This is a genomic window from Pauljensenia sp. 20925_1_34, assembly GCF_041432775.1.
Classification (GTDB): Bacteria; Actinomycetota; Actinomycetes; order Actinomycetales; family Actinomycetaceae; genus Pauljensenia.
This window is the reverse complement of sequence record NZ_JAPWAG010000017.1, coordinates 1-51,989: the sequence shown is the minus strand read 5'-3', so window position 1 is coordinate 51,989 and position 51,989 is coordinate 1. Positions and strand designations below refer to the sequence as shown.

General features: G+C 62.8%; 58 protein-coding genes, 1 tRNA gene and 2 pseudogenes. 54 read left to right on the top strand and 7 right to left on the bottom strand.

What is annotated here, in order from left to right; translation table 11 throughout:
- On the top strand, positions 1-614 hold a 614-nt coding region (locus tag O3669_RS07590), incomplete at its 5' end, for a transposase (protein ID WP_371524245.1).
- Here the strand turns inward: O3669_RS07590 and O3669_RS07585 are convergent.
- Positions 611-1,015, bottom strand: coding sequence for a transposase (locus O3669_RS07585; RefSeq protein ID WP_371524244.1), 405 nt, complete (start codon positions 1,013-1,015; stop codon positions 611-613). The two genes, O3669_RS07590 and O3669_RS07585, sit on opposite strands and share 4 nt — an antisense overlap.
- Positions 1,016-1,248: 233 nt before the next feature.
- Here O3669_RS07585 and O3669_RS07580 point away from each other — a divergent pair, with 233 nt between their 5' ends.
- From O3669_RS07580 to O3669_RS07555, 6 genes are all read left to right on the top strand, one after another.
- Entirely contained in the window at positions 1,249-1,602 is a 354-nt protein-coding gene (locus tag O3669_RS07580) for a hypothetical protein (RefSeq protein ID WP_371524242.1), read from the top strand.
- Positions 1,603-1,738: 136 nt separating this feature from the next.
- Positions 1,739-1,972 carry a helix-turn-helix domain-containing protein gene (locus O3669_RS07575; protein ID WP_082160670.1) on the top strand — a complete coding sequence of 78 codons (234 nt, stop codon included), beginning with the start codon at positions 1,739-1,741 and terminating at the stop codon, positions 1,970-1,972.
- The gene (locus tag O3669_RS07570; RefSeq protein WP_371524241.1) at positions 1,965-3,479 is read left to right on the top strand and encodes a hypothetical protein; all 1,515 of its coding nucleotides are present in this window, start codon (positions 1,965-1,967) and stop codon (positions 3,477-3,479) included. The genes O3669_RS07575 and O3669_RS07570 overlap by 8 nt, the downstream gene beginning before the upstream one ends.
- Entirely contained in the window at positions 3,476-4,423 is a 948-nt protein-coding gene (locus tag O3669_RS07565; RefSeq protein WP_371524240.1) for a DNA adenine methylase, read from the top strand. The genes O3669_RS07570 and O3669_RS07565 overlap by 4 nt, the downstream gene beginning before the upstream one ends.
- Positions 4,407-5,474: a hypothetical protein gene (locus O3669_RS07560; protein ID WP_371524239.1), complete on the top strand. Its 1,068-nt coding sequence runs from the start codon at positions 4,407-4,409 to the stop codon at positions 5,472-5,474. The genes O3669_RS07565 and O3669_RS07560 overlap by 17 nt, the downstream gene beginning before the upstream one ends.
- Complete coding sequence (locus tag O3669_RS07555) at positions 5,464-6,522, top strand: hypothetical protein (protein WP_371524238.1); 1,059 nt, start codon at positions 5,464-5,466, stop codon at positions 6,520-6,522. The genes O3669_RS07560 and O3669_RS07555 overlap by 11 nt, the downstream gene beginning before the upstream one ends.
- Positions 6,523-8,117: 1,595 nt before the next feature.
- On the opposite strand, the gene O3669_RS07550 is transcribed toward O3669_RS07555, so the two are convergent.
- Complete coding sequence (locus O3669_RS07550; RefSeq protein ID WP_371524237.1) at positions 8,118-10,121, bottom strand: DUF262 domain-containing protein; 2,004 nt, start codon at positions 10,119-10,121, stop codon at positions 8,118-8,120.
- A 198-nt stretch (positions 10,122-10,319) separates the two neighbouring features.
- Between O3669_RS07550 and O3669_RS07545 the strand changes: the two genes are divergently transcribed.
- Positions 10,320-11,195 (top strand): fructosamine kinase family protein, encoded by an 876-nt coding sequence (locus tag O3669_RS07545; protein WP_371524236.1) that lies wholly within the window; start codon positions 10,320-10,322, stop codon positions 11,193-11,195.
- A 74-nt stretch (positions 11,196-11,269) separates the two neighbouring features.
- On the opposite strand, the gene O3669_RS07540 is transcribed toward O3669_RS07545, so the two are convergent.
- A complete protein-coding gene (locus O3669_RS07540) occupies positions 11,270-13,012 on the bottom strand; it encodes a pyruvate dehydrogenase (RefSeq protein WP_371524235.1) in 1,743 nt (580 codons plus the stop codon).
- A gap of 140 nt (positions 13,013-13,152) precedes the next feature.
- Between O3669_RS07540 and O3669_RS07535 the strand changes: the two genes are divergently transcribed.
- From O3669_RS07535 to O3669_RS07500, 8 genes and pseudogenes are all read left to right on the top strand, one after another.
- Positions 13,153-13,226, top strand: a tRNA-Ile gene (locus O3669_RS07535).
- 136 nt (positions 13,227-13,362) lie between these two features.
- Positions 13,363-14,552: pseudogene (locus tag O3669_RS07530) on the top strand (IS256 family transposase).
- Positions 14,553-14,995: 443 nt separating this feature from the next.
- A complete protein-coding gene (locus tag O3669_RS07525; protein WP_371524234.1) occupies positions 14,996-15,217 on the top strand; it encodes a hypothetical protein in 222 nt (73 codons plus the stop codon).
- 14 nt (positions 15,218-15,231) lie between these two features.
- Complete coding sequence (locus tag O3669_RS07520; protein ID WP_371524233.1) at positions 15,232-15,408, top strand: hypothetical protein; 177 nt, start codon at positions 15,232-15,234, stop codon at positions 15,406-15,408.
- A gap of 23 nt (positions 15,409-15,431) precedes the next feature.
- Positions 15,432-16,292, top strand: coding sequence for a hypothetical protein (locus O3669_RS07515; protein WP_371524232.1), 861 nt, complete (start codon positions 15,432-15,434; stop codon positions 16,290-16,292).
- Between the two features lie 120 nt (positions 16,293-16,412).
- A pseudogene (locus O3669_RS07510) lies at positions 16,413-16,490 on the top strand (transposase); the annotation flags it as partial.
- A 223-nt stretch (positions 16,491-16,713) separates the two neighbouring features.
- Positions 16,714-17,070, top strand: a complete 357-nt coding sequence (locus O3669_RS07505) for a transcriptional regulator (protein WP_371524231.1) — start codon at positions 16,714-16,716, stop codon at positions 17,068-17,070.
- Positions 17,034-17,696 carry a nucleotidyl transferase AbiEii/AbiGii toxin family protein gene (locus O3669_RS07500; protein ID WP_371524230.1) on the top strand — a complete coding sequence of 221 codons (663 nt, stop codon included), beginning with the start codon at positions 17,034-17,036 and terminating at the stop codon, positions 17,694-17,696. The genes O3669_RS07505 and O3669_RS07500 overlap by 37 nt, the downstream gene beginning before the upstream one ends.
- Before the next feature lie 311 nt (positions 17,697-18,007).
- Here the strand turns inward: O3669_RS07500 and O3669_RS07495 are convergent, their stop codons facing one another.
- The 4 genes from O3669_RS07495 to O3669_RS07480 all read right to left on the bottom strand — a co-directional run bounded on the left by O3669_RS07495 (position 18,008) and on the right by O3669_RS07480 (position 20,234).
- Positions 18,008-18,271: a recombinase family protein gene (locus tag O3669_RS07495; protein WP_371524229.1), complete on the bottom strand. Its 264-nt coding sequence runs from the start codon at positions 18,269-18,271 to the stop codon at positions 18,008-18,010.
- Positions 18,187-18,636: a lytic transglycosylase domain-containing protein gene (locus tag O3669_RS07490; RefSeq protein WP_295919125.1), complete on the bottom strand. Its 450-nt coding sequence runs from the start codon at positions 18,634-18,636 to the stop codon at positions 18,187-18,189. The genes O3669_RS07495 and O3669_RS07490 overlap by 85 nt, the downstream gene beginning before the upstream one ends.
- Positions 18,637-18,704: 68 nt before the next feature.
- Positions 18,705-19,043: a glutaredoxin domain-containing protein gene (locus tag O3669_RS07485; protein WP_371524228.1), complete on the bottom strand. Its 339-nt coding sequence runs from the start codon at positions 19,041-19,043 to the stop codon at positions 18,705-18,707.
- Positions 19,044-19,814: 771 nt separating this feature from the next.
- Positions 19,815-20,234, bottom strand: a complete 420-nt coding sequence (locus O3669_RS07480) for a hypothetical protein (RefSeq protein WP_371524227.1) — start codon at positions 20,232-20,234, stop codon at positions 19,815-19,817.
- Between the two features lie 735 nt (positions 20,235-20,969).
- Here O3669_RS07480 and O3669_RS07475 point away from each other — a divergent pair.
- The 38 genes from O3669_RS07475 to O3669_RS07290 all read left to right on the top strand — a co-directional run bounded on the left by O3669_RS07475 (position 20,970) and on the right by O3669_RS07290 (position 51,740).
- Entirely contained in the window at positions 20,970-21,290 is a 321-nt protein-coding gene (locus tag O3669_RS07475) for a helix-turn-helix domain-containing protein (RefSeq protein WP_371524226.1), read from the top strand.
- 405 nt (positions 21,291-21,695) lie between these two features.
- Positions 21,696-25,172 carry a DNA-directed RNA polymerase subunit beta gene (gene rpoB / locus O3669_RS07470; protein ID WP_371524225.1) on the top strand — a complete coding sequence of 1,159 codons (3,477 nt, stop codon included), beginning with the start codon at positions 21,696-21,698 and terminating at the stop codon, positions 25,170-25,172.
- A 15-nt stretch (positions 25,173-25,187) separates the two neighbouring features.
- Entirely contained in the window at positions 25,188-29,090 is a 3,903-nt protein-coding gene (locus O3669_RS07465; protein ID WP_371524224.1) for a DNA-directed RNA polymerase subunit beta', read from the top strand.
- Positions 29,091-29,322: 232 nt separating this feature from the next.
- Positions 29,323-30,792, top strand: coding sequence for an LPXTG cell wall anchor domain-containing protein (locus tag O3669_RS07460; RefSeq protein WP_371524223.1), 1,470 nt, complete (start codon positions 29,323-29,325; stop codon positions 30,790-30,792).
- Positions 30,793-31,140: 348 nt separating this feature from the next.
- On the top strand, positions 31,141-31,497 hold the full coding sequence (locus O3669_RS07455) for a hypothetical protein (RefSeq protein WP_371524222.1): 357 nt from the start codon (positions 31,141-31,143) through the stop codon (positions 31,495-31,497).
- Positions 31,498-31,686: 189 nt separating this feature from the next.
- Entirely contained in the window at positions 31,687-32,118 is a 432-nt protein-coding gene (locus O3669_RS07450) for a hypothetical protein (RefSeq protein ID WP_315281931.1), read from the top strand.
- Positions 32,115-32,378 carry a hypothetical protein gene (locus tag O3669_RS07445; protein WP_371524221.1) on the top strand — a complete coding sequence of 88 codons (264 nt, stop codon included), beginning with the start codon at positions 32,115-32,117 and terminating at the stop codon, positions 32,376-32,378. The genes O3669_RS07450 and O3669_RS07445 overlap by 4 nt, the downstream gene beginning before the upstream one ends.
- Before the next feature lie 18 nt (positions 32,379-32,396).
- Positions 32,397-32,732 carry a fibronectin type III-like domain-contianing protein gene (locus tag O3669_RS07440; protein ID WP_371524220.1) on the top strand — a complete coding sequence of 112 codons (336 nt, stop codon included), beginning with the start codon at positions 32,397-32,399 and terminating at the stop codon, positions 32,730-32,732.
- Entirely contained in the window at positions 32,719-33,057 is a 339-nt protein-coding gene (locus tag O3669_RS07435; protein ID WP_371524219.1) for a hypothetical protein, read from the top strand. The genes O3669_RS07440 and O3669_RS07435 overlap by 14 nt, the downstream gene beginning before the upstream one ends.
- Positions 33,057-33,353: a hypothetical protein gene (locus O3669_RS07430; RefSeq protein ID WP_371524218.1), complete on the top strand. Its 297-nt coding sequence runs from the start codon at positions 33,057-33,059 to the stop codon at positions 33,351-33,353. The genes O3669_RS07435 and O3669_RS07430 overlap by 1 nt, the downstream gene beginning before the upstream one ends.
- 472 nt (positions 33,354-33,825) lie before the next feature.
- Positions 33,826-34,200 (top strand): 30S ribosomal protein S12, encoded by a 375-nt coding sequence (rpsL, locus tag O3669_RS07425; RefSeq protein ID WP_003790639.1) that lies wholly within the window; start codon positions 33,826-33,828, stop codon positions 34,198-34,200.
- Positions 34,200-34,670: a 30S ribosomal protein S7 gene (gene rpsG / locus O3669_RS07420; protein ID WP_003790637.1), complete on the top strand. Its 471-nt coding sequence runs from the start codon at positions 34,200-34,202 to the stop codon at positions 34,668-34,670. The genes rpsL and rpsG overlap by 1 nt, the downstream gene beginning before the upstream one ends.
- An 80-nt stretch (positions 34,671-34,750) precedes the next feature.
- On the top strand, positions 34,751-36,874 hold the full coding sequence (gene fusA, locus O3669_RS07415) for an elongation factor G (protein WP_295921462.1): 2,124 nt from the start codon (positions 34,751-34,753) through the stop codon (positions 36,872-36,874).
- Between the two features lie 149 nt (positions 36,875-37,023).
- Positions 37,024-38,211 (top strand): elongation factor Tu, encoded by a 1,188-nt coding sequence (gene tuf / locus O3669_RS07410; protein ID WP_295968493.1) that lies wholly within the window; start codon positions 37,024-37,026, stop codon positions 38,209-38,211.
- An 873-nt stretch (positions 38,212-39,084) separates the two neighbouring features.
- Complete coding sequence (gene rpsJ, locus O3669_RS07405) at positions 39,085-39,393, top strand: 30S ribosomal protein S10 (RefSeq protein WP_003790631.1); 309 nt, start codon at positions 39,085-39,087, stop codon at positions 39,391-39,393.
- 11 nt (positions 39,394-39,404) lie between these two features.
- Positions 39,405-40,070, top strand: coding sequence for a 50S ribosomal protein L3 (gene rplC / locus O3669_RS07400; RefSeq protein WP_371524217.1), 666 nt, complete (start codon positions 39,405-39,407; stop codon positions 40,068-40,070).
- Between the two features lie 2 nt (positions 40,071-40,072).
- Positions 40,073-40,717, top strand: coding sequence for a 50S ribosomal protein L4 (rplD, locus tag O3669_RS07395; protein ID WP_314770144.1), 645 nt, complete (start codon positions 40,073-40,075; stop codon positions 40,715-40,717).
- The gene (rplW, locus tag O3669_RS07390) at positions 40,714-41,019 is read left to right on the top strand and encodes a 50S ribosomal protein L23 (protein WP_003790626.1); all 306 of its coding nucleotides are present in this window, start codon (positions 40,714-40,716) and stop codon (positions 41,017-41,019) included. Before rplD ends, rplW begins: the two co-directional genes overlap by 4 nt.
- Positions 41,020-41,041: 22 nt before the next feature.
- Positions 41,042-41,878 carry a 50S ribosomal protein L2 gene (gene rplB / locus O3669_RS07385; protein ID WP_034463436.1) on the top strand — a complete coding sequence of 279 codons (837 nt, stop codon included), beginning with the start codon at positions 41,042-41,044 and terminating at the stop codon, positions 41,876-41,878.
- Positions 41,879-41,894: 16 nt separating this feature from the next.
- A complete protein-coding gene (gene rpsS, locus O3669_RS07380; RefSeq protein ID WP_003790621.1) occupies positions 41,895-42,176 on the top strand; it encodes a 30S ribosomal protein S19 in 282 nt (93 codons plus the stop codon).
- A 29-nt stretch (positions 42,177-42,205) separates the two neighbouring features.
- Positions 42,206-42,577, top strand: a complete 372-nt coding sequence (gene rplV / locus O3669_RS07375) for a 50S ribosomal protein L22 (RefSeq protein ID WP_003790620.1) — start codon at positions 42,206-42,208, stop codon at positions 42,575-42,577.
- Between the two features lies 1 nt (position 42,578).
- Positions 42,579-43,388, top strand: a complete 810-nt coding sequence (rpsC, locus tag O3669_RS07370; RefSeq protein ID WP_295919947.1) for a 30S ribosomal protein S3 — start codon at positions 42,579-42,581, stop codon at positions 43,386-43,388.
- A gap of 5 nt (positions 43,389-43,393) precedes the next feature.
- Entirely contained in the window at positions 43,394-43,813 is a 420-nt protein-coding gene (gene rplP, locus O3669_RS07365) for a 50S ribosomal protein L16 (protein WP_003790615.1), read from the top strand.
- Complete coding sequence (rpmC, locus tag O3669_RS07360; RefSeq protein ID WP_295919942.1) at positions 43,813-44,046, top strand: 50S ribosomal protein L29; 234 nt, start codon at positions 43,813-43,815, stop codon at positions 44,044-44,046. The genes rplP and rpmC overlap by 1 nt, the downstream gene beginning before the upstream one ends.
- 5 nt (positions 44,047-44,051) lie before the next feature.
- Complete coding sequence (rpsQ, locus tag O3669_RS07355; protein ID WP_003790611.1) at positions 44,052-44,318, top strand: 30S ribosomal protein S17; 267 nt, start codon at positions 44,052-44,054, stop codon at positions 44,316-44,318.
- Between the two features lie 88 nt (positions 44,319-44,406).
- Positions 44,407-44,775, top strand: coding sequence for a 50S ribosomal protein L14 (gene rplN / locus O3669_RS07350; RefSeq protein WP_003790609.1), 369 nt, complete (start codon positions 44,407-44,409; stop codon positions 44,773-44,775).
- 3 nt (positions 44,776-44,778) lie between these two features.
- Complete coding sequence (gene rplX / locus O3669_RS07345) at positions 44,779-45,210, top strand: 50S ribosomal protein L24 (protein ID WP_295919938.1); 432 nt, start codon at positions 44,779-44,781, stop codon at positions 45,208-45,210.
- Positions 45,211-45,212: 2 nt separating this feature from the next.
- The gene (gene rplE / locus O3669_RS07340; RefSeq protein WP_295919934.1) at positions 45,213-45,758 is read left to right on the top strand and encodes a 50S ribosomal protein L5; all 546 of its coding nucleotides are present in this window, start codon (positions 45,213-45,215) and stop codon (positions 45,756-45,758) included.
- Between the two features lie 3 nt (positions 45,759-45,761).
- Positions 45,762-45,947: a type Z 30S ribosomal protein S14 gene (locus tag O3669_RS07335; protein ID WP_003790603.1), complete on the top strand. Its 186-nt coding sequence runs from the start codon at positions 45,762-45,764 to the stop codon at positions 45,945-45,947.
- A gap of 62 nt (positions 45,948-46,009) precedes the next feature.
- Complete coding sequence (gene rpsH / locus O3669_RS07330; protein WP_009213212.1) at positions 46,010-46,408, top strand: 30S ribosomal protein S8; 399 nt, start codon at positions 46,010-46,012, stop codon at positions 46,406-46,408.
- Positions 46,409-46,423: 15 nt separating this feature from the next.
- Positions 46,424-46,966: a 50S ribosomal protein L6 gene (gene rplF / locus O3669_RS07325; RefSeq protein ID WP_295967943.1), complete on the top strand. Its 543-nt coding sequence runs from the start codon at positions 46,424-46,426 to the stop codon at positions 46,964-46,966.
- On the top strand, positions 46,966-47,337 hold the full coding sequence (gene rplR / locus O3669_RS07320) for a 50S ribosomal protein L18 (RefSeq protein ID WP_276739787.1): 372 nt from the start codon (positions 46,966-46,968) through the stop codon (positions 47,335-47,337). Before rplF ends, rplR begins: the two co-directional genes overlap by 1 nt.
- A gap of 28 nt (positions 47,338-47,365) precedes the next feature.
- Entirely contained in the window at positions 47,366-48,055 is a 690-nt protein-coding gene (rpsE, locus tag O3669_RS07315; protein ID WP_009054680.1) for a 30S ribosomal protein S5, read from the top strand.
- Positions 48,055-48,240, top strand: coding sequence for a 50S ribosomal protein L30 (gene rpmD / locus O3669_RS07310; protein ID WP_016460322.1), 186 nt, complete (start codon positions 48,055-48,057; stop codon positions 48,238-48,240). The genes rpsE and rpmD overlap by 1 nt, the downstream gene beginning before the upstream one ends.
- Before the next feature lie 2 nt (positions 48,241-48,242).
- Positions 48,243-48,707: a 50S ribosomal protein L15 gene (gene rplO / locus O3669_RS07305; protein WP_009058534.1), complete on the top strand. Its 465-nt coding sequence runs from the start codon at positions 48,243-48,245 to the stop codon at positions 48,705-48,707.
- A gap of 256 nt (positions 48,708-48,963) precedes the next feature.
- Entirely contained in the window at positions 48,964-50,256 is a 1,293-nt protein-coding gene (gene secY, locus O3669_RS07300) for a preprotein translocase subunit SecY (RefSeq protein WP_295919919.1), read from the top strand.
- A complete protein-coding gene (locus O3669_RS07295; protein ID WP_295919916.1) occupies positions 50,253-50,828 on the top strand; it encodes an adenylate kinase in 576 nt (191 codons plus the stop codon). Before secY ends, O3669_RS07295 begins: the two co-directional genes overlap by 4 nt.
- A 3-nt stretch (positions 50,829-50,831) precedes the next feature.
- Positions 50,832-51,740 carry a M24 family metallopeptidase gene (locus O3669_RS07290; protein WP_314770551.1) on the top strand — a complete coding sequence of 303 codons (909 nt, stop codon included), beginning with the start codon at positions 50,832-50,834 and terminating at the stop codon, positions 51,738-51,740.
- Positions 51,741-51,989: the final 249 nt, after the last annotated feature.

Sequence of the window (51,989 nt, the reverse complement as noted above, 5' to 3'; positions counted from 1 at the left end):
TACGCGATGTCCTGATCGTGTGCTGCGACGGGTTGACTGGCCTGCCCGAAGCCATCGAAGCGACCTGGCCCCAGTCCATGGTCCAAACCTGCGTCGTTCACTTAATCCGCGCGTCCATGCGTTTCGTGTCCTACAAGGACCGCAAGAGCGTCGCCGCCGCTCTCAAGCGGATCTACAGCGCGCCCAATGAGGAAACCGCCCGAGAGGCGCTCGAAGAGTTTGCGGCCAGCGACCTGGGAGCGCGCTACCCCCAAACGGCCCTGACCTGGCAGCGCGCCTGGCAGCGCTTCACGCCGTTCTTGGCGTTCCCGCCCATGTTGCGCCGCGTTGTGTACACCACCAACGCTATCGAATCGTTGAACTACCAGCTGCGTAAAATCACCAAGAACCGCGGGCATTTCCCCAGCGAAGAAGCCGCCGTCAAACTCTTGTGGCTGGGAATTTGCAACATCGAAGACAAACGCGCCGCCCAGCGCCTCACAGACGCTGGCAAACCCCCCAACAAACGAACAGGACACACCCGCCTCATCCAAGGACACACCACCACCAACTGGAAACAAGCCCTCGCGGGGCTCACCACCGCCTACCCCGACCGAATCACCCCCTACCTCTAACCCCCATACACAGAAAAATTGACAGGCTCCTTCGGCCTGCCTTTGGGCTTGGGCTTGAGGGCCTGCGCGCCGCCCTCACGGTACAGCCTGCACCAATTCTTCAGCGGTGTCGCGCTCGCAATACCAAAGCGCACCATCGCCTCAGTTTTACTCATCCCACCATCAGCCACGGCGCTCGCTGCGGCGACCTTGGTCTCATAGTCGTATCTGGCCTGCTTCACTCCCATGGCAAGAAAACCGTCCTTCCCAATTGCGCGGTACGTCTTCTGCCAGTGTCGCACGGCTTCAGCAGGCACACCCAGCCTCTTGGCGGTCAAACCATAGCCGAACCCCCTCTCAAACAACTCCACCGCCTGCTCCCGAAGCAAACGATCATGCCTCACACGCAGATCCACAGACACGAAAAGCCTCCCATTCCCTGGACTTCAATTTCGATGTCCAAGAAACGGGAGGCAGTTCACCGTCCAGGACGAGACTCCTGGAACGTCCTCCACAGGTGCTCTGCCCACTGAGAACGACAGGAGGACACCGCCATGTTCCGCATCGGACTTGCTATCAGCACCGCAGGCCACGGAGCCCTGCAACGCTTCGGCCCAGCAACATCATCGTCCGCAAGGTCCGCACTCGCCGCGGCATGAAGTACGGACTCCTCGCGATGCTCCTCGCCGTCCCATACCTCCTGATCGCCGCCACTTACACCGGACTGATTGACCAAGGCTGGTCCGGCTGGCTCTACGTCATCGCCGCGATCTGCATCTGGGACGCGTTCAAGATGCTCGTCCTCGGCCCCGCCAGCCTCATCTGGCTCGCCCGATCCCGCCACCAGGAAGATACCGCACGTACGAGAGCCCTCTGTGCCCTCGCGCGAGGAGAGTCCGTCGCGGATGCTGCCGGTGAGGTCCAACATCCGGCCGCATCTACAACCGACTTGGTGAGCCAACACCGTCGGTCGCCGACTTACTCGGGTCGTACTAGCGAACGACCGTGAGCAAGCACCTACCCCCAGGGTGCATCGATGCGCTGGGACGATCAGACGACACCGCCGACTTCAGCCTGTCCGGGCCACAGCACGACGGTCTGCTGGTATCGTGACGTTGAAGGCCGTAAGAGGAGGGTGCAGGAAGATGCCGGAAGAACACGAAGTTCTGACTACCGACGAAGATGCTGCTCTGCTGCGTGTAAGTACCAAGACTGTTCTGTCGTTGGCGCGCGAAGGAACACTGTCAGGAGACAAGGTCGGACGGGCATGGCGCTTCCTGCGAAGCGACGTCCTAGAGCTGGTTCGAGGCGGCTCCGCAGACAAGGTGGGGCCTGAATCTGGTGGCATTACGGAGTTGGGAGGGGGCCTTGATGATTGATATGTCCACGTGGGATGAGGTTGTGGTTGATGTTGTCAACGACCTCCATCTCGACCCCCGGAATGTTCGGCTCGACATTCCAGATGGGGTGCCGGAGTCTGACATCATCCAAGACCTTTTCACCAACGAAAAAGCCCTGAACTTGGTCGAGGGAATTGCGAAGGTCGGGCTCTTGACCCACGAGGTCCCCATCGTTGTAGAGCGTGATGGGCTGTTGATAGTTGTCGAAGGAAACCGCCGAGTCGCAGCCCTGAAGGCCATTCAGAACCCGTATCTTGCGCCCGATCATCAGGCACGTATTAGCAAATTCGCTCAACTTCTGCCTAACCGTGATGCAGTTCGACGCATCACGGTTAAGAAGGCACCATCGCAGGGCGATGCAGACCAGCTCGTTGCTGCCCTGCACACCGGGAATCAGCGTGTCGCATGGACTCCTGCGCGTCAGGCTGCATTTTTTCAAGCCCAGCTGGATGCTGGCAAGACTCCGGATCAACTGATCGACCAGTATCCCACCGTTGACGTCAGGAAGTTCATCACACGCAGCAGGATTCTTGAGTTGTTCCGTCAAGTGACCTACGACGATCCTTCTCTCGGTGACTACGCACGCAAGCGCCGCTTTCCGGTTTCAACTCTTGCCCGCCTCTATGAGAACGATAAGTTCCTTGAACTTGTGGGCATTCGGGTCGAGGCTGGAACTGGTGAGGTTTCCCTTGCTCTAAATGACGTCACTTTCAAGCGGGTCGCGACCAAGATTGTCTGTGACATTCGCGACGGAAAAATCAACACTCGATCGCTAAACAAGGCATCTAGCGACCGCTATGTCGAATACATGGACGAACTCCGAGACCTCCTCAATGAGCGCATCACCGAGGGGGCGGAGCCCGCCGGCAATGGGGCCGCTGGAGCAGGACACTCTGGAAGCCCTGCGGGCGCTCGGGGTCCAGGTGCCCACGCCGAGAGTAGCCACGGAGCTGGGCAGCATCCAGGCAAGGTTTCAAAACAAGAGCGCTATGCCACATCGGATGCTGGAAAGGACAGGGCAAAGCCGTTCCCTAAGAAGCGGAACTACTTGAACCTGGATAATCTCGTTGTCCCTGCGGAATTTCCGGCGTCAATCCACGAAATCGTTAAAGAACTTTCAGCTATCAATATCCAAAGATTCCCGAATGCAACTCAGGATTTACTTCGAACATTTTTGGAAAAGACCATCAAGGCATATGCTGAAATCCTTGGTGAAGACATTCGTAAGGGGTCGAATGAAAGAGGGTTTGTTTTCCTTTCGAACTGCCTCGTCTGGCTCGAAAACCACTTCCGCACTACTGGGAAAACTGCATATATTCAGTCCGTCCAGATAGTCAGGAACTTGAGTGGACGGTATGGTTTCGTTGGGTCCAAAGAACACCTAGACGCGACGAACCATAACCATCAAGTTTTCGCGACAGCTGATGACGTTCGTGAGACTTGGGCGACAATTGAAGGAATCATGAAGGCGGTACTTAAACCATGAGTCCGGCGAGAACATCCCCAAGAACTCCGCGGCGTGTAACTGTATCGCCACTCCGGTATCCCGGTGGCAAGGGGCTCCTGTACTCTCGTCTCCGTCAGATCATCAGGGACAACGATCTGACGTCAAGCACCTACGTCGAGCCATACGCTGGCGGCGCTGGCGCCGCACTTGGTCTCCTCGTTTCAGGTCAGGTCTCAAACATCGCAATCAATGATCTGGACCCCGCCGTGTATGCGTTCTGGCGCGCCGTCGTTGATGAACCCCAAGCGTTCAGCGAGCTTGTGCGCACCGTTGACCTAACGGTGGAGGAGTGGGAGAGGCAACGCGATATCTACGACAACAGTCCTCGCGACGAGCTGCTGTCGCTTGGCTTCGCAACCTTCTACTTGAACCGCACCAACCGCTCCGGTGTTCTCAACGGGGGACCAATCGGGGGCAAAGACCAGACTGGCAACTACAAGATCGATGCTAGGTTCAACCGGGCAACACTGGTGGAGCGCATCCGACTGATCGGCCTTCATGCCAGTCGGATTTTGGTGACCAACCTTGATGGAAGAGACGTTATCAAGCACTACGCTGATGAAGAAAGCGCGTTTATTTACGCTGATCCGCCATACTTTGAAAAAGCCGGGTCGCTCTATATGAACGCATTTGACGCTAGCGACCATGAAGAGCTGGCTAAGTGTCTGAATGAGGTTGACGTCGCACGTTGGGTTCTCACATACGATAATGTTCCCCGGGTTCAGGAGCTATATGGTGGGCGGCGGAGCAGGCTCTTCTCATTGAACTATTCGGCGCATAGGGTTGTGAAAGCGCAGGAAATCATGGTGTTCTCCGATTCACTGAAAATCCCTGAGAGCATTGACATCGAACACGGAGAACTCACCGAGACGAGGGCTTCTAAATTGGTCTCTAAGGAGGTAGAACATGCCGCGGTTAGCTAACGTAAGTCCTGGCCAACTCAAGCTAGACCTGATCAACCCGCGAATTCCCGACGCGACATTCGAAACCCAAGAAGAGGCGCTCCGATATCTGTATTTGCAGGCAGACCTTGGCGAACTAATCCAGTCAATCGGTAACTCTGGGTGGCTCGATTTTGAACCTCTCATCGTGGAAGAGCCAACGAATACCGTCATCGAAGGCAATCGTCGCCTGGCGGCTCTTCGGATTCTGGCGAATCCAGAGCTTCAACAGCAACTCAAGGTAGCCGTGCCTAGCCCTCTGCACGAACGGGCGATCCCAGATGAAATCCAGGTCAATTATGTGGAATCGCGCAAACAAGCTCGTGACTTCATAGGGTTCAAGCATGTCAATGGGGCATTTAAGTGGGACTCGTACGCCAAAGCACGATTCGCATACGAGTGGCTCAAAGACGGTGATAACATTGATGAAGTTAGTCGCAGGCTGGGAGACGGGCACAACACAATTAGTCGACTGGTGAACGGCGTCGTAGTTCTCGAACAAGCCGAGGACGCGAAGCTCTTCAACAAGGAGGAGCGCACCAAGAAGTCTTTCTATTTTTCACACCTCTATACCGCGCTTTCAACCGCGAACGTGCGGAAGTTCATTGGTCTCCCGGAGAACGACAATACAGTGCTCCCAGCAAACCCCGTTCCACGGGATAACAGGGCAAACCTTCGGCACCTCTTGTCGTGGCTCTACGGGCAGGGCGATGATTCGGCAGTGATCCGTAGTCAGAACCCCGATCTGGGACACCTGGTGAACGTCCTTGGAAATGACCGAGCAACGCGCGTTCTGTCCACCACGCGGGATCTCGATAGAGCCTTCGATCTCGTCGAGGACCGAGGTCGGGCGTTTGAGAAGTCGTTTTATAAGCTTGTCACTGCATCAGAGGAAGTCTCGGGCATGATCGGCCGCTACGACCCAAATTCAGAATTGTTAGATGATGCACAATCAGTTCTTCGCGCCATGGATTCGATCGTCCAGGCTATGAAGAAGGCACATACTGACTACGCAGGTCCCGATGAGAGTTAGTGCACCGCTCGACAGCTCAACGCGTGCCGTTCTTGCCGACTGGGTAGAACTCCAAGTGCTGCTCTCGGATGGGCCTATTGCAGAGCAGCAGCTTCTTCGGAGCCAGGCTGTTCAATCAGATCCCGAACATGGTGATGTCTTGTCGAACCTCGACTTGGAGCCCGTGGATGAAGAGATTCTCGAACCCGCTGCTGACGAGCTGTCGCAACGGGTGAACGAGGAACTTACATACCGACAGTCAACCCTTGGTTCCCTGTACCCGTTCGAGATCACTTTCGAGTATGGCAGTTGGATTCTCGGACGACGAGATGCAACAGATGACTCAGAAGAAGCCGCCCACGGAACCTATGTCTGTTGCCTCCTCATCGCAGCAATGCACTCCGAGCTGCTGCCTCTTTCGTCGCGGCACACTCTCTTCATCCGTAGTGCGAAGATCATGCAGATTGTGTCATACCTTACTGCGGCCGAGATCCTCGGCGGGAGCGCTTATTGGTTCGGCTATCCGAGACCCGATCACTCAAACATGCTTACCGCGGTTCAGAACCTTGTAGAAGCAATGGGGCTGGGTGAGGCACCCGTAGAACGCCCGGCCGGTCTTTCGCGAAACGCCAATGACGGCACTGTAGACATCGTCGCTTGGCGTTCATTCAGGGATGGCCAACCGGGCGCTATCGTCGCGTATGGTCAAGTTGCGTCAGGTCGAAATTGGGAAGACAAACCAATTGGCGCTTATGTCAAGGGGCACTTTATTCCCTGGTTCGCGAAGTCGCCGTCTTATCACCACATCGAACTGCTGTTCATCCCCGTACTGCAACACCATAAGCTCCAAGAGTCAGAATCATACGACTTCCGCGCCGAGGCACTCGCTACAGCACGTGTACGCGAAATGGACTTTGGAGTGGTGATAGACCGTCTCCGCCTCACAGAGCTTATGGCCGCCTCGAAGGTCAGTGGACGGTACGACGACGGCGAGTACGCGAGCTACTCCGCTGATGTTAGCTCCTGGGCGATGGGGGCTCTTGCATATGCGGCCGGAGTTGGAACCTGATCGCTGCTCGGAAAAGCGTGAGGTAAGACCGGTGGAACGCGCAGGGCCCAAGGTTGGCATGGGCCCTGCCGACTAACGTGTAGTTGCCCGTACCCATTCCCTACCGTGAACGTCCCTGCGCGTCGCGAATGGGGACACCTGCTCGGATCAGGTAGGCCCGGACTGTTCCGCCGCTGAAACCGAGCCGGGTGCCGACCTTCGCCAGCGACTCCCCTTGGCTATACCGGCGAACCATCTCCAGCACCTGCTCACGTGAAGGTCCCTCGCCCCGGATCGCGACCCCGCGCTCCCGCAACCGAACGGCAAGGCGTTGACGGCTCACACCGAGGTCGTTTGCGATCAGTTGCAGGGTAGTGTTTGCCTCGTATCGACCCTGGGCCTCGTCCAGCATCGCGTCCGTCAACCGTGGGACAGGGCTGAGGAGCTGTACGGGGCGTGGAACTCATCGCTGACCTGGTACGACGTCGGATTCCTTGCTGTTCACAGGCCGCACGCTGCAGCGCTGGGGCAAGGTTCGAACACTATCGCGCTACCTCCACCACAGGCCGACATCCGATTACGGATGTCGGTTTTTTGTTTGCCTGGGCGCGTTCGTGCGGTGCCTGCGATACTGTGTCGCTGATGTACCCGCCCTGGCCCTGCCGCCACCCACCGGCACCGAGGCCGTGCCCTCCGGTCCCTCCGGCGTCCTCCACACCAGTGGCGCTTGGTGTGTGGTTGTGTCGACTGGCTTCGTGTCCACCTCGTATGCGGTACAAAGTTCGCCCTGCTTGGCTTGTTGTTGGCCACAGCGGTACAAAGTTCGCCCTGCACGCGCAAAACGCGCCAAAACGGGCCATTTCGAGTGTGCAGGGCGAGTTTTGTACCGGAAGTGGCATCGCGCGGCTCGCGCAGGGCGAGTTTTGCCGCCGCCTTCGGCGCCGTAACCAGGACCAGAAACACCCAGCGGCACTGCGGCCGTCCCGTCCCGTGCATTGCCGCCCTCCATGCCGACGAAACCGGACGCGTACGCGGATAGGTTATTGCGGTATGGATAGGTTATGAGCATGCGGATAGCTTATTAACCTATCCGCGTGCCGATAACCTATCCGCATCAGGACAACCTATCCGCATGAGCCCAGGTGTGGTCCTCGTGCGCTCGCTGCGCCGTCGGTCGTGGGGGTTTTGCAGCATTAGAAGCTGACTGGAGGTGTGTCGCCGGCGTGTCGGATCTCTAATGATGCAATTCCCCCCGATCAACGGTGTGCAAGCTACGAGTCACGAGGACTGGCGCCCAAACTGCAGACCACCTCGCTGAAAAACGCTGAAAATGGGCTGTTGTGGGCGAGGTTGTCTGCACTTTGGGCACATCGGCAGCTGTTACGGCGTGTTGTTCGCGTGTGAGGCGGAAGTCCTCAGTAGTTCTCCCCGTCGTGCACTCTCACCACTAGATGCATCGACCCCCTATTTCTCTAGGTTCTAGTGGTGGTGTCAGGGAGAGAGCGCCGCAGGTGCGGCAAATCTGTTGGGGCCGCCCGCGCGACGCGCGGGCGGCCCCATAGCAAGTCCACATGGAAGACCTCTGGCACCTCCTAGCGGGTGCCGCCGAGCAGCGGCTACGCCCCGAACCGGCTCCTGTATTTGTCCCACAGAGCGCGCAGCTTCTTACCGTCGGACTCGCGCACGAAGACGTCAAGAGCTGCGGCGGAGCCATTGCCGGTTAGGGCGCTAACGGCCGCCGACGGGGAGGACACTTCCTGGCCGTCGGGCAGCACGATCGTGCCCTCGGGAGAGATGGTCACGACGTAGACGTTGCCGAGGTTGCGCCGACGCCACACGAACGTGTCGCCGGGAGAGATAATGCCGGTCGCGACGACGTCGGCGAGGCGCACCTGGCGCCCGCGTGCGGCCGAGCGCTTATCGACCGCCGCCTCCAGCTCGGAGCTGGACAGGCGAGACAGGTCCACCCCGTCGGAGTCCCGGCGAATGTTCCAGTAGTCCAGGATCATGCGCGTCAGGTAGGTCTGGCGGCCTTCCAGGGCGGAGGCGCTGATCTCGCCCCCGTCGGAGGGAAGCGTGCCGACGGTGAAGGCGCCGACCGTGGGTACCTCGTGGAGCGCGCGAGCCACGGTGTCCCAGTCGGGCGCCTGGTTGACGGTGCGCGACTTGATGGTCGTCAGAACAAGGCCGCCCAGTCGCCTGTTCCACGCGCGCAGGTCAACGTCGGAGCCGATGCCGCGAATCGGAGCCGCCGGGAGCCCCGACAGGACGCCCAGGCTGCGCGGCAGCCGCGTGGGGAAGGCCTCCTGCTCGGCGACCATCGCGTGGTACAGCAGGACCTTGCGGATCGTGGACTGGGGTAGTGGCCGGGAGATTGTCGCGGCCGCCCGATGGCGAATGTCGTCGGAGACGGCGCACGCGGCGTCGGTCGGCTCCCCGTCCTCGAGGGCAGCGATGAACTGGGTGACGATGAGGGCCCGCGAGCCCGGGACGATCCGCGCGGCGACAGCAGTGCCATACACGCGCTCGAGCGACGTCAGCAGCGACACAGTCTCCTCGTCCGAGCGATCCGCGCTCAGAATCGCCATGGCCGCCGGCTTCCAGTCGGAGGACTCGTACAGGCGCAGCAGCTGCAAGGGCGTGGCCGCCGGGTGCCCGACGAGAGGCTCCAGCGTTGCCAGAGAGTACGCGCGAGCGTTGGGAACCACGACCTCGTCAATGAATTGCTCGCCGCTCTTGGACTCGAAGAACGGCGTGAGGACCTGCTCGCCGAACGCGTCAATGAGGGCGCGCTTGGCGGGGGAACGCAGGACGAGGGTGAGCAGATGCCCGAAGAACGCGTCCGGGTTCTCCGTGCCAAGGGAATCGATGCTCTGCTCCCACAGGCTCGCGTAGCGGGGGCGGGCGTCGGCGTCGACGTGGGAGAGCACGCGCGCCTTAAAGATGTCGGCCGCCGACAGGGGGACACCGCGCGTGTTCAGCACCGAGAAGATACGGTGCGCGGCCTGGTAGGAGTCGGTGGACACCTCGATGAGGGAGACCTGCAGCATCAGGTACTGGACGAAATTCTGGATCTCGTCGATCGACAGAACGTCCGGGTCGGCGACCACCTGGAGCATGGCCCGCGCGTTGTCGTGGATGCGACGCACCGACGCCGGGGTCAGGGCACTCGCATCGACGTCGAGCAGCGAGTCGATATTGTCGCCGACAATAAACGTGTCAAAGAAATCACGATCACATTCGCGCACGAGCAGCCGCGGCCGCTCATCCAACCCCTTGATCGTCGATTCGGCGACGCTCAGACGCTTGTTGAGGTCCCCGTGCAGGCCGGACTCGGTGCCCGCCAGGTGACGCAGCAGGGCCAGGAGGATGCAGAGCGTCGTCATGCGCTGCTGGCCGTCGATAATGTCGACGTCGTCGCCGCTAGGGTGACACACGAGCACCACGGAGCCCAGGAAGTAGTCGCCGTCGTCCGTGCGCCACGCGCCGAGCAGGTCGTTGACCAGCGCGATCGCCTGCGGCTCCTCCCACACGTAGGGGCGCTGGAAGTCTGGAATCTGGTACTGGCGGTCGCCGGTCAGCAGGGTATCGAGTGACTTCTGTGTCGTCGTGAGGGTCATGGAGGCCTACATCCTCGTCGGGGGACTTTACTCTAATCGGAAGTATAACGATGTTTATTTGGTATGTGTCTAAGCGGGACGAGGCCTGGGCACCCTCGCTCCTCCGCACGCCCTGTGTGTGGCGGGGCAGGCGATAGCATGGGTGGGTAGGAGGATCGGTTCCCCCGCGGGGCCGACGACACGGAACGGGGAGCGTCGATGGAGACCATGAGAAAGACGGACAGCCGCCGCGGGCGTATCGCCTACGAGGTCGCGGGCTTGGCATGGCTCGCCGAGGCCTCGGACCCGGGCGCGGCCGTCGTGCCCGTTCTTGATCACGGCGCGACGTGGCTCGAGGAGCCGCGCCTGGTGTCCGTCTCGCCAACCCCTCGCGCGGCTGAGGAGTTCGGCCGTGCTCTCGCCCACACGCACGCCGCCGGAGCCAGCCACCTAGGGGCACCCCCGCCCGGATTCGAGGGGGAGGGCTGGATGGGAGAGGCACCACTGTCCTTACCCGAGCGGCCGCGCGCTCGCGGGATCGCCGAGGTTGGTCAAGGCGGCCTGCGACCCGACCGTGCGCGACCGGGCGAGCGCGCCACGGCCTCGTCCTCTCGCGAGTCGTGGGGAGCGTTCTACGCGCATCAGCGCATCGCTCCCTACGTGAGTTCACGCGTTTTCGCTGCCGCCGAGCGTGCGCTCATCGAAAAGCTCTGCGAGCGCCTCGAATCCGGAGAATTCGACCACGACCAGCCGCGCCTCGTAGAAGACGCGAAAAACCGCCACAACAACGTCGGCGCGGCGCGCACCCACGGGGACCTGTGGAGCGGCAACGTCATGTGGACCCCGGGCAGCGCCGTCCTCATCGACCCCGCCGCCCAAGGCGGGCACGCCGAGGAGGACCTGGCGGCCCTCGCGGTCTTCGGCTGCCCGCACCTGGAGCGGATCCTGGCCGCCTACGACGAGGCCTCGCCCCTGGCGGACGGCTGGCGCGAACGCATCGCCCTGCACCAGGCGCACATCATGATGATCCACTGCGCCGTCTTCGGACGCGCCTACGTGCCCGACGCGGTGAGAATCGCCCGTCGGTACGCCTAAGCACGAGGCCGGGGCCAGGCCGCGTCGCGCGACTCAGCCCCGGCCTCGTCCCCGGAAGGCCTCCCGAGGGGGACCTACAGACGCGGGATGTTGCGCATGTTGGAGGTGGCCATCGAGAAAGCCTCAGCGATGCCGCGGTTGAGGACGATCTTGCTCATCGCGGTCGCGAAACCGACGACCTGGCCGCCCGTGATGGCCGGCGGGAGCGAGAGGGCGTTCGGGTCCGTGATGACCTCAACGAGGGCGGGGCCGGGCGCCGCGAACGCCTCGCGGTAGGCGCCCTCCAGGCGCGATGCGTCCTCGACGCGCTCCGCGTGGAAACCAATTGCGCGGGCAATGTCCGCGTAATTCGTGTCCGGGACGTCCGTCTGGAAGTCCGGCAGGCCGTTGACCAGCATCTCCAGCTTCACCATGCCCAGCGTCGAATTGTTGAAGACGACCACCTTGACCGGCAGGTCGTACATCTTCGCGGTGATGAGCTCGCCGAGAAGCATCGAGAGCCCGCCGTCGCCCGACACAGACACGACCTGGCGACTCGGGTAGGCGACCTGAGCGCCCAGGGCCATCGGCAGGGCGTTCGCCATCGATCCGTGCAGCAGGGAGCCGATGAGGCGGCGCGTGCCGAGCGGATCAATGTAGCGGGCGGTCCACACGTTGCACATGCCCGTGTCCGCGGTGAAAATCGCGTCCTTCGCGGCCGTCTCATTGAGGAGGTGGGCAGCATACTCGGGGTGGATCGGACGCATCTTCTCCACGTTGCGCGTGTAGGCACCCACGGGTGCATGCATGATTTCCGAGTGCTTCTTGATCTTGGCTTTCAGGAAGGAATCCGTGCGGCCGGCGCGCAGGTGGGGGAGCAGGGCCTCGATGAAGGGCTTGACCTGTGCGTGGATCGCGAGGCCGACGTCCGTGCGGCGGCCCAGCTTCTCTGCGTGCGTGTCCACCTGGATCGTTGGGGTGGACGGCAGGAATTGGTCGTAGGGGAAGTCGGTGCCCAGCAGGATCAGCACGTCGGCGTCGTTCATGCCCTCAGCTGCTGCGCCGTAGCCCAGAAGGCCCGTCATGCCCACGTCGAAGGGGTTGTCATACTGGATGAAGTGCTTGCCGCGCAGCGAGTGGCCGATCGGCGCCTTGAGCGCATCCGCCAGGGCGATGACCTCGTCGTGGGCACCCTCAACACCAGCGCCGGCGAAGATAGCGACCTTGTCGGCCTTGTTCAAGAGCGCCGCGGCCTCTTCAATATCGGTGGCGTTGGGAGCAAGCGTCGCGGGGCGCGCGGGCGCGTAGGTGGGAACGTGCTCAACGGCCTTGAGGTCAGAGATGTCGCCGGGCAATGTGATGACCGAGACGCCGCCCAAGCCGACCGCGTGGCGGATCGCCGAGTTGACCGTGCGCGGCGACTGCGCCGCGGAGGAAATGAGCTCGTTGTAGACCGAGCACTCCTCGAAAATGCGGTCCGGGTGAGTCTCCTGGAAGTAGGTGGAGCCGATCTGGACGCTCGGGATGTGCGAGGCAATGGCCAGGACAGGCGCGCCCGTGCGGTTCGCGTCGTACAGGCCGTTGATGAGGTGCAGGTTGCCCGGGCCGCATGAACCCGCGCACACGGCGAGCTTGCCAGTCAGCTGAGCCTCGGCCGAAGCAGCGAACGCCGCCGCCTCCTCGTGGCGCACGTGGATCCAGTCGATGCCGCCCTTCGTCGAGCCGCCGGTTTTGCGCACGGCGTCGACGATGGGGTTGAGCGAATCGCCGACAATGCCGTAGATCCGGTGTACCCCTGCATCGACAAGCTGGTTCACGATCTGTTCCGCTACGTTCATGCCATCTCCTTAAATTGATTGGCTGCGGCCTTGTAAAACCACCATAGGCATGACTAAGGTCCTATGTCGCTGTGACGTGACCTACGGATCAGGGAGGGTGTCGGTGGAAGGGTAGCGTCTTCCTCCGCTAAGATGGCCACGCCCCAATAGCTCAGTCGGTCAGAGCAGCGGACTCATAATCCGTGGGTCGTCGGTTCAAGCCCGACTTGGGGCACAGATGTATCAGTAGCGTCCCACATGGTGGTGTCACCGTGTGGTGGTCGGCTCGTTGCTTGTTATGGGTGCGGTCACCGTGTGATCCTTCGAGAAAGCTCTCTACTTCTGACTCGAAATGATGTGGAGGCACAACGATGACCGCTCCTCATCTTATCGACCCTGCTGGCTCGCTTGGCGAGGCGTTATCCCAGGCATCCCCGGATTTGATGCGTTCCCTGCTCCAGCACGTCATTAGCGCGCTGCTCTCAGTGGAGGCTGACACGGTGTGCGGGGCCCAGTGGGGTCAACAAGACCCGCAGCGTCACACCAGGCGCAACGGGTATCGCTACCGGCCCCTGGACACCAGGGTCGGCACCATTGACGTGGCGATCCCCAAGCTGCGCTCAGGCACCTACTTTCCAGAGTGGTCGCCCACTGCTACCTAGCAGGAGTGTCTACGTGCCGTATGGACAAGCTTGTCAAAACCCTGGGGATCACAGGACTGTCGAAGTCTTAGGTCTCACGTATGGCCCCCGACCTGGACGAACATGTGGACGAGTTCCGTCATCGCCCCCTCGATGACGCTGGGCCTTTCACGTTCGTTGCCGCTGAGGCACTGACCATGAAGGTGCGCGAAGGAGGGCGCGTCGTCTCGTGCGCGGTCCTGGTTGCCACCGGAGTCAACAATGACGGACACTGCGAAGTGCTGGGGGTGCGCGTATCCACCAGTGAGACCGGCCCGGCCTGGAAGGAGTTCTTCGCTGACCTGGTCGCCCGAGGTCTCACCGGCGTGCGCCTGGTGACCAGTGACGCCCATCTGGGCCTGGTTGAGGCCATCGCAGCGAACCTGCCTGGAGCCGCCTGGCAACGGTGCCGCACCCACTACGCCGCTCATCTCATGTCAGTCACCCCCAAAGCGCTATGGCCCGCTGTCAAAGCGATGCTGCACTCGGTGTACGACCAGTCCGACGCCGCATCAGTCAACGCCCAATACGACCGGCTCTTGGACTACGTCCACGACAAGCTCCCCGCCGCCTGGGATCACCTCGATCAAGCCAGGGCAGACATCCTCGCGTTCACGTCCTTCCCCACCGGGGTATGGACCCAGATCTGGTCCAACAACCCCAATGAACGCCTCAACCGCGAAATCCGCCGACGCACCGACACCGTAGGCATCTTCCCCAACCGCCAAGCCATCATCGGCCTGGTCGGAGCCGTCCTCGCCGAACAAAACGACGAATGGGCCGAAGGCTGACGCTACCTCAGCCTCGACATCCTCACCACATCACGACTCACACCACAACCCACCCAACAGGAGGACACCACACTCAAACTCACCGCATAACCCAACCCGAAGGACACAAAACGATTACACCACTCCACAGGACTTGACCCGTGACGTTCGTGCGTGGGGGTGTGGTGTTGTCGTATGCGCCTTCTCCGGTCCCTGAGCTTCCCGCTGCTGATGGGCCTGTTGATTCTGATCTGACCTGATACGGACGGAAGGACCTGACGCGATTCGTTCGTGTCAGGCCCTCCTTCTTCTTTCTTCTCTTGTGTGGTGTCGTGTTGTCTCATGATGGGTGCCGCGTGTGAAGGGGTGGGCGTAGATGCGTATGGTGGGTGAAAGAATTTGGGCGCGCACGCAGACGTGAAAGGAGGGGCGTGGCGTCGGTTAATCATATAGATTGAAGGAAAACACTCCATCTAATAGTTGGTTAATAAGGGTGTGGGTGTTAGGGCTGGCCGCCGTGACTTGCCTGCATAACGAGGGAAGGATAGAAGAGAGTGATTCCCACGGTTGAACAGGTGCCCACTGGTCGTGTGGGTGATATGGGGCAGGTGTGGTTGGAGGGCGCGTGTGCGCGCACGGTTCCCATTCCCTATGACGCTCATATTGATGCGCGTGACATGTCGCGTTACAGCGATCTTGCGCCCGCGACGCGGGCTGCTGGCATCCGGTTGGGTGCGGCCATTATGGATACCTATCGATCCATCAACAACAAGTAGCTAGGAGAAGAGGTATGAATCTCTACCCGTTTGTGTTCCCCATCGATGATGCTCAGTCTGGTGTGACGAATCCGTTTGGGCAGACCTCACCTAACGTGGGGTTCTGGGGGACTGTGGCCAGTAATAAGGCGTATGCGGCTCTGGGTGGTATCGCCACGGTTTTCGGTGCTGCTGCGGGCTTGTTCGCCTAAAAGAGAATGGGGGTGGGTGAGCGATGAACAAGAAGAAGGTACTCCTGATTGGTCTTGTCTTGGTGAATGTCCTGCTTGTCAGTGTGCTTGTGGGTGTGCTGGCGAGAGGGGGCAGCAGGGGTGGGGATCCCACTCCCGCGGCGTCGTCTGCGCCGTCGACGCCGGTGAATACGTCCATGGATGATGTCGTGGCGGGCACCGGCGCCATCGCCACGAGCCAGACGCCCGGCTTTGAAGGAGTAGGTACACGATTCCCAGCAACGTGTGTAGGCGCCATCCAAGCCAGCGCAGAGTGGAGCCAAAAAGTCTTTGGTTCCACCGAACGACGAGACGTCATGCTTGCAAATAATTCACAAGAGATGCTTAGTTTCTTGGATGAGATTGGAGTGGTGCCGGGTGTCCTCAGGCTCCAATCAACGGTAGGTGAAGATTTTTTCGGTGACATGTTTTCCGGGAAAGATCGTGAAGGTAACTACCCTGTTGTGTCTCCGCGTGTGGAGGCTGGGGTTGTGCAGGTGATTAAGTGTGATCCTGACTCTGACTATAAGACGGCTGTTGTTCGAGTCGCAATGCCCGTGGATAACCCGGTTGGTGAGGCAGTGGGGAATGCGCATGTTGAGTTTGGGTGGCTTGTGCGTACCTACGAGCTTCAGGTGGTGGATGGGTCGTGGCGGCTGGTGCATTTGCTGGATCCGCGTGATCAGACGAACTATCAGCAGATGATGAATGCAAGCGGGAACATAGATCTTGATAAGGAGCTTCCCGTGTTGATTCAGCGTCCTGTGACTGATGAGGCGAGACAGATTGTGTCTCGAACATTGTTTCTTTCTCAGAATGTGCATTACTTCCAGAATAAGAATGGTGAGTGGGGACAGGCGTCATGATGGCTAGCCTGGTGTCGTGTGGTCGGCGACTGTGGAGGCGTGCCGCACGGGTGTTTGTCGCTGTTGTGGTGGCTGTGGGTGTGTGCGTGGTGCGTGTGCATGTGGCGTTCGCTGATCATCCGGCCCCTGGACACCAGGGTCGGCACCATTGACGTGGCGATCCCCAAGCTGCGCTCAGGCACCTACTTTCCAGAGTGGTCGCCCACTGCTATCTAGCAGGAGTATCCAAAAGCCGTCACCAGGAACGGCAGTGGCGCTGACTCCTGGCGCTATCTTCTGCTCTTGGAAGTCCAACGTCTGAACACATGCGGCGGGGCAGACTAAGCGCTGCCACCCGCCGTATCCTCATCATCCGCTTCATCGCACGCTAAGCTAGACATGCGAGCGGGTCGCCAGATCGCAAGCACGAGAGGAGAGAGGCATGAGTGGGCGCATCACATACCGCGACACAAAACCCTTTTGTGTTCCCGCATCGCTCGATGAGCTCACGGGTCCATCCACGGGCATCGTGCACCTCCCTGTGCGTTTGAGTTGGGCACCAGGAGATGGCTGCTTTAACGTCGACGACGCCGGCGAACGAACGACGGTCTACCAATGCGTTATCGGCGAGGGCAGTGTGGAAGACCAACGCCGCTACCTCAACCGCGACATCCTCACCGACATATGGCCGACACTGCGCCTTGACCTTGCGATCACAGCCGCATGGGAAAATCGCTTCACAGTCCTGTGTGGGAGGAATAAATGGCTCTCTCTGTACAACAGTCGCAACGTCAGCTAATCGCATGTGCGCTCGAGGTCCTCGCAGACGCGGACTTCGCTCTCGCGGGCTCAGGTGCAATCCGTGAACACGGGATGACGCAGCGCCCCACCAACGACATTGACCTCTTCACGGTCATGCACGCCGCCACGCGGTTCCCCAACGCAGTAGACAGCCTCACTGAGCACCTCGCTGCCCACAACTACGACGTCACCGTCGAACGCGCAACCCCCTCTTTCGCCCAGCTCTCCGTCACTCCACCAGACGGGGCACCACTCAGCGTTGATCTCGCCATCGACTGGCGCGCCCACACACCCGTCCGTCTCGACATCGGGCCCGTCCTTGACCTTGCTGACGCCGTCGGCAACAAACTCAGCGCCCTGTACTCCAGGAGCTACCCACGCGACTACCTCGACGTCGATGCGATCCGCTCCACCCGAACAATCACCGATGCGCGCCTCATCGAACTCCTGCAGGAACGCGATGCAGGCTTTGACGAAGCATTCTTCGCAGAGTGTCTGCGCGGAGCAAGCGACATCAGCCTGACACAAGTTGCGGCCTACGGCATTAACGGCCCACAGCTCCACGCGCTCCAACAGCGTTTCCGCGCCTGGGCCGACGACATCGACAATCATCGCAACGAATAGCCCCGAGGAATGCGCGACGTTCTCCGAGCAATCCCTCCGCCGACACTGCCGCCCATGCGCGCCGCGCACCCGTTGCTACCGACCACTCCCAGCCCAATCCCCGTGCATCCGCAACGCGGGCGGGGACCCGCCCTCCAAGTGCCCCGAGCTCGCGCTCCTGCCTGCGCCGGGCGAGTGCGCGCGTCACCGTCGTCCGATGCGCCCCCAAGGTCGATGCGATCTGCTCATGCGTCATTCCCGCCCGAAACATCGCTTCGGCCGCTTACAAGTGATCCCCAGTCACCCTCGGCCGACGCCCGCCAACACGCCCCTCAGCTCGAGCATGCGCAAGCCCCCCTGCGCGTATTCTCCCGGATCGTCGACATCCGCAGTTGGGCCAAGACGGCCATGATCCCAATAGTCGCCTCACCCATCGGCGTGGACGCATCCACGTCAAGGAACGGCTCAGTCAATGAGCGGAGCCGCAACCCACGCTTGCCCAGATCCCGAATTACCTCGATAGCGATTCTCTTCGAGCCTGCCAACCGATCCAACGCACGGACAACAAGAACAACACCCTCACGCAGATGCTCCACACGCTCGAGGCAAGCCAGGAGTCAATGTTCTGAGCGAGCTCGCACATGTACAGGCCCTGCGAATAGATCGAATCAGCCCCGTTGGTAATGTCAGCTCGCCCATCTCCATCCCCATCATGCCCATGGGTGGCCCACGTGGCCGGCATGAACTGAGCAATCCCTCGAACCCCGGCCGAGCTCGTAATCTGTGGATCCCATGTATGTGCCGACTCATGGTCAGCCTGTGCAGCGATCAGCGACGGTGACACGACATCGCACGCTTGGCCAGCGCGCCACACCACATCCTGGTATTCCTCAGGCACCCCCGACACTCGTCCGCTCCCACCTCGAGCGTTCCCAGCTGGCGCATTCGGCTCACTGAGCATCGCAAGAGGCATCAGAGCCGCGCCAGGAAGCGCAAAAAGCGCGACAATAGAGAACCCCAGCCCCTTCTTCAGAGTTCCCTGCCTCGATGAGTCTGCGCCTTGGCCGCAGGAGCGGACACATGGACCTGAGCTCCTCGAGCAGTCAGGCGCGCCGGCGTAGCGGTATCAACAATCGCGCGAATCCGATCAGGGCGAAAACCCGCACTCCTTGACGTGCCATCGTCAAGGATCGGTGCCTGCAACAGCCCGTCACTGCGCAGCTGCTCAACGAGATACGGGCGCCCACTGAGGTCAATCACCTCATAGGTGAGACCAGCGCGATCCAACGCCTGGCGCGTGAGATGACACGACGGGCAATTGGGGGTCGTATAGATCGTGAGCGTCGGGGCATCTGGGGTAGGGTTCATAACTCCTCCTTCCCCCTCCCCGTAACCGCGTGAACGCACACGCCCCCTTCCGCGTGGCCACGCCAATGTGGCATACTGAAGGGGAGTCGAACAGCGTCACCTGTCCGACTCCCCGGGTATCCGGGCTGGTCTCAGCGCCCGATGAGAGCGCTGAGCAGGAATGCAATCGCCCAGATCAGCTGCGGCAGTGTCGTTACCACTGCTACAGCGATCTGGGCTTTCTGCTTCCCATCCAGACCCAGCCGCCTCACTCGAGACGGCCGATGGCCTTTCGTCATCACCCAGTCACCTCCTCTCGTCGGTGTCAACTCCCCGGCAGGAATACTGCTGGTCCGGGGTTGACGCCGCGGAGGCCCCCCAATTCTCTCACGCACACACATCAACAGCACTAACGCTGCATCCCATTGCTGGCAGTGCTGGAAATACCGGCATTGCCGGTGTTCAACTTGGGGTGTTGGAGCCACCTGTGTGGGCCACGTCAACTGCCTTGCTTGAAAACTAAGCCTACCGTCGCCCCTTGGGGATCCTGTCCGCGGCAAGCGGCTTATACCTGCGCCCACGCTTCTTTTCTGCCGGAGTGAGTGCGGCTGTCATTGCCTCGACGACCCACGCCTCGAAAGAGGCAGGTCCACCCTCGAGCACGCCGTCGATGTACGCAGCGCGACATCTGCCCGCCAGACTCTCACCGACACGAGCGGTGACCTTGACGATTCGGTTCAAGCCCGACTTGGGGCACCACCAACCCAGCCTGGGAGCCGCCCGTCGCTCGATTCATGCTCTTCCCCCTTGAGGAATCGTGCGCTGAAAATACAGTGAGCCTCCGTCAAGCGGCTCAAGGTAAGGCTTGTTCTTGTTGCGTCCTGTGATCGTGCCGCACGCGATGACCATCCATTCAGACGGATTGATTTGTGCTTGTTCAATGCGGGTGCGCAGCTGCGCGTAGCGGTCCGGGCCGATCATGATCGTCACTTTGGTCGGACCGCCGTTTGATCGACGCAGTCTGATGAAATGTGTGTTCCAGGCGCTTCCTGCGCTGATGTTCAGAATGTGGCCGAAGGCTATGACGATGTGTCCCTTGTAAGGGGCGTTAATGAGTCGGTCGGCGCAGTAAAACAACTGGCGTGCAGTCTTTTGCACGTCCCCCAGTTTCACGGTGTCATCGTCATTAATGATGCCGCGTGCGTAGTCCAAGACGGCTTTGCGCACCCCACACTGGAAGGTGAGTGGCCGGTCTCCAGCCACTGTTGATGGGGATCGACGATAACCGAGAGGCGGATCAACACTGTGCGTGCTTCCCTGAACTGTCCGAGCTGCCGCACTCTGGGGGCGTCGAAGTGTGATGTGCACAAGCTGATCAGGGCCGCGGGGTGACTCCTGCCCTTTGTGTTCATCAGTATGAATGGCTGCCTCCGGGGAATCGACGCGAGTGGCCCCTTCGGTACATCCGTCAATGTGGTTGTCGATGCGGCCGACACGGAAATAAGGGTGCTTGTGCTCCGATGACAGGGCGGCCGGGGTGACGGGAGCTGTGCAGGGTGGTGGAGGGCGGCTGTAGTCGCACGTGAGAGCCGCGCCCGCCGCGCGTGCCGGGAGAATCGACCACGGCCTCGTCGATGGTGATAGCCACGGATAGACCCTTGCGGTGTTGTTGATCCCCGTGTGGGGAGGAGCGAGCATATGTATATCTAGGTGCGTATATATCTACCTGAGGCTATCCTGGCTGTGTGACAGCTGAGTGGACGGTTATCGTCTCGCGCGAGGTTCGCCAGTGGTTTGATCAGCAAGCCCAGGCGGATCAGATCATTGTGCGCAAGGTGATCGGCGTGTCATTACGTTGACCACCTTTTCTAAGACTCGCAACAACGAGCGTCGACAAGTGCAGCGTGCGCGTGACGCTCAGAAAGACTATGAGCGGAGGAACGGCTCATGAGCTACGAAATTCCCGATGGTTTCTATGACTTTGACGAGGTGGTGCGCGAAGCACGTGCCACATACACGCCCGAGGAACTGGCGCGGGAATGTGAGTTGGAGGAGCGCGCTGAGGAACAGCTTGAACTTGCTGAACTCGTCTACGCTATGCGTACGGGTGCTGGCATGACCCAGCGTGAACTTGCGGAAAAAGCAGGTAGCTCTCAGCCATTTATCTCGGCTGTTGAACGAGGTGCACGCATCCCGACCTACAACACTGTCCTCAAATTTGCGCGTGCGACCGGGAATCGTCTCCACATTACTGCGCAGCCGCTCTGATCGGGGGTTGCGTGGTTGTCCAGCCTGTCTCGCGTGGTGGCGACACCTGCTGTCGGTGACTAATATGGTGACCCGCTGGGCGCGCCTCGAGCTCGGCAGGCCGACGCCCAGGTCCCTTTCGTGGGTCGTCGGTTCAAGCCCGACTTGGGGCACCACCACCCCAGCCTGGGAGCCGCCCGTCGCGCCTGACGGAGAAACCGGCCACGGCCTCGTCCGTGAACCCCTGCACATAACACATTCAGCCTTGACTCGCGATGCGACTCACGGTAAACTGAGTATTTGCGCCTTATCATGCCCGAGGTGACCCGTATCCAGCCGTCGTAACAGGCGCTTGACGGACCAGGACGCGTCAGATAATGGGTGATAAGGAAGCGTGCGCACCGTAACAGCAGGGAAGGACCCCCTTTGGCTGCCAACAGCACCGCCAAACAGCCCAGCCACCGCATTTCGTTCGCGAAGCTCCGCGAACCCCTCCAGGCACCCAATCTGCTGGGCCTGCAGGTCGAGAGCTTCGACTGGCTGCTGGGCAACGACGCGTGGAAGGCCCGCGTCGACGCCGCCCAGGCATCCGGCCGTAACGACGTCCCCGACGTCTCCGGCCTCGAAGAAATCTTCCACGAGATTTCCCCCATCGAGGACGTCGCAGGCACCATGAGCCTGTCGTTCCACGACCACCGCCTCGAATCCCCCAAGTACTCTATGGAGGAAGCCAAGGCAAAGGACTACACGTACTCCGCACCCATGTACGTGACCGCCGAGTTCATGAACTACGAAACCGGCGAAATCAAGTCCCAGACCGTGTTCATGGGCGACTTCCCGCTCATGACCCCCCGCGGCACCTTCATCATCAACGGCACCGAGCGTGTCGTCGTCTCCCAGCTCGTGCGTTCCCCCGGCGTGTACTTCGAGAAGCTCTCGGACCGCTCGACCGACAAGGAAACCTTCGGCGCGAAGATCATCCCCTCGCGCGGCGCATGGCTCGAGTTCGAGATCGACAAGCGCGACGCCGTCGGCGTGCGCATCGACCGCAAGCGTAAGCAGTCGGTCACCCACTTCCTCAAGGCCATCGGCATGACCGAGTCCGAGATCCGCGACACCTTCGCGCCGTACCCGGTCCTGCTCGAAACCCTCGAGAAGGACACCGTCGCCACGCAGGAAGAAGCCCTGCTCGACATCTACCGCAAGCTGCGCCCCGGCGAGCCCGCGAACGTCGACGCCGCCCAGACACTGCTCAACAACTTCTACTTCGACTCTCGTCGCTACGACCTGGCAAAGGTCGGCCGCTACAAGATCAACAAGAAGCTGGCCATCGAAGCCGACCCCAAGGCCTCGACCCTCTCCCTCGAGGATATCGTCGCCACCGTCAAGTACCTCCTCGCCCTCCACCAGGGCGACAAGACCTTCGCCGGCACCCGAAATGGCGAACCCGTCGAGGTCCGCGTCGAGGTCGACGACATCGACAACTTCGCCAACCGTCGCATCCGCGCCGTCGGCGAGCTCATCCAGGGTCAGGTCCGCACCGGCCTGGCGCGCATGGAGCGCACCGTGCGCGAGCGCATGACCACCCAGGAAACGGACTCGATCACGCCCCAGACGCTGATCAACATCCGCCCCGTCGTGGCCGCGATCAAGGAGTTCTTCGGAACCTCCCAGCTGTCGCAGTTCATGGACCAGAACAACCCGCTCGCCGGCCTGACCCACAAGCGCCGCCTGTCGGCCCTGGGCCCCGGCGGTCTGTCGCGTGACCGCGCGGGCATGGAAGTTCGAGACGTCCACCCCTCGCACTACGGCCGTATGTGCCCGATCGAGTCCCCTGAAGGCCCGAACATCGGCCTCATCGGCTCGCTCGCCACCTTCGCGCGCATCAACCCCTTCGGCTTCATCGAGACGCCCTACCGCGTCGTCAAGGACGGCAAGGTCACCGACGAAATCCGCTACCTCACCGCGGACGACGAGAAGGGCCACTACATCGCCCAGGCCTCGTCGCCCGTCGAGGCTGACGGCTCCTTCGCCGAGCAGGACGTCCTGTGCCGTGTCGCCGGCGAAGACCCGACCCTGATCGCCCGTGATCGCGTAGACTACATGGACGTCTCCGCCCGCCAGATGGTGTCCGTCGCCGCTGCCTTCATTCCGTTCCTCGAGCACGACGACGCGAACCGAGCCCTCATGGGCGCGAACATGCAGCGTCAGGCCGTGCCGCTGCTCACCACGGAAGCCCCGCTGGTCGGCACTGGCATGGAGCTGCGCGCCGCGCACGACTCCGGCGAAATGATCCTCGCCGCCCACTCCGGCGTCGTCTCCGAGGTCTCCGCGGACCTGATCGTCGTCTCTACGGACGAGGGCGGCCGCGACTCCTACCGCCTCGAGAAGTTCGAGCGCTCCAACCCCGGTAACTGCACCAACCAGCGCGTTATCGTGGACGAGGGCGACCGCGTCGAGGCCGGCGATGTCCTGGCCGACGGCCCCGCCACCTCCAACGGCGAGATCGCGCTCGGCAAGAACCTGCTCGTCGCCTACATGTCGTGGGAAGGCCTCAACTACGAGGACGCCATCATCCTGAGCCGTCGCGTCGTCGAAGAGGACATCCTGACCTCGATCCACATCGAGGAGTACGAGGTCGACGCCCGCGAGACCAAGCTCGGTGAGGAAGAGATCACCCGCGACATCCCCAACGTCTCCGAGGAATCCCTCGCAGACCTGGACGAGCGCGGCATCATCCGCATCGGCGCCGAGGTCACCGCCGGCGACATCCTCGTCGGTAAGGTCACCCCCAAGGGCGAGACCGAGCTGACCTCCGAAGAGCGCCTGCTGCGCGCCATCTTCGGTGAGAAGGCCCGCGAGGTGCGCGACACCTCGCTGCGCGTCCCCCACGGTGAAGAAGGCATCGTCATCGGCGTGCGCGAGTTCAACGATGACGACGACGACCTCAACCCCGGCGTGCGCCAGACCGTTCGCGTCTACGTCGCCCAGCGACGCAAGATCACGATCGGCGACAAGATGGCCGGCCGTCACGGTAACAAGGGCGTCGTCTCCAAGATCCTCCCCGTCGAGGACATGCCCTTCCTCGCCGACGGCACCCCCGTCGACATCATTCTCAACCCGCTGGGCGTCCCCGGCCGAATGAACGTCGGTCAGGTGCTCGAGTACCACCTCGGGTGGCTCGCCCACCAGGGCTGGGATGCCTCGGCCGCTGTCGAGGCCGGCGAAGAATGGACGGCACACCTGCCCGCCGACGGCATCACGACCGGTCCGCGCACCCACGTCGCCACCCCCGTGTTCGACGGCCTCGAGGCCGACGAGCTCGCGGGCCTGCTGCGCAACGTGAACCCGACCCGCGACGGTGAGGTCCTCACCAACCACGAGGGCAAGGCGCGCCTGTTCGACGGCCGCTCCGGCGAACCGTTCCCGTACCCGATCTCGGTGGGCTACACCTACATGCTCAAGCTCCACCACCTGGTCGACGACAAGATCCACGCCCGCTCCACGGGCCCGTACTCGATGATCACGCAGCAGCCGCTGGGCGGTAAGGCCCAGTTCGGCGGCCAGCGCTTCGGCGAGATGGAGGTGTGGGCCCTGGAAGCGTACGGCGCCGCCTACGCCCTCCAGGAGCTGCTGACCATCAAGTCCGACGACACCAGCGGCCGCGTCAAGGTGTACGAGGCCATCGTCAAGGGCGAGGACATCCCCGAGCCCGGCATCCCCGAGTCCTTCCGAGTCCTCATCCAGGAAATGCGCTCGCTGTGCCTGAACGTCGAAGCCCTCGACGCGGCCGGCAACGTCATTGACCTGCGTGAGCAGGACGAAGACTTCAATGCGCGTGAGGACCTGGGTATCACCCTCGATGCCCGTCCGAACGCTGCGGCGACCATCGATGCGATCTGATAGGGAGAGATAACTTTGCTGGACGCCAAAACGTTCGACAGCCTGAAGATCACCCTGGCCACCGGCGACGACATCGCCGTCTGGAGCCACGGTGAAGTGAAGAAGCCGGAGACCATCAACTACCGTACGCTCAAGCCCGAGCGCGACGGCCTGTTCGGTGAGCAGATCTTCGGCCCCACCCGCGACTGGGAGTGCGCGTGTGGCAAGTACAAGCGCGTGCGCTACAAGGGCATCATCTGCGAGAAGTGCGGAGTTGAGGTCACTCGCTCCCGCGTCCGCCGTGAGCGCATGGGTCACATCGACCTGGCCGCCCCCGTCACGCACATCTGGTACTTCAAGGGTGTTCCCTCGCGCCTGGGCTACGTGCTCAACCTCGCGCCCAAGGACCTCGAGAAGGTCATCTACTTCGCTGCCTACATGATCACCGAGGTCGACGAAAAGGGTCGCCACGAGGATCTGGCTGAACTGCGCGCGGAACTCGAGGTGCAGAAGAAGCAGATGGAGAACAACCGCGACGCCACGATCAACGACTTCGCGGAGCAGCTCGAGTCCGACATGGCCGCCCTCGAAAAGGATGGCGCTTCGCAGGCGGAGCGCGAGCGCGCCCGCAAGCAGGGCGAGCGCGAGATGGCCAAGATCCGCCGCCGCTTCGACGGCGACATCGACGGCCTCGAGGCCGTGTGGGAGCGCTTCAAGGACCTCAAGGTCGGCGACCTCGAGGGCGACGAGCGTCTCTACCGCGCGATGGTGGCCCGCTACGGCACCTACTTCAAGGGTGACATGGGCGCCTCCGCCATCCAGAAGCGCCTGGAGACCTTCGACCTGGCGGCCGAGGTGGCCGCCCTGCGTCAGACCATCTCCTCCGACTCTGGCCCGCGCAAGGCCCGCGCCATCAAGCGCCTGAAGGTCATCAACGCCTTCGTTGCCACCGGCAACTCCCCGGCCTCGATGGTGCTGACCAAGATCCCCGTGATCCCGCCGGACCTGCGCCCCATGGTTCAGCTGGACGGCGGCCGCTTCGCGACCTCCGACCTCAACGACCTGTACCGTCGCGTCATCAACCGCAACACCCGACTCAAGCGTCTGCTCGAGCTGGGCGCCCCCGAGATCATCGTCAACAACGAGAAGCGCATGCTTCAGGAGTCCGTTGACGCGCTCTTCGACAACGGCCGCCGTGGCCGCCCCGTCGCGGGCCCGGGCAACCGTCCGCTCAAGTCGATCTCGGACATGCTCAAGGGTAAGCAGGGTCGTTTCCGTCAGAACCTGCTCGGTAAGCGCGTCGACTACTCGGGTCGTTCCGTTATCGTCGTCGGCCCGCAGCTGCAGCTGCACCAGTGTGGTCTGCCCAAGCAGATGGCCCTGGAGCTGTTCAAGCCCTTCGTCATGAAGCGCCTGGTTGAGAAGAACTACGCGCAGAACGTCAAGGCCGCCAAGCGCAAGGTCGAGCGCCAGCGCCCCGAGGTGTGGGACGTCCTCGACGACGTCATCCGCGAGCACCCCGTGCTGCTCAACCGCGCACCTACGCTGCACCGCCTCGGCATCCAGGCGTTCGAGCCCCAGCTGATTGAGGGTAAGGCTATCCAGCTGCACCCCCTGGCCTGTGGCGCCTTCAACGCCGACTTCGACGGCGACCAGATGGCTGTCCACCTGCCGCTGGGCGCCGAGGCGCAGGCCGAGGCCCGCATCCTCATGCTGTCGACGAACAACATTCTCAAGCCCTCCGACGGCCGCCCCGTGGCAATGCCGTCTCAGGACATGATCATTGGTCTGTTCCACCTGACCTCGACGCCCGACCCGTCGGTGCCCGTCGAGACGGACGAAGACGGCAACCCCGTGGTGCCCTACTTCTCCAGCCAGGCGGAAGCCCAGATGGCGTTCGACGCCGGCAACCTGGACCTGAACGCGACCGCGCGCATCCGCTTCGCCGACGGCACCGTGCCGCCCGAGGGCTGGGAAGCCCCCGAGGGCTGGGAGAGCGGCGACGAGCTGATCCTCGAGACCAGCCTCGGCCGCGCGATCTTCAACGAACTGCTGCCCACCGACTACCCCTTCGTCAACGAGGTCGTCGGCAAGAAGCAGCTCGGCAACATCGTGAACACGCTGACGCAGCGCTACCCGAACGTGCTCGTCGCGGACTGCCTCGACGCCCTGAAGTCGGCCGGTTTCCACTGGTCGACCTGGTCGGGCATCACGATTGCGTTCTCCGACATCCAGGCCTCGCCGCGTAAGCGCGAGATCCTGGCCCGTTACGAGGCCAAGGCCGCCGAGATCGTCGAGCAGTTCGAGACCGGTATCATCCTCGAGGAGACCCGCTACGAGGAGCTCGTCAAGCTGTGGCTGCAGTGCACCGAAGAGGTCGCCGAGGACATGCGCGCGAACTTCACCGAGCGCAACACCGTGTACCGCATGGTGAACTCGGGCGCCCGTGGTAACTGGTCGCAGGTTCAGCAGATCGCCGGTATGCGTGGCCTCGTGTCCGACCCGAAGCAGAAGCTGATCGAGCAGCCCATTAAGGCGAACTACCGCGAGGGCCTGACGGTTCTCGAGTACTTCATCGCCACGCACGGCGCCCGTAAGGGCCTCGTCGACACGGCTCTGCGTACCGCCGAGTCGGGCTACCTGACCCGTCGTCTGGTCGACGTGTCGCAGGACGTCATCGTCCGCGAGGCCGACTGTGGTACCCGCGCGGGCCTGAAGATCGACATCGCGAAGAAGAACGAGTTCGGTGAGTGGGAGGCGTCCGAGACCATCGAGACGACCGCCTACGCCCGTAACCTCGCTCGAGATGCGGTCAACGAGGCCGGCGAGGTTGTCATGCCTGCTGGCAGCGACCTGGGTGACGACCAGCTCGCCGAGCTCGTCGCCGCCGGCGTCGCGCAGATCGTTGTCCGTTCCGTGCTCACCTGTGAGTCTCAGGTCGGCACCTGCGCGAAGTGCTACGGCCGTTCGCTGGCCACCGGCAAGCAGGTCGACATCGGCGAGGCCGTGGGCATTATCGCCGCCCAGTCGATTGGTGAGCCCGGCACGCAGCTGACGATGCGTACGTTCCACACCGGTGGCGCCGCCTCCGCTGCGGATATTACGCAGGGCCTGCCCCGCGTCCAGGAGCTCTTCGAGGCGCGTAGCCCGAAGGTCGAAGCCAAGATGAACGAGGCCGCCGGCCGCGTCCACATCGACGACGAAGACCCGAGCGCGCGTAAGGTGATCATCACCCGCGACGACGCCAAGGAAGACCTGGTCATTGAGGTGTCGCGTCGCCAGAAGCTCCTCGTGTCCGAGGGCCAGCACATCGCTGCCGGCACCCCGCTGACCGAGGGCCAGCTGGACCCCAAGGAAATCCTGCGCATCATGGGCCGCAACGTGGCCCAGAAGATGCTCGTGGACGAGGTCCAGAAGGTGTACCGCGACCAGGGCGTGGGCATCCACGCCAAGCACATCGAGGTCATCGTCCGTCAGATGCTGCGCCGCGTCACCATCCTGGAGCCCGGCGACACGACGTTCATGCCCGGCGAGCTCGTCGACCGCATGGCGTACCTGACGCAGAACCGTCGCGTCGCAGCCGAGGGCGGCCAGCCCGCCTCCGGCCGCCAGATGCTGATGGGTATCACCAAGGCGTCGCTGGCCACGGATTCGTGGCTGTCCGCCGCGTCCTTCCAGGAGACCACCAAGGTCCTGACCGAAGCCGCCATGAACGGCAAGTCGGACTCCCTGGTGGGTCTCAAGGAGAACGTCATCCTCGGTAAGCTCATCCCGGCCGGCACCGGCCTGTCGCGCTACAACGACGTCATCGTCGAGCCGACGGCTGAGGCCATGGCGAACTCGAACTACTCCGAGGCTGACTTCAACGACGGTTCCGTGTCCGAGGACTTCCTCGACGCACTGGGTGCCATCGACTTCGGCATGAACTTCCGCGAGTAATCGGGATCGTTCACCCGTGAGGGCCCCGGCCTCGTCCGTACAACACGCGACGAGGCCGGGGTCCCTTGTCGTGTCTGCTAACTCTCCTTAAGTGCGCGGAGGGTGTCTAACGGCGACGCATCTCGAGCGCGGTTTTGACGGGCGAAAATGACAAGTTCAACCATTTGGAAAGCTGATATGCGGGTGCTAGATTGGTTGCACACTATCCATCAACGCTTAAGGATGTCTCCTCATGCGCCTGTCCAAGAAACTGGTCATTGCTGCGCTCGGCTCCGCGACCCTCGTTCTCAACCCGTTGGCGGCCCTTGCCGCTGGTCCCACGATTGAGGATACGGACGGACCGCTCGTTCGGATCGCCATCTCCGACACCCTCAACTGCTCGATCAACTACAAGGGCGATAGTTATAACGAGTTCTATAACTCTCGATCCGCGACGGGTCCAGCCGACTGTGGAACGTTCCTCGCTGTGGGATCTGAGCTCTTCGGTCCGGGGAAGCTGAATTCGGGTGCTGCGGAGTCGATGGGGGCGATCGCCTGGACGCCGGTCTCGCAATCCAAGTCAGGAACGGGCACGCAAGCCGATCCGTGGGTCCTCACGACTGTCGTTCGCGGCGGCGGATTCGAGATTACGCAGACGGACACCTACTCAACGGGGAATGAATTCTACGCGACGACCTCGTCGGTGAAGAACATTTCGGATGCCGCTCAGGACTTTACTCTCTACCACGCGGCGGATTGCTACCTCCAGGACGACGATCACGGCTTCGGCGAGTACGACGCGAATACGGGGACGGTCATCTGCCGAGCGAAGGATCCGGAAACCGGCGAGCATACGGATCGTGGTCGAGTCGAGCAGTTCGTCCCGACGACCGCCGGTTCGAACTACTACTACAGTACCTATCGCGAGGTCTGGGACAAGGTCAAGGACCGTGAGCCGCTGCCCAACAAGCTCGACCACGCCGATGACAACCGGGACAACGGCATGGCTCTGAGCTGGACTCGTACCCTCGAGCCGAATACGACGGCCGACTACTCACTCATCACCTCCTTCTCGCCGAAGGGCCAGGTCGCGCTGTCCTCCGCAACATGCGCCGTCGCCCAGCCGGGCGCCGACTCCACCGCGACGCGCACCATCGGCGTGACGATCACGAACCCGAACCCGGACGTCAAGTCAGTCCAGACGGTCATCGCGACACTGTCGGACGACGCCACCTACGTTCCCCAGTCGGCCAGCGGAGCCCCCGAGCCGACGGTCGCGGGCAAGGTGCTTACCTTCAAGGATCTCGAGCTTCCCGCCAACGGGTCGGTGAAGTTCTCGTTCCTTATCACCGGCAGCGCTGAGGTTACGCCGCTCGTGAAGATCTCGGGGACGACGACGAGTGGCGCAGCCATCGCCGAGTCCGATACCTCGCTGTCTTCGACGTGCGATTTCCCCGAGCTTCCGAAGCCCGATCAGCCCCAGCCCACTCCCGAGCAGCCCCAGCCCACTCCCGAGCAGCCCCAGCCGACTCCCGATCAGCCCCAGCCCACCGCTGAGCAGCCGCAGCCGACTGTCGAGCAGTCCCAGCCTGCGGGCGGCACGAGCACTGAAGGCACCAAGCTTGCCAGCACCGGAGCGAACACCGGCGTTGCCATCGCGCTCGTCGGCCTGCTCGGCGTCGCCGGCGTCGGCCTCGTTGTGGCGAGGCGCCGCGCACACTGATCGGAGATCCGGTCGATAACGGTACAGGGCCCGGTCCCCGCGAGGGGGCCGGGCCCTCGCGCATCCCCTGTGGCTATCCTCGTCGGTGGCGGGGAGAGTCGCTTTCCGCTTAGGCGGCGATGCCCGCGGGGCGCCAGCGAGCCCGCCCTGACAGATTGTGCTCCCGAACCGACAGAACGGACGGCACCCCACAAGCTGGAGCCAACCGTACGGTGAAATAGGTGGTGGCGGTTCCCATCTGCCCTCTGGTCTGCGGCGACCCATGTCTATGGAGACACACACGGGGATGGAGGGGAGCCAGTCTGGTTCTGGGATGCAGGGTTTCGGAACTGAAAGAGGACAATCATCATGCTTTCCATCAACTGGTCTGACGTGTGGAAGATGGTTGAGTCGGTCAAGGTCCCCTTGATCGTCATCGGCGTGGCGCTGGCGCTCGCCATCATCGTCTCCCTCGCGGTCTTTACACTCGAAAAGCCCCAACGCAAGCTTGCTCGCTCGACATCGTGGGTCGCTGCGTTCGTCGCGGTCGTCGTCGCGGTCGTCTCGATGATGTACGGAGGCTTCAAGATGGTGCTCGACCTGGCCTCGGGGTCGGGAGTCCTGACCGAGGCCTCGAAGGCGCAGGTGGAGGACCTGGGCAACGACATTGCCGACGAAGGCATGGTCCTGCTCAAGAACGCGAACGGCGCCCTGCCTCTGGCGTAGGGGTCCGCGCTGAACGTGTGGGGGTGGGCGTCCACCAATCCGATCTACGGTGGCACAGGCTCCGGCTCGCTGTCCAAGGACAACCCCACGACGACCCCGCTGGACGGCCTCCACAACGCGGGCTGAACGACGAACGATGAACTGACGAACCTGTACTCCTCCTACCGCGCTGAGCGACCCGAGGTCGGCATGTTCAAGGCTGACTGGTCGCTGCCCGAGCCCACGCAGGACAAGTACTCCGAGTCCCTCCTCTCCGGCGCCACCTCTTTCGGCGACACCGCCGTCGTGACGATCGCACGCTCGGGCGGCGAGGGCTTCGACCTGCCTCGCGACGTGAACGCGGAGACCTCGAATAACCCCTACTTCAGCTACACCAACAACTCCGATGAATACGCGGACTTCGAGGACGGCCAGGGCTATCTGGAGCTCACCCGTCCCGAGAAGGACATGATTGAGCTGGCGAAGCAGACCTCGGATAAGACGGTTGTCGTCATCAACGCGGCGAACGCCTTTGAGCTGGGCGACCTCCAGGACGACCCGGAGATCGACGCGATCGTGTGGGCGACCCCGGCGGCCAAGTTGGTTTCAACGCGCTGGGATGCATCCTTGACGGCGAGGTGAACCCGTCGGCGGAGACTCCCGACACCTTCGCCCGCGACATCAAGTCTGGCCCCGCGGCCAACAACTTCGGCGACTTCCAGTACACGAACATGACGGAGTTCGCCCAGGAGGATCCCATCAACAAGGGCACCCAGACGCAGCCGTCCTTCGTCAACGACAACGACTCGATCTACGTCGGCTACCGCTGGTACGAGACGGCCGCCGCTGAGGGCGTCATCGACTACGCTTCCGAGGTCGTCTACCCCTTCGGCCTGTCCTAAACGACGCTCTCCCAGTCGATGAGCGACATCTCGGTCGACGAGGCCACGGGAACCATGTCCGCGGACGTGACGGTCACGAACACCGGCCAGGTCGCCGGCAAGGACGTCGTCCAGATCTACGACAACCCGCCCTACACGGATGGCGGCATTGAAAAGTCCGCGGCGAACCTGTTGACCTACAACAAGACGAAGCTCCTGGAGCCGGGAGAAACCCAGACGATCACCGTCACCGGGAACCGCGACTCGCTCGCCTCCTACGATGCAAAGGATGCCAAGGCCTACGTGCTCGAGGCCGGGGACTACAAGATCTCCGCACGTGCCAACTCCCACGAACTTCGCGATGAGCGACGCTAACAAAGCAAACTTCGTCGCCACGTCCAACTACGACGCCTCAGCTGACGATGCTGCGAGCACCGCGACGATGCCGACCACGGGAGCCAGCAAAGGCCTCGTCCTGGGAGACCTGGCGGGGCTGGACTACGACGATCCGAAGTGGGACCAGCTGTCCGTCAAAGACATGAACACCCTCATCTCCAAGGGCGGATACGGCTCCCCTGCGATCTCCTCGGTGGGTAAGCTGCGCGTGTCCGACGTGGACGGCCCGGCCTCGCTGAACAACAACTTCACCGGTGTCGGCTCGATCGGCCTGCCCTCCGCGGTGTCGGTGGCGGCGACCTGATGCTCGCGACGATCGACATGCCGATCGCGACGGTCAACGTGCAGGATGCCGCGGGCGTGAGCTCTCTGCGCCGCGCATCGCACAACATCCTCTACACGGTCGCGAACTCGTGGATGTATGCCAACGGCCAGCCCGAGGTCACCCGCAATACCTGGGAGTACATCACGTGGGTTGTTGCCGGCGCTGCGATCCTGGCGCTGCTCGGACTCGAGGTGGTCGCGATCCGCCGCTACCGCGCTCGCAAGGCCTCCATTGACGAGGCCGGGGCTGATAAGGCGGACGAGTGGCGGTCATGAGGCCGTCAGGATCGCCGAACGCGATTGAGTGTGACTGAGCGTCACAGCCGTGGGGGAGGGGTCCGCAGGCGAGAGCCTGCGGGCCCCTCCTGCGCCACTGACGTGTTGGCAGCGAGGCGTGCCGCCGGACAACCCCGGCACTCGCACGTGGAAACGGGAGCGGCGAAACCGGCCCCGGCCTCGTGGATGAGGGGCGAAACACAAAACACATCCTTTGACGCCCGGGTGGATTGCCCGCTATCCTTGAGGGTGGTTCCCGCCTCTGTGGAACCTCTGTGCCCGGGAAACCGGGAGCGGGCTCCGTCCGTCGGAGCTCCGGGCGTCATTCTCTGACCCTCGTGGTTATCATGGCGCGCCGGCCCCCAGCGGACACGTGTGCCCACACGGGGGTGAACGCAGTCGCGGAAGACTGACAATCAGGGCCGCCCCAAAAGTGAGGGGAGGCCGCCGACGGAAAGAAACTGGAGACCCAGTGCCTACCATTCAGCAGCTCGTCCGCAAGGGACGTGTCTCGAAGCGCGCGAAGGTGAAGACCCCCGCGCTGAAGGGCTCCCCCCAGCGTCGCGGCGTGTGCACCCGTGTGTACACCACCACGCCGAAGAAGCCGAACTCGGCTCTGCGAAAGGTCGCTCGTGTGCGCCTTTCGTCGGGCATCGAGGTGACCGCGTACATCCCCGGTGAGGGCCACAACCTGCAGGAGCACTCGATCGTGCTCGTTCGCGGTGGTCGTGTGAAGGACCTGCCCGGCGTGCGTTACCGCATCGTCCGCGGTTCGCTGGACACCCAGGGTGTCCGCGGCCGTCAGCAGGCCCGTTCCCGTTACGGCGCGAAGAAGGAGAAGAAGTAATGCCTCGTAAGGGCCCCGCTCCCCGTCGCCCCCTCGTCGATGACCCGGTCTACGGCTCCAAGGTCGTGACCCAGCTGGTCAACCGCGTCCTCCTCGACGGCAAGAAGACCGTCGCCGAGCGCATCGTCTACGGCGCACTTGAAACCGTTCGCGAGCGCACCGAGCAGGAACCCGTCTCCGTGCTCAAGCGCGCTCTCGAGAACATTCGTCCGGCCCTCGAGGTCCGCTCCCGCCGCGTCGGCGGCGCGACCTACCAGGTCCCCGTCGAGGTTCGCCCCGCGCGCGCCACGACGCTGGCCCTGCGCTGGCTGGTTGACTTCTCGCGTCAGCGTCGCGAGAAGACCATGACCGAGCGTCTCGCCAACGAGATCCTCGATGCCTCCAACGGCCTCGGCGCCGCTGTGAAGCGTCGTGAGGACATGCACAAGATGGCTGAGTCCAACCGCGCCTTCGCGCACTACCGCTGGTGATGTAAAGACGAGGCCTGGGCAACCGGGCCTCGTCTCACGCAGCAAATACACCTACCACTTCGAACGAAGGAACCACACTCGTGGCACTAGAGGTGCTGACGGATCTCAACAAGGTCCGCAACATTGGCATCATGGCTCACATCGATGCCGGCAAGACGACCGTGACGGAACGAATCCTGTTCTACACGGGCATCAACTACAAGATCGGCGAGACGCACGACGGTGCCTCGACGACCGACTGGATGGAACAGGAAAAGGAACGCGGCATCACGATTACGTCCGCCGCCGTCACCTCTTTCTGGAACGGTAACCAGATCAACATTATTGACACCCCCGGTCACGTTGACTTCACCGTTGAGGTTGAGCGCTCGCTGCGCGTCCTCGACGGCGCTGTCGCCGTGTTCGACGGCAAGGAGGGCGTTGAGCCCCAGTCCGAGACCGTGTGGCGTCAGGCCGACAAGTACGACGTCCCCCGTATCTGCTTCATCAACAAGATGGACAAGATGGGTGCCGACTTCTACTTCTCGGTTGGCACGATTAAGGATCGTCTCCACGCGACCCCGATCGTCATGCAGCTCCCGATGGGTGCCGAGAACGACTTCGTTGGCAACATCGACCTGCTGACCATGGAGGCGCTGACCTACCCGACCAAGGACGACAAGGGCAACGACACGCTCGGCTCCCTCGTTGTGCGCGGCCCCATCCCGGAGGAGTACCAGGAACAGGCCGAGGAGTACCGTGAGGCCCTCGTCGAGGCCGCCGCTGAGGGCTCCGACGAGCTGACCGAGGCGTACCTGGAGAACGGTGACCTGACGCTCGAGCAGATCAAGGAAGGTATCCGCCTCCTGACCATCTCCTCTCGCGCCTTCCCCGTGTACTGTGGTACCGCTCTGCGCAACATGGGCGTGCAGCCCGTCCTCGACGCCGTCGTGGACTTCCTGCCCTCGCCGCTCGACATCGGCGACGTTCGCGGCTTCCTCCCCGGCTCTGAGACCGAGGAAGAGACCGAGATTCGTAAGCCCGACGAGAAGGAACCCTTCTCCGCTCTGGCCTTCAAGATCGCCGCTCACCCCTTCTACGGCAAGCTCACCTTCATCCGCGTGTACTCCGGCAAGGTTGAGTCCGGTTCCCAGGTCCTCAACTCGACCAAGGGCAAGAAGGAGCGCATCGGCAAGATCTTCCAGATGCACTCCAACAAGGAGAACCCCGTCGACGTGGCGCACGCTGGCCACATCTACGCGGTCATCGGCCTGAAGGACACGACCACGGGTGACACGCTTGCCGCTATCGACAAGCCGATCGTCCTCGAGTCGATGACCTTCCCCGCCCCCGTTATCCAGGTTGCCGTCGAGCCCAAGTCGAAGGCCGACCAGGAGAAGATGGGCGTCGCCATCCAGAAGCTCGCGGAAGAGGACCCGACGTTCACCGTCGAGCTCGATCCCGAGACCGGCCAGACCATCATCGGTGGTATGGGCGAGCTGCACCTCGACATCATCGTCGACCGTATGCGTCGCGAGTTCAAGGTCGAGGCCAACGTTGGTAACCCGATGGTTGCCTACCGTGAGACCATCCGTAAGACGGTCGAGAAGTACGAGTACACGCACAAGAAGCAGACCGGTGGTTCCGGTCAGTTCGCGCGTGTCATCATCGCCCTTGAGCCGCTCCCGGCGGACTCCGAGGAAGAGTACATGTTCGAGGACAAGGTCACCGGTGGCCGCGTTCCGCGCGAGTACATCCCCTCGGTCGATGCAGGCATCAAGGACGCCATGCAGTCCGGCGTTCTCGCCGGCTACCCGATGGTTGACATCAAGGCCACGCTGCTCGACGGCGCCTACCACGAGGTTGACTCCTCCGAAATGGCGTTCAAGGTTGCTGGCTCGATGGCGCTGAAGGAAGCTGCTAAGAAGGCGAACCCCGTCCTCCTCGAGCCCATCATGGCCGTCGAGGTCCGTACTCCCGAGGAGTACATGGGCGACGTCATCGGCGACCTCAACTCCCGTCGTGGCCAGATCTCCTCGATGGATGAGCAGCACGGCGTCCGCGTCGTGAAGGCTCAGGTGCCGCTGTCCGAGATGTTCGGATACGTGGGCGACCTGCGCTCCAAGACGCAGGGCCGCGCTGTCTACTCCATGGAGTTCGACAGCTACGCCGAGGTTCCGCGCGCGGTCGCGGATGAGATCGTCGGCAAGTCTCGGGGCAACTGAGTCCCACCGGGGGCTCGTGGGGGCAGGGTGACCTGCCCCTGCGAGCCGCCTCACACACAAGTAAACCCAGTAGGTCTCAAGCCCCAGTGGTGTTAAAGTGGCACCTAGCCGTAGGCTGAGAATTTCTACCCGAGTCCAGGAGGACACAAGTGGCGAAGGCCAAGTTTGAGCGCACCAAGCCGCACGTCAACATCGGCACGATTGGTCACGTTGACCACGGCAAGACGACGCTGACGGCAGCTATCACCAAGGTGCTGCACGACAAGTACCCCGATCTGAACGAGTTCACCCCCTTCGATCAGGTCGACAACGCTCCCGAGGAGCGCGATCGTGGCATCACGATCAACGTCTCCCACGTCGAGTACCAGACCGAGGCGCGTCACTACGCGCACGTTGACGCCCCCGGCCACGCCGACTACGTCAAGAACATGATCACCGGCGCTGCCCAGATGGACGGCGCGATCCTCGTGGTCGCCGCCACCGACGGCCCCATGGCCCAGACCCGCGAGCACGTCCTGCTCGCCCGTCAGGTCGGCGTCCCCACCATCCTCATCGCCCTCAACAAGTCCGACATGGTCGACGACGAGGAAATGATGGAACTGGTCGAGGAAGAGTGCCGCGACCTGCTCGAGTCCCAGGACTTCGATCGCGACGCCCCGATCATCCAGGTTTCCGCTCTGAAGGCCCTCGAGGGCGACCCGGAGTGGGTTGCCAAGGTCGAGGAGCTCATGGAGGCTGTGGATTCCTACATCCCCACCCCCGAGCGCGACATGGACAAGCCCTTCCTCATGCCGATCGAGGACGTCTTCACGATCACCGGTCGTGGCACGGTCGTCACCGGCCGTGTTGAGCGTGGCAAGCTGCCCATCAACTCTGAGGTCGAGATCCTCGGTATCCGTGAGCCCCAGAAGACCACGGTTACCGGCATCGAGATGTTCCACAAGTCCATGGACGAGGCCTGGGCTGGCGAGAACTGTGGTCTGCTCCTCCGCGGCACCAAGCGCGACGAGGTCGAGCGCGGCCAGGTTGTGGCCCGCCCCGGCTCCATCACGCCCCACACCGAGTTCGAGGGCCAGGTCTACATCCTCAAGAAGGAAGAGGGCGGCCGCCACAACCCCTTCTTCTCGAACTACCGTCCGCAGTTCTACTTCCGTACCACGGACGTGACCGGCGTCATCACCCTCCCCGAGGGCACCGACATGGTCATGCCTGGCGACACCACCGAGATCTCCGTTGAGCTGATTCAGCCCATCGCCATGGAGCCCGGCCTCGGCTTCGCTATCCGTGAGGGTGGCCGCACCGTTGGTTCCGGTCGTGTCACCAAGATCATCAAGTGAATCACCCTCTGAGTTTGTCTCAGATATGATTCGCTGCTGATCCAGCGGCATTGAGGGCCCCGCCTCCCACGTGGGAGGCGGGGCCCTTCGCTATGCCCGGCGTGCGGCGGGGGAGTGTGGTGCTCCGCGTGGGCATATTTGCGTTGCTTGCGGATAGGTAACGCGCTCGTGGATAGGTTACGCACATGCGGATAGTCTCATAACCTATCCGTAAGCGGCTAACCTATACGTGAGTGGCTAACCTATCCGCATGTGTGGGACGTTCGCAATCGTGTCACCACTCCACACGGGGGTGGCCTGGTCTGGTTGTGTGGACCGGGCGTTGTGAGGGTTGTTGGTTGCTACTAGTGGTGTTGTGCCCATTGTCGCGCGTGATGCTGACAGCGGTGCACCGTCGCACGCGGAGCGCTGATGCGAGCATGGGTTTGTCTCGAGAGACTGATCACCCTTGTGCGCGCAACGGGCCCCACACGCGCGGATAACCTTGTCATCACGGGCCAGGCAGGCCTCGTACAACTGCGGTGTGACGCATCCCCACTTGCGACACGCCCGAGTGCGGGGTACGTTAGTTTCTTGGTGACGGTTGCTGCTGCCATTGGCGGTAAACACCGCGCTGGCGCCACTCTGTCGGTGGTTTCACATGCGAGAATAAGCCGTTGGGATTGTGCTCGCGGGTGGAACTCTGACAGAATGGCACGGTTGCCTCAGCGTATCTGGGGTGGCCCATGCGTGCCATCACGTATGGGTCGGGCAATATGCCCAAGATCTTTGGACAAGACGTCGGTCCCTCGCGAGGGATCGCGAGCACGACGGGTGCGACACGCCCGAGTGCGGGGACCGGCGGCGAATCTGTACGAGAAGAGGTAAGACGGCATGGCGGGACAGAAGATCCGCATCCGGCTCAAGTCGTATGACCACGAGGTCATCGACAGCTCCGCGCGCAAGATCGTGGACACCGTACAGCGTGCGGGCGCCACGGTCGTGGGCCCGGTGCCGCTGCCGACCGAGAAGAACGTTTTCGTTGTCATCCGGTCGCCCCACAAGTACAAGGACAGCCGCGAGCACTTTGAAATGCGCACGCACAAGCGGCTCATCGACATCATCGACCCGACCCCCAAGGCCGTCGACTCGCTCATGCGCCTCGACCTGCCTGCGGACGTCAACATCGAGATCAAGCTCTGAGGACATCTGCAATGACTAACAAGAAGCAGCACGCTGGCGCGCCCATTAAGGCGCTGCTCGGCCGCAAGCTCGGCATGACCCAGGTCTGGAATGCCGACGGCCACCTCGTGCCCCTGACTGTCGTGCAGGTCGGCACCAACGTCGTGACCCAGGTTCGTACCGAAGAGGTCGACGGCTACTCCGCTATTCAGCTTGGCTTCGGTGAGATTGACTCCCGTAAGGTCACCAAGCCCCTGCAGGGCCACTTCGAGAAGGCCGGGGTTACCCCCCGCCGTCACCTCGCTGAGGTCCGCACCTCCGAGCACGACTCCTACGAGCTCGGCCAGGAACTCGACGCCGCCACCTTCGAGGCTGGCCAGTCCGTCGACGTCTCCGGCACCACCAAGGGCAAGGGCTTTGCCGGCGTTATGAAGCGTCACGGCTTCGCCGGCGTTTCCGCCTCCCACGGTGCGCACCGCAACCACCGTAAGCCCGGCTCGATCGGCGCTTGCGCGACCCCCGGTCGCATCTTTAAGGGCCTGCGCATGGCCGGCCGCATGGGTGGCAACCGTCGTACTGTTCAGAACCTGACGATCCAGGCCGTGGACACCGAGAAGGGCCTGCTGCTCATCAGCGGCGCCATCCCGGGTCCCAAGAACGGCGTGGTCCTGGTTCGCTCCTCCGTGAAGGGTGCGTGATCATGGCTGACGATCGTAACGTTGACGTCATCGACCTCGAGGGCAAGAAGGCGGGCTCCGTCGTTCTCCCCGGTTCGACCTTTGACGTCCCCACCAACATTCCGCTGATGCACCAGGTTGTCGTCGCTCAGCTTGCGGCCGCCCGTCAGGGCACGCACGCGACGAAGACCCGCGGTGAGGTCGCTGGCGGCGGCAAGAAGCCGTTCCGTCAGAAGGGCACCGGTAACGCTCGCCAGGGCTCCATCCGTGCGCCTCACTTCACCGGCGGCGGCATCGTCCACGGCCCTCAGCCGCGTGACTACGACCAGCGCACCCCCAAGAAGATGAAGCAGGGCGCTCTGCGCTCCGCTCTGTCTGACCGTGCGCGCGCCGACCGCATCCACGTTGTCACCGCCCTGTTCGAAGGCGAGAAGCCCTCGACCAAGGCTGCTCTGGCCGCCCTGCGAGCCATCGTCGAGGACCGCCAGGCTCTCGTCGTTCTCGAGCGTGGCAACGAACTGACCGCGCTGTCCCTGCGCAACGTTCCCGAGGTTCACGTTCTGTGGGCCGACCAGCTGAACACGTACGACGTCCTGGACGCCGATGACATCGTCTTCACGCAGGCCGCCCTGGAGGCCTTCCTCGGTACCAAGGAGGAGACCAAGTGAGCACGATCGAAGCGGGCAAGAACCCCCGCGACATCATCCTGAAGCCGGTCACCACCGAGAAGTCGCTCGCCCTGATGGACCTGGGCAAGTACACCTTCGAGGTTGACCCCCGCGCGAACAAGACCGAGATCAAGATTGCCCTGGAGCGTATCTTCGGCGTCAAGATCGGTTCCATCGCCACCCAGAACCGCAAGGGCAAGACCTACCGCACCCGTAACGGGATCGGTAAGCGCAAGGACGTCAAGCGTGCCATCGTCACCGTGCGTGAGGGCACCATCGACATCTTCGGCGATCAGGCCTGAGAACCGAAGGGACATTTGAACAATGGGAATTCGCAAGTACAAGCCCACGACTCCGGGCCGTCGCTTCTCGTCCGTCTCTGACTTCGTCGAGATCACGCGCGACACCCCCGAGAAGTCGCTGCTGCGCCCGCTGCACAAGACCGGTGGCCGTAACAACAACGGCCGCGTGACCTCCCGCCACCGCGGCGGCGGCCACAAGCGCCAGTACCGCGTGATCGACTTCCGTCGTCACGACAAGGACGGCGTCCCGGCGACGGTCGCTCACATCGAGTACGACCCCAACCGCACGGCCCGCATCGCCCTCCTGCACTACGCGGATGGCGAGAAGCGCTACATCCTCGCTCCGACCGGCCTCAAGCAGGGCGATCACATCGAGGCTGGCGTTGGCGCTGACATCAAGCCCGGCAACTCCCTGCAGCTGCGCAACATCCCCCTGGGTACCGTTGTGCACGCTGTGGAGCTCTACCCGGGTGGCGGCGCCAAGATCGCTCGCTCCGCTGGTACCTCCGTGCAGCTCGTCGCTAAGGAAGGCCGCTTCGCCCAGCTGCGTATGCCCTCCGGCGAGATCCGTAACGTCGAGGCCACCTGCCGCGCCACCATCGGCGAGGTCGGCAACGCCGAGCAGTCGAACATCAACTGGGGCAAGGCCGGCCGTATGCGCTGGAAGGGCAAGCGCCCGCACGTCCGTGGTGTCGTCATGAACCCGGTCGATCACCCGCACGGCGGTGGTGAAGGCCGCACGTCCGGTGGTCGTCACCCCGTGTCGCCTTGGGGCAAGCCCGAGGGCCGTACCCGTCGTCCGAAGAAGGCGTCCGATCGCATGATCGTCCGCCGTCGCAAGACCGGCAAGAACCGCTGAGTAGGAGTCGATTGAAATGCCGCGTAGTTTGAAGAAGGGCCCGTTCGTCGACGACCACCTGCTCAAGAAGGTCGACGCCGCGAACGAATCCGGCTCGAAGAACGTCATCAAGACCTGGTCGCGTCGCTCGGTCATCACCCCGGACTTCCTGGGCCTGACCATCGCCGTCCACGACGGCCGTAAGCATGTGCCCGTTTTCGTCACCGAGTCGATGGTGGGCCACAAGCTCGGAGAGTTCGCTCCCACGCGTACTTTCCGCAGCCACGACAAGGACGATCGTAAGGGACGTCGGCGCTGAGCCGGCCCCACGGAAGAAGAGGCAGATACATGGAAGCCAAGGCGCAGGCGCGATTCATCCGCGTCACGCCCCAGAAGTCCCGCCGTGTTGTGAACGAGGTTCGCGGCAAGCGTGTTCTGGAGGCCGCCGACATTCTGCGGTTCGCCCCGCAGGCCGTCGCCACCGATGTCCGCAAGGTGCTGCTGAGCGCAGTCGCCAACTCGAAGGTCAAGGCTGAAAACGCCGGCGAGACCTTCAACGAGGCCGATCTGCTCGTGCTCGAGGCATACGTGGACGAGGGCCCGACCATGAAGCGCATCCGTCCCCGTGCTCAGGGACGCGCCGGTCGTATCCTCAAGCGCACCTCCCACATCACCATCGTGGTGGGGACCAAGGAAGACAAGAAGAAGGGAGACCGCTGATATGGGTCAGAAGGTCAACCCCCGCGGGTTCCGTCTGGGAATCACCACTGACCACCGGTCTCGCTGGTTCTCCGACTCCACCACCAAGGGACAGCGCTACGCGGATTACGTGGCCGAAGATGTCGCGATCCGCAAGTTCCTGACCGACAACCTCGAGCGCGCCGGCATCGCCGAGGTGAGCATCGAGCGCACGCGTGACCGCGTTCGCGTCGACCTGCACACCGCTCGTCCGGGCATCGTCATCGGTCGCCGTGGTGCCGAGGCCGACCGCCTGCGCGTTCAGCTCGAGAAGCTGACGGGCAAGCAGGTTCAGCTGAACATCCTCGAGGTCAAGAACCCCGACCTCGAAGCGCAGCTCGTTGCGCAGGGCATCGCCGAGCAGCTCGCTGCCCGCGTGTCCTTCCGTCGTGCGATGCGTAAGGGCATCCAGTCCGCGCAGCGCGCTGGCGCCAAGGGCATTCGTGTCCAGGTGTCCGGCCGTCTGGGTGGCGCTGAAATGTCCCGCTCCGAGTTCTACCGCGAGGGTCGCGTGCCGCTGCACACCCTGCGCGCGAACATCGACTACGGATTCCACGAGGCCCGCACGACCTTCGGTCGCATCGGCGTCAAGGTGTGGATCTACAAGGGCGACATCACCGAGCGCGAGTTCGCTCGCCAGCAGGCCGAGCAGGCCCAGCGTGGCGGCCGTCGCGACGGTCGCCGTGGCCCCCGCCGCGGTGGACGCCCCAACCAGGAGACCGCCGCGCAGCAGGCTCCCCGTGAGGCAACCGCCTCCGAGGCCGCTGCGCCCACGACCGGATCGGAGGCCTGAGCCCAATGCTCATTCCCCGTCGGACTAAGTACCGCAAGCAGCACCGTCCTCACCGCACTGGCTTCGCCTCCGGTGGCACCGAACTGGCGTTCGGCGACTACGGCATCCAGGCGCTCGAGGCTGCGTACATCACCAACCGTCAGATTGAGGCGGCTCGTATTGCCGTGACCCGTCACATTAAGCGTGGCGGTAAGGTCTGGATCAACATCTTCCCGGACCGCCCGCTGACCAAGAAGCCCGCCGAAACCCGAATGGGTTCCGGTAAGGGTGCTCCGGAGTGGTGGGTTGCCCCCGTCAAGCCCGGACGTGTCATGTTCGAGCTGGCAGGCGTCCCCGAGGAGCTCGCTCGCGAGGCCCTCAGCCGTGCCCAGCACAAGCTTCCTATCAAGACCCGTTTCGTGGTCCGAGAGGGTGGTGACATCTGATGGCAGATAAGGGTCTGACCACCGAGGCGCTCGACGCCATGGACAACGCTCAGCTCTCCAAGGAGCTGGAGAAGGCCAAGGCCGAGCTGTTCAACCTGCGTTTCGCGCAGGCCGTTGGCAACCTCGAGGATCACGGTCGCATGAAGACCGTGCGCCGCGACATTGCCCGGATCTACACCATCGCGCGTGAGCGGGAGCTTGGCTACCGCACCGCCCCGAGCACTGAGGAGTGAGCCTGATGGCAGAAACCACCGCTCGTAACGAGCGTAAGGTCCGTCGCGGCTACGTCGTCAGCGACAAGATGGACAAGACCGTTGTCGTCCAGATCGAGGACCGCGTCAAGCACGCCCTCTACGGCAAGGTCATGCGCAAGAACAAGAAGGTCAAGGTTCACGACGAGCACAACGAGTGCGGCGTCGGCGATCTCGTCCTCATCATGGAGACCCGCCCGCTGTCGGCCACCAAGCGCTGGCGCGTTGTGGAGATCCTCGAAAAGGCGAAGTGACCTTCGCTCACAGACCGAAATCCGTTCGGCAAGGCTCGACCGGTACAAACCGGGAGAGAACCGGCACGACGACAGGAGTCAATAGAAAATGATCCAGCAGGAGTCGCGACTGAAGGTCGCCGACAACACAGGGGCCAAGGAGATCCTGACCATCCGTGTTCTCGGTGGCTCGGGTCGGCGCTACGCGGGTATCGGCGACACGATCGTCGCCACCGTGAAGGACGCCATCCCCGGCGGCAACGTCAAGAAGGGCGAAGTCGTCAAGGCAGTGATCGTTCGCACGCGTAAGGAAACCCGCCGCCCCGACGGTTCCTACATTCGTTTCGACGAGAATGCGGCCGTCATCATCAACAACAATGGCGAGCCGCGTGGCACGCGTATCTTCGGCCCCGTGGGCCGCGAGCTGCGCGACAAGAAGTTCATGCGTATCGTCTCCCTCGCTCCGGAGGTGATCTGATCCATGGCAGCCAAGATTCGTAAGAATGACCTCGTCGAGGTCGTTCGCGGACGTACGTCCGACGAGAAGGCGCTGGCCAAGCGCAACGCCCGCCGCGCCGAGGAGGGCCTCGAGCCCTTGAAGCCCGGCGATAAGGGCAAGCAGGGCCGCGTCATCCAGGTGTTCCCGGCCGAGGGCAAGGTCCTCGTCGAGGGCATCAACCTCAAGACGCGCCACGTGCGCCAGGGCCAGCAGGGTAGCGCTGGCGGCATCGAGACCATCGAGGCCCCCATCTCGCTGTCCAAGGTCGCTCTGGTCGACCCCGAGACCAAGAAGCGCGTCCGCGTCGGTTTCCGCGAGGACACCGTTGAGCGCGGCGGCCGCACCCGCACCGTCCGAGTCCGCGTGGCTCGTGGTGGCGCGAAGCGCGGCGTTGAGCAGGGCAAGGAGATCTGAGCATGGCCCCGCGTCTGAAGGAAAAGTACAACTCCGAGATCCGCGAGGCGCTCCGTGCTGAGTTCAAGCACGAGAACGTCATGCAGGTCGGCGGACTGACGAAGATTGTCGTCAACATGGGTGTCGGCGAGGCCGCTCGCGACTCGAAGGCACTCGAGGGCGCTATCCGCGACCTTACCGCGATCACCGGCCAGAAGCCCGTGACCACCCGCGCCAAGAAGTCCATCGCGCAGTTCAAGCTGCGCGAGGGCCAGGCGATCGGTGCGCACGTCACGCTTCGCGGCGACCGCATGTGGGAGTTCCTGGACCGCCTCCTCTCGACGGCGCTTCCCCGTATCCGTGACTTCCGCGGACTGTCCTCCAAGCAGTTCGATGGTCACGGCAACTACACCTTCGGTCTCACGGAGCAGTCGATGTTCCACGAGATCGACCAGGACTCGATCGACCGAGTGCGCGGCATGGACATCACGGTTGTCACCTCGGCCACCACCGACGAAGAGGGTCGCGCCCTTCTCCGTCACCTCGGCTTCCCGTTCAAGGAGGACTGACCCATGGCCAAGACATCCCTGAAGGTCAAGGCTGCCCGCAAGCCGAAGTTCGGCGTGCGTGCCTACACCCGGTGCAACCGTTGCGGTCGTCCGCACTCGGTGTACCGCAAGTTCGGACTGTGCCGCGTGTGCCTGCGCGAGCTCGCCCACCGCGGCGAACTCCCCGGTGTCACCAAGAGCAGCTGGTAAAACGAACGTCGCAGGTCCCGGGTAACCGGAGAAACCGCGACGAGGAAGGGGAATAAACCCCCATGACAATGACAGACCCGATTGCAGACATGCTGACGCGTCTGCGCAACGCGAATCGTGCGCACCACGATGCGGTTTCCATGCCGTACTCGAAGCTCAAGAACGCGATTGCGAACATCCTGGTCGAGGAAGGCTACATTGCCTCGACCACCGTCGAGGATGCCCGCGTGGGCAAGACCCTGACGATCAACCTGAAGTACGGCTCGCACCGTGAGGCTGCGATCCAGGGGCTCAAGCGCGTGTCCAAGCCCGGTCTGCGCGTGTACGCCAAGTCCACCAACCTGCCCAAGGTCCGCGGCGGCCTCGGCGTGGCGATCCTGTCCACGTCCTCCGGCCTGCTCACCGACCGCCAGGCAGCCGAGAAGGGTGTGGGTGGGGAAGTCCTCGCCTACATCTGGTGATGAGGAGGCTGAACAATGTCGCGAATTGGTAGGAACCCCATCGCTATCCCCGCCGGCGTCGACGTCGTGATCGACGGCCAGAACGTGACCGTGAAGGGCCCCAAGGGCACCCTCTCCCACGTTGTCGCCGAGCCGATCACCGCGAAGATCGAGGACGGCCAGGTTATCGTCGAGCGTCCGAACGACGAGCGCACCTCGCGTTCGCTCCACGGACTGTCCCGCACCCTGATCGCCAACATGATCGTTGGTGTGACTGAGGGCTACAAGAAGGATCTCGAGATCACGGGTACCGGTTACCGCGTGGTTGCCAAGGGCAAGGACCTTGAGTTCTCCCTGGGCTTCTCCCACACGATCACCATCACCCCGCCCGAGGGCATCGAGTTCACGATTGCGCCGAAGTCCCAGACGCTGTTCTCGGTGTCGGGTATCGACAAGCAGCTCGTCGGTGAGACTGCTGCTCGCATCCGCAAGCTGAAGAAGCCGGAGCCCTACAAGGGCAAGGGCATCCACTACGTGGGCGAGACCATCCGTCGCAAGGTCGGAAAGGCTGGTAAGTGATGGCTTACTCGATCAAGGGCAAGGGCAAGTTCGTCGCTCGCAAGCGCCGTCACCTCCGCCTCCGCAAGAAGATCAACGGCACGCCCGAGCGTCCCCGTCTGGTCGTCACCCGTTCGAACCGCCACATGGTGGCTCAGGTCATCGACGATACGGTCGGCCACACCCTGGTGTCGGCCTCCGACATCGAGGCCGAGCTCGCTGGTGCCGAGGGTACGAAGACCGACAAGGCTCGCAAGGTTGGCGCTCTGATCGCCGAGCGTGCGAAGGCTGCCGGTATCTCCGCTGTCGTGTTCGACCGCGGTGGTAACAAGTACGCAGGTCGCGTTGCGGCCGTTGCCGAGGCCGCCCGTGAGGGCGGACTCGAGCTGTGAACGAGCCGAAAGAAAGAGAGATCATCTGATGGCTGCACAGCAGCGAGACAGGAACGGTTCGGGCGCGGGCGAGAACAACGATCGCCGTGAGCGCCGCTCCGGCCGCGGCAACGATCGCGATAACCGCCGGAACAACGAGAACAAGAACGAGTACATCGAGCGCGTCGTTACCATCAACCGCGTCTCCAAGGTCGTGAAGGGTGGACGTCGTTTCTCCTTCACCGCCCTGGTTGTCGTGGGTGACGGCGAAGGCACGGTGGGCGTCGGCTACGGAAAGGCCAAGGAAGTTCCCCAGGCCATTTCCAAGGGCGTCGAGGAGGCGAAGAAGAACTTCTTCCGCGTCCCGATGATCCGCCGCACGATCACGCACGTGGTGCAGGGCCGCGATACCGCCGGTATCGTCCTGCTCCGTCCGGCCGCCCCCGGTACCGGCGTTATCGCCGGTGGCCCGGTGCGCGCCGTCCTGGAGGCCGCGGGCGTCCACGACGTGCTCACCAAGTCGCTGGGCTCGTCCAACGCGATCAACATCGTCCACGCGACGGTTGACGCACTTAAGCAGCTCGAGCAGCCCGAGGCTGTCGCCGCTCGTCGCGGCCTGCCCCTCGAGCGCGTTGCTCCCGCGTCCATGCTGCGCGCTCGCGCAGAGGGCGAGGCCGAGAAGCGCGCGGCTGCCGAGGCCGCCGAGGCCGACAAGGCCGCTGCAGGGGAGGCTAAGTGATGGCGAAGAACATCAAGATCACGCAGGTCAAGTCCTCTGCTCACGCGAAGCAGAACATGAAGGACACGCTGCGCACCCTCGGGCTGCGCAAGATCGGCCAGAGTGTCGTGCGTGAGCAGACGGATGCCGTTCTGGGCGCCGTTCGCACCGTGCGTCACCTGGTGACCGCTGAGGAGGTCGACTGACAATGGCGGACTCCACGAAGAAGACGCAGATCGTTAAGCTGCACCACCTGCGTCCTGCCCCCGGAGCCAAGACCGCCAAGACCCGCGTGGGTCGCGGTGAGGGTTCTAAGGGTAAGACCGCTGGCCGTGGCACCAAGGGCACCAAGGCCCGTTACCAGGTTGCTGCCGGCTTCGAGGGTGGCCAGATGCCGATCCACATGCGTCTGCCGAAGCTTCGCGGCTTCAAGAACCCCTTCCGCGTTGAGTACCAGGTCGTGAACGTTGGCAAGCTCGGGGAGCTCTTCCCCGAGGGCGGCAAGGTCACGGTTGAGGATCTCATCGCCAAGCACGCCGTTCGCGACTCCGCGCCCGTCAAGGTGCTCGGTACCGGCGAACTGAGCGTCAAGCTCGAGGTCGAGGTCGACTCCTGGTCGTCCTCCGCCGAGGCAAAGATCACTGCCGCTGGCGGGTCCATTTCGGCCCGCTGAGGTGAACGGGGGTGGTCCTGTGAGGGACCACCCCCGTTATCTTTGCCCTCAACGCGCTGACGAGGGGTGTCAAGCGGCCCTTCTCGCGCAAAAGCAACTCGCTGTAGGAGCGGGCTGCGCGCACGACGTGTTTCGTTAAATACGCGAAAGTGCGTTCTTTATAATGATTGGATCTCGCCATTTGTTACCCGTGTCGGGTAAGCTAAGTCAGTCTAGGGGCTTTTGCCCCGCTGCCCATCACCCGTAGGAGGAAGCCTTGCTCGGTGCATTTGCCCAGGCGTTCCGTACCCCCGACTTGCGTCGGAAGCTGCTCTTTACCCTGTTCATCATGGCCGCGTTCCGGCTGGGTTCGTTCATTCCGACACCCGGCGTCGACTCGCAGGCTGTGCAGCGCTGTATGGCGCAAGAGTCTCAGGCCTCGCTGCTTGACCTCGTGAACCTGTTCTCGGGTGGTGCTCTGCTGCAGCTGTCGATCTTCGCGCTGGGCATCATGCCCTACATCACCGCGTCGATCATCATCCAGCTTCTGAGGGTCGTCATCCCGCGTTTCGATGACCTCCACAAGGAAGGTCAGACCGGACAGGCGAAGCTGACGCAGTACACGCGTTATCTGACGATCTTCCTGGGCGTCCTCCAGGCCACGACGACGATCTCGCTGGCCCGCAGCGGCCAGCTCTTCCAGGCCTGCTCCGAGCCCGTTATTCGCGATCATTCGGTCCTGACCTTCATCATGATGATCATCGTCATGATGGCCGGTACCGGCGTCATCATGTGGCTCGGCGAGCTCATCACGGAGCGCGGCATCGGCAACGGTATGTCCCTCCTGATCTTCACCTCGATTGCCGCTCGTCTGCCCGAGCAGCTTCTGTCGATCGGCCAGGCTGGCAAGTGGGGTTCGGTCGCTGCGATCGTCGCGCTGCTGCTCGTCGTCGCTATCGCCGTTGTGTACATTGAGCAGGCTCAGCGCCGGATCCCGGTCCAGTACGCCAAGCGCATGATTGGGCGCCGCCAGTACGGCGGAACCACCACCTACATTCCTCTGAAGATCAACATGTCGGGCGTTATTCCCGTCATCTTCGCCTCCTCGATCCTGGCGCTGCCTCCGATGATCGCTCAGTTCGGCAAGCCTCAGGACGCCTGGGTCCAGTGGATCTCTTCGCACTTCACGCAGGGTAGCGGCTTCTACCTGACGATCTACGGGCTCATGACACTGTTCTTCGCCTTCTTCTACACGGCGATCACGTTCAACCCGGACGAGGTCGCGGACAACATGAAGAAGTACGGAGGCTTTATCCCCGGGTACCGTGCGGGTCGTCCCACGGCTGAGTACCTGCGTTTCGTGATCAACCGAATCACGACGGCCGGCGCTCTCTACCTGGTGATCATCGCCCTCCTGCCGTCGTTCGCTATCATCCCGCTGAAGCTGTCGAGCTCGCAGATGCCCTTCGGTGGTACGACGCTCCTCATCATCATCGGCGTTGGTCTGCAGACGGTGAAGGAAATCAACACTCAGCTGCAGCAGCATCACTACGAAGGATTCCTGAAATGACAGTCGTCATCCTCCTCGGCCCTCCCGGAGCTGGCAAGGGCACCCAGGCCTCGCGCATCGCTGAGCGCCTGGACATCCCCGCCATTTCGACGGGCGACATCTTCCGCGCGAACATGGCGGAGGGTACGGAGATCGGCAAGCAGGCGCAGGCTTACATGGATCGTGGCGAGTTCGTTCCGGATTCGGTCACGAACGCCATGGTGAAGGCGCGTCTGGCTGCGCCCGACACGGCCAAGGGCTTCCTGCTGGACGGCTACCCCCGCTCGGTGGAGCAGGCGCACGTCCTGCGTGACATGCTCCTGGACCTGGGCAAGTCGATCGACGTTGTCCTGGAGATTCAGGTCGATGAGGACGAGGTCGTGGAGCGTATGCTCAAGCGCGCGCAGGAGCAGCACCGCACGGACGACACGGAGCCCGTGATGCGTCACCGCCTCGAGGTCTACCACCAGCAGACCGAGCCCGTGGCGACGTACTACGTGGACCAGGACATGCTCGAGGTCGTGGATGGGCGCGGCAGCATCGACGATGTCACGGCCCGCATCTTCGCGATCCTGGATTCGGTGGCGAAGTAACTGATGCCGCACATCGAGCTCAAGACCGTCGAGCAGCTGCGGTGGATGCGCGAGGCTGGCTTGGTCGTCGCGTCGATCCACGAGTCGCTGCGCGCTGCCGTGCGCCCGGGCGTGACAACCCGCGAGCTGGACGAGGTGAGTGCCCAGGCGATCGCCGACGGTGGCGCCACGTCCAACTTCAAGGGCTACTACGGCTACCCGGCGACGGTGTGCATCTCGGTCAACGACGTGATCGTCCACGGCATCCCCGGCGACTACGAGTTGGCTCCCGGCGACATCGTGTCCTTTGACTGCGGCGCGTTCGTCGACCGCGGCGGCCGTCAGTGGCATGGCGACGCGGCGTTCAGCGTGATCGTTGGCGAGCAGTTCGTCTCTGATGAGGACTTCGCGGCCGGTATTCGCGCGTCGGGTTCGATTGCCGGTGTGGACGAGGACCTGCTGCGTGAACGTCGTCAGCTCGACGCTGTGACGCGCGAATCCCTGTGGGCGGCGCTGGCTGGCCTCGCGACCGGCAAGCGCATCAGCGCGGTCGGCAAGGCGGTCGAGACGGTTGTCGCCGAGAACGCGCTCATCAACGGCTGGGAGGCCGGCATCGTCGAAGAGTTCGTGGGACACGGCATCGGCACGAGGATGCACATGCCGCCGGACGTCCTCAACTACAACGTTCGCGGTATCCAGGCTCGCTTGAAGCCCGGCATGGTGCTGGCCGTTGAGCCGATGCTCACGCGCGGCGACATCGCCTCGCAGACGGATGACGACGAGTGGACCGTGCGCACGGTTGATGGCCGCGACGCTGCCCACTGGGAACATTCGATTGCGATCATGGCTGACGGCGTGAGCGTGCTGACCGCGCGCGACGGGGGAGTGGCTGGCTTGTCGCCCTACGGCGTCACGCCCATCTCGCTCGACTGACGCTGAGCGGAAGGGCCCGGTACTCGGTGGAGTGCCGGGCCCGACTCTTCTATCGACGAGGCCGTGGCCGCGTTAACCGTAGTCACTAGCCGCCCGGGTTCACGGTGCCTTCTGACTCTGGGACCCTGTCTTGGTGCCTGAGGGCCTGCTTGCCGCCGGGCCTGCTTGCCGCCGGGCGCCGTGGGGCGCCGCCGGGCCTGCTCTATCAATGTCGCACGTAATTCCCTCGCGACTATTTCAAACTTTGAA

Bases quoted from the DNA above. Each gene is read 5' to 3' on its own strand.
- O3669_RS07570 (WP_371524241.1), top strand. From the start codon at position 1,965: ATGATTGATATGTCCACGTGGGATGAGGTTGTGGTTGATGTTGTCAAC.
- O3669_RS07580 (WP_371524242.1), top strand. From the start codon at position 1,249: ATGAAGTACGGACTCCTCGCGATGCTCCTCGCCGTCCCATACCTCCTG.
- O3669_RS07560 (WP_371524239.1), top strand. From the start codon at position 4,407: ATGCCGCGGTTAGCTAACGTAAGTCCTGGCCAACTCAAGCTAGACCTG.
- O3669_RS07430 (WP_371524218.1), top strand. From the start codon at position 33,057: ATGCTCGCGACGATCGACATGCCGATCGCGACGGTCAACGTGCAGGAT.
- O3669_RS07545 (WP_371524236.1), top strand. From the start codon at position 10,320: ATGGAGACCATGAGAAAGACGGACAGCCGCCGCGGGCGTATCGCCTAC.
- rplD (WP_314770144.1), top strand. From the start codon at position 40,073: ATGGCTGACGATCGTAACGTTGACGTCATCGACCTCGAGGGCAAGAAG.
- O3669_RS07575 (WP_082160670.1), top strand. From the start codon at position 1,739: ATGCCGGAAGAACACGAAGTTCTGACTACCGACGAAGATGCTGCTCTG.
- rplV (WP_003790620.1), top strand. From the start codon at position 42,206: ATGGAAGCCAAGGCGCAGGCGCGATTCATCCGCGTCACGCCCCAGAAG.
- rpsQ (WP_003790611.1), top strand. From the start codon at position 44,052: ATGGCAGAAACCACCGCTCGTAACGAGCGTAAGGTCCGTCGCGGCTAC.
- O3669_RS07490 (WP_295919125.1), bottom strand. From the start codon at position 18,636: ATGCTCAGTGAGCCGAATGCGCCAGCTGGGAACGCTCGAGGTGGGAGC.
- rplF (WP_295967943.1), top strand. From the start codon at position 46,424: ATGTCGCGAATTGGTAGGAACCCCATCGCTATCCCCGCCGGCGTCGAC.
- O3669_RS07555 (WP_371524238.1), top strand. From the start codon at position 5,464: ATGAGAGTTAGTGCACCGCTCGACAGCTCAACGCGTGCCGTTCTTGCC.
- rpsJ (WP_003790631.1), top strand. From the start codon at position 39,085: ATGGCGGGACAGAAGATCCGCATCCGGCTCAAGTCGTATGACCACGAG.
- O3669_RS07520 (WP_371524233.1), top strand. From the start codon at position 15,232: ATGAATCTCTACCCGTTTGTGTTCCCCATCGATGATGCTCAGTCTGGT.
- O3669_RS07460 (WP_371524223.1), top strand. From the start codon at position 29,323: ATGCGCCTGTCCAAGAAACTGGTCATTGCTGCGCTCGGCTCCGCGACC.
- O3669_RS07335 (WP_003790603.1), top strand. From the start codon at position 45,762: ATGGCCAAGACATCCCTGAAGGTCAAGGCTGCCCGCAAGCCGAAGTTC.
- rplX (WP_295919938.1), top strand. From the start codon at position 44,779: ATGGCAGCCAAGATTCGTAAGAATGACCTCGTCGAGGTCGTTCGCGGA.
- O3669_RS07550 (WP_371524237.1), bottom strand. From the start codon at position 10,121: ATGACCCTCACGACGACACAGAAGTCACTCGATACCCTGCTGACCGGC.
- O3669_RS07455 (WP_371524222.1), top strand. From the start codon at position 31,141: ATGCTTTCCATCAACTGGTCTGACGTGTGGAAGATGGTTGAGTCGGTC.
- rpsE (WP_009054680.1), top strand. From the start codon at position 47,366: ATGGCTGCACAGCAGCGAGACAGGAACGGTTCGGGCGCGGGCGAGAAC.
- rplO (WP_009058534.1), top strand. From the start codon at position 48,243: ATGGCGGACTCCACGAAGAAGACGCAGATCGTTAAGCTGCACCACCTG.
- rplP (WP_003790615.1), top strand. From the start codon at position 43,394: ATGCTCATTCCCCGTCGGACTAAGTACCGCAAGCAGCACCGTCCTCAC.
- O3669_RS07565 (WP_371524240.1), top strand. From the start codon at position 3,476: ATGAGTCCGGCGAGAACATCCCCAAGAACTCCGCGGCGTGTAACTGTA.
- rpsS (WP_003790621.1), top strand. From the start codon at position 41,895: ATGCCGCGTAGTTTGAAGAAGGGCCCGTTCGTCGACGACCACCTGCTC.
- rpmD (WP_016460322.1), top strand. From the start codon at position 48,055: ATGGCGAAGAACATCAAGATCACGCAGGTCAAGTCCTCTGCTCACGCG.
- rplN (WP_003790609.1), top strand. From the start codon at position 44,407: ATGATCCAGCAGGAGTCGCGACTGAAGGTCGCCGACAACACAGGGGCC.
- rpmC (WP_295919942.1), top strand. From the start codon at position 43,813: ATGGCAGATAAGGGTCTGACCACCGAGGCGCTCGACGCCATGGACAAC.
- rplC (WP_371524217.1), top strand. From the start codon at position 39,405: ATGACTAACAAGAAGCAGCACGCTGGCGCGCCCATTAAGGCGCTGCTC.
- O3669_RS07295 (WP_295919916.1), top strand. From the start codon at position 50,253: ATGACAGTCGTCATCCTCCTCGGCCCTCCCGGAGCTGGCAAGGGCACC.
- O3669_RS07505 (WP_371524231.1), top strand. From the start codon at position 16,714: ATGAGTGGGCGCATCACATACCGCGACACAAAACCCTTTTGTGTTCCC.
- O3669_RS07435 (WP_371524219.1), top strand. From the start codon at position 32,719: ATGAGCGACGCTAACAAAGCAAACTTCGTCGCCACGTCCAACTACGAC.
- rplB (WP_034463436.1), top strand. From the start codon at position 41,042: ATGGGAATTCGCAAGTACAAGCCCACGACTCCGGGCCGTCGCTTCTCG.
- O3669_RS07290 (WP_314770551.1), top strand. From the start codon at position 50,832: ATGCCGCACATCGAGCTCAAGACCGTCGAGCAGCTGCGGTGGATGCGC.
- rpsH (WP_009213212.1), top strand. From the start codon at position 46,010: ATGACAATGACAGACCCGATTGCAGACATGCTGACGCGTCTGCGCAAC.
- O3669_RS07500 (WP_371524230.1), top strand. From the start codon at position 17,034: ATGGCTCTCTCTGTACAACAGTCGCAACGTCAGCTAATCGCATGTGCG.
- rplE (WP_295919934.1), top strand. From the start codon at position 45,213: ATGGCCCCGCGTCTGAAGGAAAAGTACAACTCCGAGATCCGCGAGGCG.
- O3669_RS07515 (WP_371524232.1), top strand. From the start codon at position 15,432: ATGAACAAGAAGAAGGTACTCCTGATTGGTCTTGTCTTGGTGAATGTC.
- rpsG (WP_003790637.1), top strand. From the start codon at position 34,200: ATGCCTCGTAAGGGCCCCGCTCCCCGTCGCCCCCTCGTCGATGACCCG.
- O3669_RS07440 (WP_371524220.1), top strand. From the start codon at position 32,397: ATGAGCGACATCTCGGTCGACGAGGCCACGGGAACCATGTCCGCGGAC.
- O3669_RS07540 (WP_371524235.1), bottom strand. From the start codon at position 13,012: ATGAACGTAGCGGAACAGATCGTGAACCAGCTTGTCGATGCAGGGGTA.
- O3669_RS07475 (WP_371524226.1), top strand. From the start codon at position 20,970: ATGAGCTACGAAATTCCCGATGGTTTCTATGACTTTGACGAGGTGGTG.
- rpsC (WP_295919947.1), top strand. From the start codon at position 42,579: ATGGGTCAGAAGGTCAACCCCCGCGGGTTCCGTCTGGGAATCACCACT.
- O3669_RS07450 (WP_315281931.1), top strand. From the start codon at position 31,687: ATGTTCAAGGCTGACTGGTCGCTGCCCGAGCCCACGCAGGACAAGTAC.
- O3669_RS07485 (WP_371524228.1), bottom strand. From the start codon at position 19,043: ATGAACCCTACCCCAGATGCCCCGACGCTCACGATCTATACGACCCCC.
- rplR (WP_276739787.1), top strand. From the start codon at position 46,966: ATGGCTTACTCGATCAAGGGCAAGGGCAAGTTCGTCGCTCGCAAGCGC.